This window comes from Xanthomonas sp. PPL134, from assembly GCF_040595915.1.
GTDB classification, from domain to species: Bacteria; Pseudomonadota; Gammaproteobacteria; order Xanthomonadales; family Xanthomonadaceae; genus Xanthomonas_A; species Xanthomonas_A indica.
This window is the reverse complement of the sequence record NZ_JAMDLL010000008.1, coordinates 112109-168018: the sequence shown is the minus strand read 5'-3', so window position 1 is coordinate 168018 and position 55910 is coordinate 112109. Positions and strand designations below refer to the sequence as shown.

52 protein-coding genes and 5 tRNA genes (1 of these 57 cut by a window edge) are annotated in these 55910 nt (G+C 69.0%); 35 read left to right on the top strand and 22 right to left on the bottom strand.

Going from position 1 to position 55910, the window contains the following annotated elements:
* Nucleotides 1-32: 32 nt before the first annotated feature.
* Nucleotides 33-599, bottom strand: a complete 567-nt coding sequence (ahpC, locus tag M3U25_RS15180) for an alkyl hydroperoxide reductase subunit C (RefSeq protein WP_355500597.1) — start codon at nt 597-599, stop codon at nt 33-35.
* Nucleotides 600-835: 236 nt separating this feature from the next.
* Between ahpC and prmC the strand changes: the two genes are divergently transcribed.
* From prmC to pip, 4 genes are all read left to right on the top strand, one after another.
* Nucleotides 836-1669, top strand: coding sequence for a peptide chain release factor N(5)-glutamine methyltransferase (gene prmC, locus M3U25_RS15175; RefSeq protein WP_355500600.1), 834 nt, complete (start codon nt 836-838; stop codon nt 1667-1669).
* Nucleotides 1670-1980: 311 nt separating this feature from the next.
* Nucleotides 1981-2577: a hypothetical protein gene (locus tag M3U25_RS15170; RefSeq protein ID WP_355500603.1), complete on the top strand. Its 597-nt coding sequence runs from the start codon at nt 1981-1983 to the stop codon at nt 2575-2577.
* Entirely contained in the window at nt 2574-4814 is a 2241-nt protein-coding gene (locus tag M3U25_RS15165) for a hypothetical protein (protein WP_355500606.1), read from the top strand. Before M3U25_RS15170 ends, M3U25_RS15165 begins: the two co-directional genes overlap by 4 nt.
* A gap of 120 nt (nt 4815-4934) precedes the next feature.
* Nucleotides 4935-5876, top strand: a complete 942-nt coding sequence (pip, locus tag M3U25_RS15160; protein WP_355500609.1) for a prolyl aminopeptidase — start codon at nt 4935-4937, stop codon at nt 5874-5876.
* 63 nt (nt 5877-5939) lie between these two features.
* Here the strand turns inward: pip and M3U25_RS15155 are convergent, their stop codons facing one another.
* The 5 genes from M3U25_RS15155 to M3U25_RS15135 form a co-directional block, all read right to left on the bottom strand.
* On the bottom strand, nt 5940-6827 hold the full coding sequence (locus M3U25_RS15155; protein ID WP_355500612.1) for a transglutaminase family protein: 888 nt from the start codon (nt 6825-6827) through the stop codon (nt 5940-5942).
* Nucleotides 6828-7063: 236 nt separating this feature from the next.
* On the bottom strand, nt 7064-7861 hold the full coding sequence (locus M3U25_RS15150; RefSeq protein ID WP_355500615.1) for an N-formylglutamate amidohydrolase: 798 nt from the start codon (nt 7859-7861) through the stop codon (nt 7064-7066).
* On the bottom strand, nt 7854-8405 hold the full coding sequence (locus M3U25_RS15145; RefSeq protein WP_355500618.1) for an NUDIX hydrolase: 552 nt from the start codon (nt 8403-8405) through the stop codon (nt 7854-7856). Before M3U25_RS15145 ends, M3U25_RS15150 begins: the two co-directional genes overlap by 8 nt.
* Before the next feature lie 253 nt (nt 8406-8658).
* Nucleotides 8659-9582 carry a 5'-3' exonuclease H3TH domain-containing protein gene (locus tag M3U25_RS15140; RefSeq protein ID WP_355500621.1) on the bottom strand — a complete coding sequence of 308 codons (924 nt, stop codon included), beginning with the start codon at nt 9580-9582 and terminating at the stop codon, nt 8659-8661.
* Complete coding sequence (locus M3U25_RS15135) at nt 9579-10154, bottom strand: nitroreductase (protein WP_355500624.1); 576 nt, start codon at nt 10152-10154, stop codon at nt 9579-9581. The genes M3U25_RS15140 and M3U25_RS15135 overlap by 4 nt, the downstream gene beginning before the upstream one ends.
* A 155-nt stretch (nt 10155-10309) precedes the next feature.
* On the opposite strand from M3U25_RS15135, the gene M3U25_RS15130 reads away from it, so the two are divergent.
* The 3 genes from M3U25_RS15130 to M3U25_RS15120 all read left to right on the top strand — a co-directional run bounded on the left by M3U25_RS15130 (nt 10310) and on the right by M3U25_RS15120 (nt 16696).
* Entirely contained in the window at nt 10310-12541 is a 2232-nt protein-coding gene (locus M3U25_RS15130; RefSeq protein WP_355500627.1) for a DUF1631 family protein, read from the top strand.
* A 213-nt stretch (nt 12542-12754) separates the two neighbouring features.
* Nucleotides 12755-15070, top strand: a complete 2316-nt coding sequence (locus tag M3U25_RS15125) for a DUF1631 domain-containing protein (protein WP_355500630.1) — start codon at nt 12755-12757, stop codon at nt 15068-15070.
* A 546-nt stretch (nt 15071-15616) separates the two neighbouring features.
* Nucleotides 15617-16696 carry an NAD(P) transhydrogenase subunit alpha gene (locus M3U25_RS15120; protein ID WP_184502356.1) on the top strand — a complete coding sequence of 360 codons (1080 nt, stop codon included), beginning with the start codon at nt 15617-15619 and terminating at the stop codon, nt 16694-16696.
* A gap of 303 nt (nt 16697-16999) precedes the next feature.
* Here the strand turns inward: M3U25_RS15120 and M3U25_RS15115 are convergent, their stop codons facing one another.
* Genes M3U25_RS15115 through M3U25_RS15105 form a run of 3 tightly spaced genes read right to left on the bottom strand, consistent with a single transcriptional unit; the run spans nt 17000 to nt 18479 of the window.
* A complete protein-coding gene (locus M3U25_RS15115; RefSeq protein WP_355500635.1) occupies nt 17000-17500 on the bottom strand; it encodes a DUF3106 domain-containing protein in 501 nt (166 codons plus the stop codon).
* A 5-nt stretch (nt 17501-17505) separates the two neighbouring features.
* Entirely contained in the window at nt 17506-17907 is a 402-nt protein-coding gene (locus tag M3U25_RS15110) for a hypothetical protein (protein ID WP_355500638.1), read from the bottom strand.
* Nucleotides 17904-18479, bottom strand: a complete 576-nt coding sequence (locus M3U25_RS15105) for an RNA polymerase sigma factor (RefSeq protein WP_242160306.1) — start codon at nt 18477-18479, stop codon at nt 17904-17906. Before M3U25_RS15105 ends, M3U25_RS15110 begins: the two co-directional genes overlap by 4 nt.
* Before the next feature lie 165 nt (nt 18480-18644).
* On the opposite strand from M3U25_RS15105, the gene M3U25_RS15100 reads away from it, so the two are divergent.
* Entirely contained in the window at nt 18645-18956 is a 312-nt protein-coding gene (locus M3U25_RS15100) for an NAD(P) transhydrogenase subunit alpha (protein WP_010341238.1), read from the top strand.
* Between the two features lie 104 nt (nt 18957-19060).
* Nucleotides 19061-20530: an NAD(P)(+) transhydrogenase (Re/Si-specific) subunit beta gene (locus M3U25_RS15095; RefSeq protein ID WP_355500928.1), complete on the top strand. Its 1470-nt coding sequence runs from the start codon at nt 19061-19063 to the stop codon at nt 20528-20530.
* Nucleotides 20531-20733: 203 nt separating this feature from the next.
* Here M3U25_RS15095 and M3U25_RS15090 read toward each other — a convergent pair whose 3' ends face one another.
* On the bottom strand, nt 20734-21153 hold the full coding sequence (locus tag M3U25_RS15090) for a hypothetical protein (RefSeq protein ID WP_242160307.1): 420 nt from the start codon (nt 21151-21153) through the stop codon (nt 20734-20736).
* Between the two features lie 105 nt (nt 21154-21258).
* Here M3U25_RS15090 and sufT point away from each other — a divergent pair, with 105 nt between their 5' ends.
* From sufT to M3U25_RS15075, 3 genes are all read left to right on the top strand, one after another.
* Entirely contained in the window at nt 21259-21810 is a 552-nt protein-coding gene (gene sufT, locus M3U25_RS15085; protein WP_355500643.1) for a putative Fe-S cluster assembly protein SufT, read from the top strand.
* 108 nt (nt 21811-21918) lie between these two features.
* Nucleotides 21919-23019, top strand: a complete 1101-nt coding sequence (locus M3U25_RS15080; protein WP_242160309.1) for a branched-chain amino acid aminotransferase — start codon at nt 21919-21921, stop codon at nt 23017-23019.
* Between the two features lie 580 nt (nt 23020-23599).
* Entirely contained in the window at nt 23600-25393 is a 1794-nt protein-coding gene (locus M3U25_RS15075) for a S8 family peptidase (RefSeq protein WP_355500648.1), read from the top strand.
* Nucleotides 25394-25670: 277 nt separating this feature from the next.
* Here the strand turns inward: M3U25_RS15075 and ybaK are convergent, their stop codons facing one another.
* The 4 genes from ybaK to wrbA form a co-directional block, all read right to left on the bottom strand.
* Complete coding sequence (gene ybaK, locus M3U25_RS15070) at nt 25671-26144, bottom strand: Cys-tRNA(Pro) deacylase (RefSeq protein WP_355500651.1); 474 nt, start codon at nt 26142-26144, stop codon at nt 25671-25673.
* 9 nt (nt 26145-26153) lie between these two features.
* On the bottom strand, nt 26154-26639 hold the full coding sequence (locus M3U25_RS15065; RefSeq protein WP_017909075.1) for an asparaginase domain-containing protein: 486 nt from the start codon (nt 26637-26639) through the stop codon (nt 26154-26156).
* Between the two features lie 79 nt (nt 26640-26718).
* Nucleotides 26719-27075 (bottom strand): DUF2069 domain-containing protein, encoded by a 357-nt coding sequence (locus tag M3U25_RS15060; RefSeq protein ID WP_355500655.1) that lies wholly within the window; start codon nt 27073-27075, stop codon nt 26719-26721.
* A complete protein-coding gene (wrbA, locus tag M3U25_RS15055) occupies nt 27072-27668 on the bottom strand; it encodes an NAD(P)H:quinone oxidoreductase (RefSeq protein WP_152246294.1) in 597 nt (198 codons plus the stop codon). Before wrbA ends, M3U25_RS15060 begins: the two co-directional genes overlap by 4 nt.
* A 76-nt stretch (nt 27669-27744) precedes the next feature.
* Here wrbA and M3U25_RS15050 point away from each other — a divergent pair, with 76 nt between their 5' ends.
* Nucleotides 27745-29019 carry a YihY family inner membrane protein gene (locus M3U25_RS15050; RefSeq protein WP_242160371.1) on the top strand — a complete coding sequence of 425 codons (1275 nt, stop codon included), beginning with the start codon at nt 27745-27747 and terminating at the stop codon, nt 29017-29019.
* Between the two features lie 5 nt (nt 29020-29024).
* Nucleotides 29025-29648, top strand: a complete 624-nt coding sequence (locus tag M3U25_RS15045; protein WP_242160372.1) for a TlpA disulfide reductase family protein — start codon at nt 29025-29027, stop codon at nt 29646-29648.
* A 454-nt stretch (nt 29649-30102) separates the two neighbouring features.
* On the opposite strand, the gene ppk2 is transcribed toward M3U25_RS15045, so the two are convergent.
* The 8 genes from ppk2 to hemA form a co-directional block, all read right to left on the bottom strand.
* Complete coding sequence (gene ppk2, locus M3U25_RS15040; protein ID WP_355500659.1) at nt 30103-30891, bottom strand: polyphosphate kinase 2; 789 nt, start codon at nt 30889-30891, stop codon at nt 30103-30105.
* Entirely contained in the window at nt 30888-31232 is a 345-nt protein-coding gene (locus M3U25_RS15035) for a helix-turn-helix domain-containing protein (protein WP_010341252.1), read from the bottom strand. Before M3U25_RS15035 ends, ppk2 begins: the two co-directional genes overlap by 4 nt.
* Nucleotides 31233-31245: 13 nt before the next feature.
* A complete protein-coding gene (gene moaB, locus M3U25_RS15030) occupies nt 31246-31764 on the bottom strand; it encodes a molybdenum cofactor biosynthesis protein B (protein ID WP_242160313.1) in 519 nt (172 codons plus the stop codon).
* Between the two features lie 234 nt (nt 31765-31998).
* The gene (locus M3U25_RS15025; RefSeq protein WP_355500664.1) at nt 31999-32577 is read right to left on the bottom strand and encodes a hypothetical protein; all 579 of its coding nucleotides are present in this window, start codon (nt 32575-32577) and stop codon (nt 31999-32001) included.
* Between the two features lie 368 nt (nt 32578-32945).
* Nucleotides 32946-34658 carry a tetratricopeptide repeat protein gene (locus M3U25_RS15020; protein ID WP_355500667.1) on the bottom strand — a complete coding sequence of 571 codons (1713 nt, stop codon included), beginning with the start codon at nt 34656-34658 and terminating at the stop codon, nt 32946-32948.
* 40 nt (nt 34659-34698) lie between these two features.
* Nucleotides 34699-35151, bottom strand: a complete 453-nt coding sequence (locus M3U25_RS15015) for a GNAT family N-acetyltransferase (protein ID WP_355500670.1) — start codon at nt 35149-35151, stop codon at nt 34699-34701.
* A complete protein-coding gene (gene prfA / locus M3U25_RS15010; protein ID WP_010341257.1) occupies nt 35148-36233 on the bottom strand; it encodes a peptide chain release factor 1 in 1086 nt (361 codons plus the stop codon). Before prfA ends, M3U25_RS15015 begins: the two co-directional genes overlap by 4 nt.
* Nucleotides 36211-37494 (bottom strand): glutamyl-tRNA reductase, encoded by a 1284-nt coding sequence (gene hemA / locus M3U25_RS15005; RefSeq protein ID WP_355500673.1) that lies wholly within the window; start codon nt 37492-37494, stop codon nt 36211-36213. The genes prfA and hemA overlap by 23 nt, the downstream gene beginning before the upstream one ends.
* A 66-nt stretch (nt 37495-37560) precedes the next feature.
* On the opposite strand from hemA, the gene M3U25_RS15000 reads away from it, so the two are divergent.
* The 21 genes from M3U25_RS15000 to rpoC all read left to right on the top strand — a co-directional run.
* The gene (locus M3U25_RS15000) at nt 37561-39231 is read left to right on the top strand and encodes a tetratricopeptide repeat protein (protein ID WP_184502338.1); all 1671 of its coding nucleotides are present in this window, start codon (nt 37561-37563) and stop codon (nt 39229-39231) included.
* Entirely contained in the window at nt 39228-39881 is a 654-nt protein-coding gene (gene lolB, locus M3U25_RS14995) for a lipoprotein insertase outer membrane protein LolB (RefSeq protein ID WP_311195507.1), read from the top strand. Before M3U25_RS15000 ends, lolB begins: the two co-directional genes overlap by 4 nt.
* Nucleotides 39878-40744 (top strand): 4-(cytidine 5'-diphospho)-2-C-methyl-D-erythritol kinase, encoded by an 867-nt coding sequence (gene ispE, locus M3U25_RS14990; RefSeq protein WP_242160317.1) that lies wholly within the window; start codon nt 39878-39880, stop codon nt 40742-40744. Before lolB ends, ispE begins: the two co-directional genes overlap by 4 nt.
* 12 nt (nt 40745-40756) lie before the next feature.
* Nucleotides 40757-40833: transfer RNA gene (locus M3U25_RS14985), tRNA-Gln, on the top strand.
* 140 nt (nt 40834-40973) lie between these two features.
* Nucleotides 40974-41933, top strand: a complete 960-nt coding sequence (locus M3U25_RS14980; protein ID WP_184502335.1) for a ribose-phosphate diphosphokinase — start codon at nt 40974-40976, stop codon at nt 41931-41933.
* Between the two features lie 168 nt (nt 41934-42101).
* A complete protein-coding gene (locus M3U25_RS14975; RefSeq protein ID WP_017907366.1) occupies nt 42102-42749 on the top strand; it encodes a 50S ribosomal protein L25/general stress protein Ctc in 648 nt (215 codons plus the stop codon).
* A gap of 54 nt (nt 42750-42803) precedes the next feature.
* Nucleotides 42804-43385 (top strand): aminoacyl-tRNA hydrolase, encoded by a 582-nt coding sequence (gene pth / locus M3U25_RS14970; protein ID WP_355500680.1) that lies wholly within the window; start codon nt 42804-42806, stop codon nt 43383-43385.
* 79 nt (nt 43386-43464) lie between these two features.
* Nucleotides 43465-44556: a redox-regulated ATPase YchF gene (gene ychF / locus M3U25_RS14965; protein ID WP_010341267.1), complete on the top strand. Its 1092-nt coding sequence runs from the start codon at nt 43465-43467 to the stop codon at nt 44554-44556.
* Between the two features lie 159 nt (nt 44557-44715).
* Nucleotides 44716-44801 (top strand) — tRNA-Tyr (locus M3U25_RS14960).
* A 32-nt stretch (nt 44802-44833) separates the two neighbouring features.
* A tRNA-Gly gene (locus tag M3U25_RS14955) sits at nt 44834-44907 on the top strand.
* Between the two features lie 30 nt (nt 44908-44937).
* A tRNA-Thr gene (locus tag M3U25_RS14950) sits at nt 44938-45013 on the top strand.
* A gap of 45 nt (nt 45014-45058) precedes the next feature.
* Nucleotides 45059-46249 (top strand): elongation factor Tu, encoded by a 1191-nt coding sequence (gene tuf / locus M3U25_RS14945; protein ID WP_242081676.1) that lies wholly within the window; start codon nt 45059-45061, stop codon nt 46247-46249.
* A gap of 165 nt (nt 46250-46414) precedes the next feature.
* Nucleotides 46415-46490 (top strand) — tRNA-Trp (locus M3U25_RS14940).
* 50 nt (nt 46491-46540) lie between these two features.
* The gene (gene secE, locus M3U25_RS14935) at nt 46541-46954 is read left to right on the top strand and encodes a preprotein translocase subunit SecE (protein WP_019796555.1); all 414 of its coding nucleotides are present in this window, start codon (nt 46541-46543) and stop codon (nt 46952-46954) included.
* 13 nt (nt 46955-46967) lie between these two features.
* Nucleotides 46968-47525: a transcription termination/antitermination protein NusG gene (gene nusG, locus M3U25_RS14930; RefSeq protein WP_010341344.1), complete on the top strand. Its 558-nt coding sequence runs from the start codon at nt 46968-46970 to the stop codon at nt 47523-47525.
* 200 nt (nt 47526-47725) lie between these two features.
* Nucleotides 47726-48154, top strand: a complete 429-nt coding sequence (gene rplK / locus M3U25_RS14925; RefSeq protein WP_010341342.1) for a 50S ribosomal protein L11 — start codon at nt 47726-47728, stop codon at nt 48152-48154.
* A 3-nt stretch (nt 48155-48157) separates the two neighbouring features.
* Complete coding sequence (gene rplA / locus M3U25_RS14920; protein WP_017908392.1) at nt 48158-48856, top strand: 50S ribosomal protein L1; 699 nt, start codon at nt 48158-48160, stop codon at nt 48854-48856.
* Nucleotides 48857-49337: 481 nt separating this feature from the next.
* A complete protein-coding gene (gene rplJ, locus M3U25_RS14915) occupies nt 49338-49880 on the top strand; it encodes a 50S ribosomal protein L10 (protein ID WP_010341340.1) in 543 nt (180 codons plus the stop codon).
* Between the two features lie 63 nt (nt 49881-49943).
* The gene (rplL, locus tag M3U25_RS14910) at nt 49944-50312 is read left to right on the top strand and encodes a 50S ribosomal protein L7/L12 (RefSeq protein ID WP_019797548.1); all 369 of its coding nucleotides are present in this window, start codon (nt 49944-49946) and stop codon (nt 50310-50312) included.
* Between the two features lie 303 nt (nt 50313-50615).
* The gene (gene rpoB / locus M3U25_RS14905; protein ID WP_355500690.1) at nt 50616-54767 is read left to right on the top strand and encodes a DNA-directed RNA polymerase subunit beta; all 4152 of its coding nucleotides are present in this window, start codon (nt 50616-50618) and stop codon (nt 54765-54767) included.
* A 130-nt stretch (nt 54768-54897) separates the two neighbouring features.
* Nucleotides 54898-55910: the start of a DNA-directed RNA polymerase subunit beta' gene (rpoC, locus tag M3U25_RS14900; RefSeq protein ID WP_184502855.1), read on the top strand. 3205 nt of this gene lie beyond the right edge of the window; 1013 of the gene's 4218 nt are visible here — the first part of the coding sequence; its start codon is at nt 54898-54900; its stop codon lies off the right edge, out of view.

The following is a 55910-nucleotide window of genomic DNA, read 5'->3' as shown; positions in this document are numbered from 1 at the left end:
GCCACCAGGCGGAGATGGGAGCGAGGGGCGGCTTAGATCTTGCCGACCAGGTCCAGCGACGGCTTCAGGGTCTTCTCGCCTTCCTTCCACTTGGCCGGGCACACCTCGCCCGGGTGCGCGGCGACGAATTGCGCGGCCTTGAGCTTGCGCAGGGTCTCGGTGACGTCGCGCGCGATCGAATTGTCGTGGATCTCGAGGGTCTTGATCACGCCTTCCGGGTTGATCACGAAGGTGCCGCGCAGGGCCAGGCCTTCTTCCTCGATGTGCACGCCGAAGGCGCGGGTGAGCTGGTGGGTCGGATCGCCGACCAGCGGGAACTGGGCCTTGCCCACCGCCGGCGAGGTCTCGTGCCACACCTTGTGCGAGAAATGGGTGTCGGTGGTGACGATGTAGACCTCGGCGCCGATCTTCTGGAACTCGGCGTAATGCTCGGCGGCGTCTTCCACTTCGGTGGGGCAGTTGAAGGTGAAGGCGGCGGGCATGAAGATCAGCACCGACCACTTGCCCTTCAGGTCCGCGTCGGTGACTTCGATGAATTCGCCGTTGCGGTAGGCGTTGGCCTTGAACGGCTGGACCTGGGTGTTGATCAAAGACGACATGGAGTTTCCTCGTGGTTGCAATAGGGTCGGGGGATGGAACGAGGCTCATGATAGGGGGTGCCGATAGATCCCTCAAATCGATTGATGGAATTAAATAGATAGTTTTCATCTATCGATTCCCAAGCCTGGCTCTTTGCTGCACTGCCGCGCGATGGCGCCAGCCGCCCATTGCGCATAGGCGTTGCTCTCTTCTACCACGTTGGCTTTTCCGCGCCCGCTGCGTCATCGTGACAGCGATGAATGCGCCTACTCCCGAGTCCCTGCTGCGCGCGGCCTGCACCCAGGTCGAGCGCGGCGACGCCGAAGCCCTGCTGCTGCACGCCCTGCAACGCGACCGCGCGTGGCTGTTCGCGCACGCCCGCGAGCCGCTGGCCGAGGGCGTGGTCGTCGGGTTCCAGGCGCTGATGGCGCGGCGTGCTCAGGGCGAGCCGGTGGCCTACCTGACCGGCCGGCGCGGCTTCTGGACCCTGGACCTGGCGGTCGGGCCGGCCACGCTGATCCCGCGCGCGGACACCGAGCGGCTGGTGGAACTGGCGCTGGAGCGGCTGGATGGGACGCCGGGCCGGCGTGTCGCCGACCTCGGCACCGGCAGCGGCGCCATCGCCCTGGCCCTAGCCAGCGAACGCCCGCAGGCGCAGGTGACGGCCACCGACCTCAGTGCAGCCGCCCTGGCGGTGGCGCAGGCCAATGCGCATGCGCACGGCCTGGATAACGTCGCCTTCGTCCACGGCGCCTGGCTGGCACCGCTGGCCGGGCAGCGCTTCGACCTGATCGCCAGCAACCCGCCGTACATCGCCGAGGACGACCCGCACCTGCAGCAGGGCGACCTGCGCTACGAACCGGCCAGCGCGCTGGCGTCCGGTCCCGATGGCCTGGACGATCTGCGCCGGATCGTCGCCACTGCGCCAGCGCATCTGCTGCCCAGCGGCTGGCTGCTGCTGGAACACGGCTGGGACCAGGGCGCGGCGGTGCGCGCGCTGCTGGAAGCAGCCGGCTTCGCAGAGGTGGCGACCCATCAGGACCTGGAAGCGCGCGATCGGGTCACGCTTGGGCAGTGGCTGGCGGCGTAAGCCCGCAGCCATCCCATGGGAATTCCGCACTGCGCTGCACCCGCTAGCTCGGGTGTCAGCGTGGCGCTATGCGTAGACAACGCCGTCATCCGCCGGTTCGGCAACACCGTGCCGCATTCGCTGCGGGTCAATGTGGAGCGGTCAGTCGCGCATCGTTGGAGCGCCGCGCTCCCCGCCTGGCATTGAATATGGTTTGCAATGAGGTGCGGTGGCGCGGCCGTCTTCCGTGGGCGCTGCAAGGGGCGGTCAGGCGCGAGCACCGCGCCGCCAACGCGTTGCCGCCCCTGACGGCTGCGGCGTAGAGTGCCCGCATGAAAACCCGAATTGCCCTGGCTGCATTCACCCTCTCCATAACACTGACGGCAGGATGTTCCATGACACACGGCAGCCCGAAAGACCCCGCGAAGAATCCACACCCGGTCAAGCGCTACGAAGTCATCGCTACGTCGCAGGCTCCCGGACCGTGGGATTCGATCGCGGGTTACATCGGATATGACGTGGTCAACAAGAAATGCTTGCCGATGGACTCATTCCTCGGCCAGCAGGATGTCCCCAACATTGGCATCGACATTGAAATGGCTCGCGTGGACGAACACACGTGGAAAGGGTATTTCTACCGCGACGCCTTGCAGGACGAGGATTACTACAAGCTTGGCGTATGCCACTGGGACGTGACCAGTGTGAGCATCACGGCAGTCGCCACGGGAGTCAGGTTCAACTGGAGCCACACGTTGAATACCCTCCTGCGCGACGGCCTGCAGACGAGTTATTTCAAGAAGAGCTTGTACGGCGACCGCGCCGCCGCGCGCTATGGCGCGCAGCCCCTGACCGCTGAAGACCCTGAAGTCTCGCAACATCCAGAGGCGTACTTTCCGGTCACCGTCGTCGTCAAGGATGTCATCCCATGAGCCACATGGATCAGGTGCGCGCCGACGCGGCCAACGACGCCTATGTCAACCGCTCGCAGCGCGATGTCGAAACGTCGAAGGCCGTTTCCCTGGACGGCAAGGACTATACCGTCTTCGGTTATGCGAACGATCCGACGACCGGCTTTCACGCGACCGCCTATCAAAACGTGGCGGCGCCGCATGACGTCATCATCGCCTATCGCGGTACTGATCCAGCGCTGTTTTCGGGGGCGACCAGCGCGGAGAGGCGGGACCATGCGCTGACCACGCTGCAGGACATTGCTGTCGACGCCAAGATGGTGCGAGACAACGTCAATCCGCAAAAAGCCGCCGCCGATGCGTTCACCGCGGACATGCTGGCCAAGGCAGCCAGTCGCGGCATCCCCAGTGACCAGATCTCGGTTGCCGGCCATTCCCTCGGCGGGGCGCTGGCGGAACTCGAGGCGGCCAAGTACGGCCTGCGCGGCGCCACCTTCAACGGCTATGGCGCGGCGCAGCTGACCGATGGTCCGGCGCAACCGGGCTGCCAACTCACCAATTACCGCATGGCCGGCGATGTGGTGAGCGCAGCCAGCCCGCATATCGGCCAGGTAGTGTCGCTGGCCAGCCAGGATGACATCGAGAGTCTTCGCGCGGGCCGCTATCTGGATGCGCCGGCCGGCGCGCCGCCGCCCAACGTGCTGATCGCGATGCGCCTGGGTGATCATGGCGGCCAACAGCACTTTGGCAGCCAGAGTCCGGAGAATATGCTGCAACCGGCTCGCTTCGCGGAGGCGGTGCAGCGCTCTGAGGAGCATGAAGCGGCCATTGCACGTTTCCGCAGCGACGTATCGCAACACCGGGGGGAACTGTCGCTGGCGCTGCGGCAGATGCAAGCAGGCGATGGCCAGCGCCTGCTGCCCCCCGGAATCCAGCGGCAAGTGAACGAATACCTGACCTTGCATGCCGATCAGCCTATCCGTGACCGGATCGAAGGCAACGGTGTCGTGCAGGGCGTGCAGCACGGCTTGCAATCCAGTGCCGATGCGGTGCGTTCCAGCGGCCGCTACGTGCAGGCATTGGACGAGCGCATAGCCGCGGTCGCGCGTGAGGGGGGGCGCTTTACCGCACCGTTCATCCCGGTTGCGCCGCTGGCTGGGCATGTGGTGGGCGAAGCCGCCCGCCTGCACGGCCAGGGCGCGGATGCGGCGGCACGTTGGGTAGGCGGTGGACTGGAATCGGCAAAAAGCGCCGTGGAGCGGGGCGCGCATGCGGCTGCCGACGCCGTGGTGGAACGCATCCATGATCCTCGCTTCCAGGCAGGCGTGGCCAACGTCGCCAATCACATCGTCAATGCCTACGATGGCGCGCGGGTTGCGGCGCAAACCGCCACACACACGTATCAGCTCGGCAAGCAGGCGGTTTCCGATGGGGTTGACCGGGCCGAACGCGCGATGACGCACACCTACACTGCGACCAGACACGCGGTGACCGAAGGCCTGGAGCAGGCTGGACGCGCCGCTACCCAGACCTACGACGCGGCGAAGCACGCGGTCGCCGATGGCGTGGGGCGGGCCGGACATGCCGCCACACAGGCCTACGACGCGTCCAGGCACGCGATCTCGCAAGCGGCCGACAGCGCCGCACGGGTCGGCACGCGGGCATACGAAACCGCAAGACAGACCGCCACGCAGGGCATCGATGCGGCCAAGCATGCGGCGGGCCAGGCCTACGACACGCTGACCCATCCTGGGCAATGGTTCCAGCGCGGCACGCCGGCCCCTGCGTCCTCGCAGCCGCATCCGCAGACCCCTGCCGCGCCGCATCCGCATGGCGCGTCGACGCCGCCGGCTTCCAGCGTCCAGGCGGCACCGTCGGCCGCACACGCAACCGATCGTGCGCAGAACCTCGGCGCGCTGTCTGCGTCCGATCAGGCCATGTTCGCGCGTATCCGCAAGGACGTGCCGGCGCATATCGACGATGCGCACGTCGCGCAGGCGATGCTCGGCGCCAAGCAAGCCGGCATCGTGGGCGTGGACAAGATCGACCGGGTGCAGATGGCCGGCGCCACGCTGTGGGTGTCCGGTACCACGCCTGGCTTTCGCGCCGCCACGGACGTGGCGCAGGCGGCTGCACCGATGCGCGAGACGGTACAGCGGGCGCAGGCGTTCAATCAGCAGCGTGAGCAGCACGTGGCCATGGAAGCGCAGCAGCGGCAGCAGGACGCGCACGGCAGAAGCGCGTCGGTTCTCGGTTAGTCCCGATCCCGCGTGGCGATCGGCGCCGTGCCGGGCCCCTTCGCGGCCGGCCGTTTGCTGATCAGCCCCGCTGATCGTGGCGCGCATGGGTAGAATCGCGGTTTTCCCGCAGGAGGCGCTATGCGCACGCTGTATCCCGAGATCGAGCCGTTCGACAGCGGCATGTTGCCGGTGGACGCACGGCATACCCTGTCCTACGAACAGTGCGGCAACCCGCACGGCAAGCCGGTGGTGCTGCTGCACGGCGGTCCCGGAGGCGGTTGCAACGCCAAGATGCGCCGCTTCCACGACCCGGCCAAGTACCGCATCGTGCTGTTCGACCAGCGCGGTTCCGGCCGCTCCACGCCGCATGCCGACCTGGTCGACAACACCACCTGGGACCTGGTCGCCGACATCGAGCGGCTGCGCACGCACCTGGGCATCGAGCGCTGGCAGGTGTTCGGCGGCAGCTGGGGCTCGACCCTCGCGCTGGCCTACGCACAGACGCATCCGCAGCGCGTCACCGAACTGGTGCTGCGCGGCATCTTCATGCTGCGCCGCTGGGAGCTGGAATGGTTCTACCAGGAAGGCGCCAGCCGCTTGTTCCCCGATGCCTGGGAGCATTACATCGCGGCGATCCCGCCGGTGGAGCGCGCCGACCTGATCTCGGCCTTCCACCGGCGCCTGACCAGCGACGACGAGGCCACCCGCCTGGCCGCGGCCAAGGCCTGGAGCGTGTGGGAAGGCGCGACCAGCTTCCTGCACGTGGATGCCGATTTCGTCGACAGCCACGAAGACCCGCACTTCGCGCTGGCGTTCGCCCGCATCGAGAACCATTACTTCGTCAACGGCGGCTTCTTCGAGGTCGAGGACCAGTTGCTGCGCGACGCGCACCGCATCGCCGACATCCCCGGGGTGATCGTGCATGGCCGCTACGACGTGGTCTGCCCGCTGGCCAACGCCTGGGACCTGGCCAAGGCCTGGCCGAAGGCGACGCTGCAGATCACGCCGGCGGCCGGCCATTCGGCGTTCGAGGCGGAGAACGTCGACGCGCTGGTGCGCGCCACCGACGGTTTCGCCTGAGTCCGCGCGCGCCTGCGCGGCGCGCTCACGCGGGGGGTGCCGTGCGGCGCCCCCATCGCTGGCTCAGCAGGTCAGCATGTTGCCAGGTGTGTATCCGGCAGCCTCGCCTGCACCTGGCGGTACGGGCCGCGCGTCCAGCTGCGCCTGCGTGGTCTCCTCGGTCCACACCACGAACGATTCGAGCACGTTGTCGCCGAAGGTGGTGCTGATGGCCACGTCGGCGGCGTCGCGGCCGCGCGCGATCAGCACCCGGCCGATGCGCGGCAGGTTATGGCGCGCGTCGAAGGTGTACCAGTGCCCGTCGAGGAAGGCCTCGAACCAGCCGGAAAAGTCCATCGGTGCGTCCGAGGCGGGGACGCCGATGTCGCCCAGATAACCGGTGCAGTAGCGCGCCGGGATGTTCATGCAGCGGCACAGCGCGATGGCCGCATGCGCGAAGTCGCGGCACACGCCGCGCCCTTCCTGCAGCGCCTGCGCGGCGCTTTTGGTCGCGCAGGCGTGGGCGTAGCCGAAGGCGATGTGCGCGTGCACGTAGTCGCAGATCGCCTGCACCCGCGCCCAGCCGGTCGGCGTGCCGCCGAACAGCTCCCAGGCCATGCCGCTGAGCAGGTCGGTTTCGCAGTAGCGGCTGCCGAGCAGATACACCAGGGTGTCGTCGGGCAACTGCTCCACCGGCGTTTGCGCCGCATCGTAGCGGTACTGGTCCGGCAGTCCGCTGTCGCGCACCACCGCATCGGCACGCAGGGTCAGCGTGCCGGCGGGCGCCTGCAGGCGCGTGCAGCGATTGCCGAAGCCGTCGCGATAGCTGTGCAGCGGCACCGCCGGCACGCTGTGCAAGGCGGTGGCGGCGACGATGTCGTTGCGGCGGCTGTCGTGGAGGTCCAGCATCGCCAGCATCGGCGTCGCTTGCGCAAAACGGTAGCGAATCTCGTAGCCGAGGCGGATGAGCATGGGATGTCCGGTGTGGGGCGGGGCGCCGGCGCGGACCGGTCCAGCCTGAGCGTGCGCAGGCAGCGCTCAGCTTGGTGTGAAGACGCCTCGCCGCCGCTTCAGCATGCTGCGTCGGACTGCAAGCAGGTCTACGCAGCTGCCGGGGCGGCGATGAGGGTGGTCTTGGCACCGCTGTCGCTATGCTGAGAGAAGCTGTTTTCGTGGACGCCGACGCTGGTTCGAGCCGGCGTTCCGCCCTAGCCCAGCGCCAGCAACTGTGGCTGCAGCGTGGTGAAGATCCGCGCCAGCCGTTGCGCCCAGGCCTGCTGGCCGGCGGCGTCGGCGATCAGGTCCTGGCGGATCTCCAGTTCCACGTGCGGCAGGCCGCGGCCTTCGCCGTGCACGGGCACCGCGTAGTCGCTGCTGTCGCTGACCGTGTACGGTGCGTTGTCGCCGACCAGCAGGTCGTCTTCCTCGCGCAGCGCCTGCAGTAGCGCGTGGGCGAAGCGGGTGTCGCGGTGATACAGCACGCCGGCATGCCAGGGCCGCGGCACGCCGTCCAGCGCCGGGGTGAAGCTGTGCATCATCACCAGCAGTGTGGGCCGCGCGGCGGCGCGGCGCGCGTCCAGTTCGGCGGCGATGCGCGCGTGGTAGGGCGCGTGCACGGCATCGATGCGCTGCTGCCGCTGCGTCGCCGTGAGCCCGGCGTTGCCCGGCACCACGGTGCGGTCGCTGACAGGCGGGATCAGCGTCGGCGAGGCCAGCGGGCGGTTGCAGTCGATCAGCAGCCGCGAGTAGGTCTGCTCGATCGCCCAGGTGTCGAGCAGCGCCGACAGCGCACGGGTGGTGCCGGCGATGCCGATGTCCCAGCCGATGTGCCGGTCCAGTTCCGCCTGCGCCAGGCCGAGGCCGTGCAGCGCGCGCGGCACCGCCTGCCCGGCATGGTCGGCCAGCAGCACGAACGGCGAGCTGCCGTGCGGGCGGTGGATGCGGAACACCGCCGGGTCGTCGGCACCCAGCAGCGGTGGCAGATCGGAAACGGATGCCTCAGCCACGCGGCGTACCGTCGAGCTCGTGTTCGATCATCCACAGGCCGGCCCACAGTTTCGCGTCCAGCGCGTAGCCTTCGCCCATCTTCTGCACCAGCCACGCGGCAGCGCGCGTGCGCGGCACCGAATGCACGGTGATGTCCTCGCTGGCGTCGCCGCCGCCGTTGCCGACCTTGCGCAGGCCGCTGGCGCGCACGAAGGCGATCTTCTCGTTGCTGGCGCCGGCCGAGGTCGGGCCGATCAGCAGCACCTCGGCGTGGTCGGCGGTCCAGCCGGTCTCCTCCTCCAGCTCGCGCACTGCCGATACTTCGATCGATTCGCCGGCATCGATGTCGCCGACCAGGCCGGCCGGCATCTCGATGGTGCGCGCCTGCAGCGGCACGCGGAACTGTTCGACGAACAACACCTCGTCGTCCGGCGTGACCGCCACGATGATCGCGGCCAGGCCGCCGGCATGCACGCGTTCGGAATACTCCCAGGTGCCGCGCACGACCATGCGCTGGTACTTGCCTTCGTAGACGATGCGGGGCGGGGAATCATGGCGGGGCATGGGCAGCTCGCAGGTAGCGGAGGAAGAAGGCGCGGTCGCGCACGGCGCGGTCCGGCGATGCGGTGCAGTGTAGAGCGTGCGATGTGTTTTTGATGCGCGGCCTGCGGTGCGGCGGGCGCGACGCGGAACCGGAGCCACGGTGTCCCTGAGCGCCACGGCCTCGGCGTGCCGAGCACTGCGGCTGCCTCTCGCCTCGAAGGGCATCCCCGCGCCGGGCCAGCGGCGCCGTCGCGCGTGGCGGCGAGCGCGGCGCTCAGCCGGCCGCAAGCTCCAGGCCGGCGGCCTGCAGCAGCCGGCGCCGGGTCAGCGGCCCGAAACGCAGCGCCTCGCACAGGCCCTGCAGCATGGCGGCGTCGGCCGCGCCGCGGGCGAAATCCGCCGCGGCGGTGTGCAGCGGCGCGTCCAGGGCGATGGTGGTCAACTGCCGCCACAGCAGCGCGTGTTCGCGCTGCTCGCGCAGGCGCACGGCCATCTGCGCGGCACCGCGCAGGCGCAGGAACGCCACTTCGTCGACCCGCGCCAGCAGCGTGTCCAGGTCGCCGAAATGCGCCAGCAGGATCGCCGCCGACTTGGCGCCGATGCCGGTGACTCCGGGAATGTTGTCGATCGCATCGCCGGTCAACGCCAGATAGTCGGCGATCTGGTGCGCATGCACGCCGTGGCGTGCCTTGACCCCGGCCGCGCCCCAGCGCTGGCCGCGGCCGTAGTCCCATTGCTCGTCGAATTCCAGCAGCAACTGCGACAGGTCCTTGTCGGCGGAGACGATCACGCCGTGGAAGCCGTCGCCGCGCGCGCGATGCAGGGCGCTGCCGATCAGGTCGTCGGCCTCGTAGTCGTGGTGCGCCAGCACGCCCAGGCCCAAGGCTGCGCACAGCGCCTTGCAGTGCGCGAACTGGCGGCGCAGCGCATCCGGCGCCGGCGCGCGGTTGGCCTTGTAGGCGGTGTACAGGCGGTGCCGGAAGCAACTGTCCAGCGCTTCGTCGAAGGCGATCACGATGTGCTGCGGGCGTTCGCGCTCGAGCAGGTCGAGCAGGAAGCGGGCGAAGCCGTGCACTGCGTTGGTCGGCCAGCCCTGCGCGTCCTGGAACTCGTCGTGAATCGAGTGCCAGGCGCGGAACACGTACAGGCTGGCGTCGACCAGGTACAGCGGCCGCGACAGGGACAGGCCTGCGTTCACGGCGTCCAGTCGCTGAGCAGCGCGCGCGGATCCGGCCGCTCGCGCTCCGGGGCGTCGATGCCGGCGGTGCCGATGTGAATGAAGCCGGCGATGTGCTCGTGCTCGGCCAAACCCAACCGCGCGGTCACTATTTCGTCATAGGCCATCCAGCCGGTCAGCCATTGCGCGCCGAAGCCATAGGCCTGCGCCGCCTGCAGCAGCGCGAAGCACACCGACCCGGCGGTCAGCCACTGTTCGATTTCCGGCACCTTGTGCCCGCGCTGCAGGCAGGTGATCACCGCGATCACGACCGGCGCATGCGCGAAGCGTTCGCGGTCCTTTTCCACTGCCGCCGGCGAGGCGCCCGGATCGCGCTGCACGGTGCGCTCGGCGAGGATGTCGCCCAATGCCTGGCGCGCCGGGCCGGCAATGCGCAGGAAGCGGAACGGCACCAGCTTTCCGTGATCGGGGACACGAACCGCCGACTGCAGCATGGCCAGCAGCGTGTCCGCGTCCGGTCCCGGCTCGCCGAGTTGCTTGGATGGCACCGAACGGCGCGCATCCAGCGCTTGCAGCGAATGAATTGTGCGCATAGTCTCGATTCCGTGGGGCGGGCGCGAAATTATAGTCGCGCGCTCGCAGGCGGCAGCGGATGCCGCAGTTACACGGACAATCACGTTGCGTTGCTGATCTGCCGCTAGCTTCCGAATTGACGTCGGTCTCACTGCTGCCTGCGTATCACACTGCCATGACCCTTGCTGAATACGCTGAAGAGTTGTCGCCCAGCCGCAACGCGGATCTGCTCGAGCAGGTCCGGGATGTGGTGTCGGTCCCGCTCGCCGGTGCCTTCGGCGAGGTGCTAGATGTGCTGGCCGAGGCGCTGTTCCGCATGGCCGAGCGCGCCGGGCCGACCCAGAACGACTATTTCGAGGCGATCCAGTTGCTGCGCCAGCAGCGCGAGCCGATCGCCGCGCGTTTCCGTGCGCACCTGGCCCAGGCGTGGCAGGCGCTGGAGGCCGGTCGCCCGCTGTCGGTGGAGCGCAGCCTGGCGCGTGAGCGCGGCGATCTGAGCCTGGTCTCGGAGCAGGAACTGGACGTGCGCCTGGCGGTGCGTAACCTGGCCGGCGCGATCCAGCACCGCTGGCGGCCGGAACTGATGCGGCTGAACCGGTTCCTCGGCTTCATCGCCGGCGGCCAGCGCATCGATGCCGACAACAACCCGTTCGGCCCCGAGCACGTGGGCGCGGCGGTGTACGCGGCGCTGCACGGGCTGGTGCTGGCGCCGCAGGTGCAACTGGCGATCGTCAAGATCTGCGAGCAGGAACTGCAGGAGCGCGTCGGCGAGCTGTATGCGCAACTGGAGCAGCGCCTGAACCAGGTTGCGCGCGCCCGCGCCCTGCCCAGCGGACGCCCGCGCCGCCGCGCCATCCCGCGCCTGGGCGCGAGCGAGGACGAGGCGGCGCCGGACTGGATCAGCCGCTTCTTCGAGAACTGGGAGACCGCCGCGCCGCTGTCGGCGGCGCAGCGCCGTGCCGCGCGCGCGCTGGATGCGCATGCGCGCAACGAGCAGGACGTCCTGCCGCCGGCGCTGCGCGCGCTGCTGCACGAGGCGCAGCCGGACGCGGGCGCGGGCGATGGGCGGCGCTGCCTGTCGCCGCGCGAGGTGCTGTCGGTGCTGTCGCTGCTGCAGACCATGCCCCTGGCCGGGTTCGCCGCCGTCTGCGAGCACGGCGGGCCGCTGGCCCAGGGCCTGCGCCGCCAGATCGCCAGCGTCGGCGCCTCGCTCGGTCTGGATCCGGCGAGCACCTGCCTGGACCCGGCCGACGCCGACACGCTGGATCTGGTCGGCCTGCTGTTCGACGTGATGCTCGAGGAATGCGTGCTGCAGCCGGCGCAGCGCGAACTGCTGGGCCAGATGCTGGTGCCGATGGCCAAGGTCGCGCTGATCGACGGCCGCCTGTTCGTGCGCGACGGGCATCCGGCGCGGCGTCTGCTCAACCTGCTGGCCGACGCCTGCGACGGCAATGCCGGCAGCACCGGCCCGGAGCAGGCGCTGCTGGCGCAGGCGCAGGCGGCGGTGGAGCGGGTGGTGCGCGATTTCGACGAGCACCTGGCGGTGTTCCTGGCGCTGGAGGCCGAGTTCGGCAGCGCTTACGAGCAGTACCGGCGCCGGGTGGAGATCGCCGAGCGCCGCGCGTCCGAACTGCAGCGGGCGGAGGAGCGCCGCGAGGTCGCCCGCCAGCGCGCCGCGCAGGCCGTGCACGAACTGCTGCAGCAGGCCGGCGACGACCTGATCCTGCCGCCGCCGATCGATGCCTTCCTGCGCCAGTCCTGGTGCCAGTACGTGCAGCAGTCGGCCCTGCGCGACGACGGCCAGGGCAGCGCGCTCGCCGCGGCGCTGGCGCTGGGCGATGCGGTGCTGGCGCAGTGCCGCCAGGCCCAGGCCGGTGCGGCGCCGCTGGAGGGCTGGCTGCAGCCGCAGCGCGCCGAGCTGACCCGGCTGTGGACCAGCATCGGCCTGGACGCGGCGGCCGCCGAGGCCGCCTGGCAGTCCCTGCACACCGCGCTGGACGACCTGGCGCACGCGCGGCCGTTGCAGGCCGCGCTGCCCGTTGCCAGCGTGGAGGCGCCCGAGCCGCCTGCCGCCGAGACCGTGCCGGCGCTGCCGGAGCCGGCCCAGCCCACCGATTTCGACCACATCACCGCCGATTACTTCCGCACCCTGCCGCTGGGCACCTGGCTGGATTTCGTCGATCGCGAAGGCCGCGTGCAGCCCGGCAAGCTGACCTGGGTGAGTCCGATCTCGGCGCGCCTGCTGTTCGTCAACCGTCGCGGCGGGCGCCTGTGCGTCGCCTCGGCCGAGGCGCTGGCGGTGATGGCGCGGCTGGACCGGCTGCGCCTGCACCGAGACGACGATGCCTTCTACAGTGCCATGCAGGGCGCGGTCGACCGCCTGGAACGGGTGGCGGTTGCGGCCTGAGTGGGGCGTATTCAGGCCGCGCTGCACGCGCGGTTACGCTGCCACGCCCTACGATCCTGCTCGGTGTCACGTTCTGGAGCGAGAAATGCGTAGCCCATCACGGTCGACATTCAGCTACCTTGCCTACCATGCAGGAGCGGAAACAGGGGCCGCGTCTGTTCGTCCTACACCATTCTTCTATCTGGCGCCGTCCATGGCGCGGAGCCGTCGCGCATGAGTTTCAGCCCCAGCCCGCACGCACACCCGGCGCGTGATCCGCGCCTGTTGACGCAGGCGCGCGAGGGCATGCTGCCGGTGCTGGGCCAGGCCTTCGCCGCGGCGCTGGCGCATTTCGACGATGTGCTGTTCGACCGCGCCGAGAGCGCCGGCGCGTCGCAGCTGCTGTTCCTGGACGGCATGCGCGAACTGCGGCGCCGCCGCGACGAGATCGCCGCGCGCTTCCGCGCGCAATTGCACACCGCCTGGGAGGCGCTGGAGGCCGGCGCGCCGCTGTCGGCCGAGGTCGCCCTGGCCGGCTACGGGCAGGGCCTGAGCCTGATCTCCGAACACGAATTGGAATCGCGGCTGGCGGTGCGCAACCTGGCCAGCGTGCTGCTGCGCGAGTGGAAGCCGGTGCTGACCCGCATCGACCGGCGCCTGGGCTGGATCGCCGGCGGCCTGGAACTGGATGCGGACACCAATCCGATCGGCCCCGAACACATCGGCGTGGCCGTGCATGCCGCGTTCTCCACCAGCGACCTGGCCCCGGAAGTGCGGCTGGTGCTGATCAAGCTGTGCGAGCGCGACTTCATCGCCGGGGTCGGCAAGCTCTACCAGGACCTGGACGACAGCCTGGCCCAGGCCGGGGTGATGCCGGAGATCTCGCGGCCACGGACGCCGCCGCCGCGGCGCACGCCGCCACCGGAGCAGCGCCCGCCGCGCGAGCCCGGCGCGCCGGCCGATGCCGGCGTCGGTGCCGAGCTGGGCGAGGAGGAAGAACACTACGCACCGGCCTGGGCCAACCGCTTCGTCAACCGGTGGGCCGAGCGCCGCGGCAGCCTGCAGGCCGGCGAGCGCTACGAGGGCGCCGAGGCGCGCCTGCCCGGCGGCAGCCAGGGCGTGTTGCTGGAGGCGCTGCACGAGCTGCTGCAGCAGACCCGCAACGCGCGCGAGAGTGCCACGTCCGCGGCGACCGCTGCGGTCGGCCAGCAGCGGCCGCTGAGCCAGCGCGAGATGATGTCGGTGCTCTCGCTGCTGCAGGCCACGCCCAGCGCCACGCTGCGCGCGGCGATCGGCGACGACAGCGAGTCGCTGGCGCAGCGGCTCAAGAGCGAGGTGCTGTCCAACGCCACCCAGTTCGGCGTGGACCCGGCGCATGCACGGCTGGATCCGGTCGACGAGGACGCGATCGACCTGGTCGGCATGCTGTTCGACGTGATGCTCGACGAGCGCGACCTGGAAGGCCGCTCGCGCGAACTGATCGGTCGGCTGGTGGTGCCGTTCGTCAAGGTCGCGCTGCTGGACCGGCGCATGTTCGTGCAGAAGACCCACCCGGCGCGGCGCCTGCTCAACTCGCTGGCCGAGGCCTGCGAGGGCAACACCGGCGAGAGCCAGGCCGAGCGCGTGCTGATGGGCAAGGTCGAGGAGATCATCGATCGGCTGGTGGCCGAGTTCAACGAGAACCTGGCGATCTTCCTGACCCTGGAAGAGGAATTCCGCGATTTCCTGATGCAGCATCGCCGCCGCATCGAGATCGCTGAGCGCCGCGCCGCCGAGACCCAGCGCGGGCAGGAGAAGCTGGAACTGGCGCGGCAGCGCGCCGACGCAGAATTGCAGGTGCGCCTGCAGGGCCGGCAGTTGCCGCAGGCGCTGCAGGATTTCCTGCGCCAGCCGTGGCAGCACCACCTGACCATGGCGATGCTGCGCGAAGGCGAGGGCGGTCCCGGCGTGCGCGATGCGCTGGCGCTGGCCGACGGCCTGCTCGAGGAAGCTGCCGAGGCGCAGCGGCACATCGTCGGCAAGCCCTGGTTGCAGGCCTGGCAGGGCGCGTTGCAGCGCGTCTTCGCCAGCGTCGGCCTGCATGCCGAGGCCGCCGCGGCGGCGATCGATGCGCTGCACGACACGCTGCAGGCGGTGGCCGAACTGCGCCCGGAACTGGAGCGGCCGCTGCCGGAACTGCCGCAGGTGGCGCTGCCGCAGCCGCCGGTGCAGGAGGCGCAGCCGGTGGAAGTGGCGCCGGCGCAGACCATGGACGATTTCGACAACGCCGACGCCGACCGCTTCCGCGCGATGCCGATCGGCACCTGGCTGGATTTCGTCGACCGCGACGGCAAGATGCAGGCCGGCAAGCTGTCGTGGGTGAGCCCGATCTCGTCGCGGCTGCTGTTCGTCAACCGGCGCGGCGTGCGCTTCTGCGTGGCCTCGCCGGAAGAACTGGCGGTGATGGTGCGGCTGGGCCGGCTGCGCGCCCACGTCGACGACGGTGCCTTCGACAGCGCCATGCAGGGCGTGATCGATCGCCTGGATCCGCACAGCGCGACCTTGCACTGAGGGCACCGCGGCGGCGCGGGCGATTGCGGCCGTGGCGTCGCGCGTGTCACGTGCAGCTCGGCTGCCCGTATTGGCGGCGTCAGCGCATCACGAACCCTGCGCTTCTGTCGGCTGTTAGCCGGCAGGCCATCGCGATCGTAGGAACGGCTTCCGCCGCGACGGGCATTCCCGGGAATGCCCGTCGCAACTCAAGCCGTTCCTATCCGTGGGCATCACCTAGCTCTAGGAGGTCGCCTCCGTCGCGACCGGGTTTCCTCGCTCTGCCGGTCGCGGCTGACGCCGCGCCTGCGCACCATCGATCCACGTTGGTCCTCGCATTCGGCGATGCGCGTTTGCTGGCAAGCCGCGTCACATCCGACTCGGCGAGGCGCCCGGCCGCCATCGTCAGAGCGTGCGCCTGCACTGACGCGACCCGCAGGGGTGCCATCGCGTCCGCATCGCCAGCGCGCCTGTCCACCGACGTCCGCCTGGCGGGCGGCGCGCCTCCACCTGGCTTGCGGACCCTGTAGGATCGGCGCGGACGACGGGCAAGGCACGGGGAATCGCATGGCAGTGCAGGTGCTGGTGGTGAAGGAGTCGGCGCAGGGCGAACGCCGCGTGGCGGCCACGCCGGAGACGGTCAAGAAATTGGTCGCGCTGGGCGCGCAGGTGCGGGTCGAGCCGCAAGCGGGGGTGTCGGCCGGGTTCGTCGATGACGCGTATCTGGCCGCTGGCGCCAGCCTGGCCGATGCCGACAGCCCGGCGCAGGCGGATCTGGTGCTGTGCGTGCAGCCGTTGCCGGCGCTGGCGCTGGAGCAGCTCAAGGAAGGCGCCGGCGTGGTCGGCATCCTGCAGCCGCAGGCCGATCCGGCGCGTGCGGCGGCGTTGCAGGCCCGGCAACTGGTAGCCTTCCCGCTGGAGCGGCTGCCGCGCACCACCCGCGCGCAGGCGATGGACGTGCTCAGCTCGCAGGCCGGCATGGCCGGTTACAAGGCGACCCTGATCGCCGCGCAGTTGGCGCCGCGCTTTTTCCCGATGCTGACCACCGCGGCCGGCACCATCCGCCCGTCCAAGGTGCTGATCGTCGGCGCCGGCGTGGCCGGCCTGCAGGCCATCGCCACCGCCAAGCGCCTGGGCGCGCAGGTGGAGGGCTTCGACGTGCGCCCGGAAACCCGCGAGCAGATCGAATCGCTGGGCGGCAAATTCCTCGATCTCGGGGTCAGCGCCGCCGGCGAGGGCGGCTACGCGCGGCAACTCACCGACGACGAACGCGCGGAGCAGCAGCGCCGCCTGGCCGAGCACCTGAAGGGCATCGACGTGGTGGTGTGCACCGCCGCGGTGCCGGGGCGGCCGGCGCCGAAGATCCTCAGCGCGGCGATGGTCGCCGGGATGAAGCCCGGCAGCGTGGTGGTGGACCTGGCCGCCGAGACCGGCGGCAACTGCGAACTGACCCGGCCGGGCGAGACCCTCGAACACGCCGGCGTGACCATCGCCGGTCCGCTGGACCTGGCCAGCATGGGCGCGGTGCATGCCAGCGAAATGTACGCGCGCAACGTCTACAACTTCGTCGCCCTGTTCCTGAAGGACGGCGCGATCGCCTACGACTGGAACGACGAACTGCTGGCGAAGACGCGCTGGACGGCGTGAGCGCGGCCGCGACGGTTGGGCGCCGGCTCGGTCGGCGCTGATCTGCCGGCACGGTAGCCCGTGTAGGAGCGGCTTCAGCCGCGACGGGCACTACCGAAAACGCCGCGTCGCGCCTGGAGGGCGACTCCGGGAAGCGTTCCGTAGGAGGGCTTCCAGCCGCGACCGGGTTTACCGGCAACGCCCTCGCGGCTGAAGCCGCTCCTACGAGGTGATGTCTGCGGCGCTGGAGTCCATGCGCAGCACCCGGCGATGCGAGGACGCGAGCGCCATGCGCATCAGGCTTGGGCCGGCGCCGCGGTTCGCTTACCGGGACGCATCGGGCGGCGGCCGGTCGTCCGGGCCGGCATTGGCGCGGATCCAGGCGGCGCGTTGCGCCGGCGTCATCGCTTCCCAGCGGTCGCGCAATGCCTTGCGCTGCTCCGGCGGCAGCGCCCGCATGCGGTCGAACAGCACCCGCGCTTCCTCGCGCTGTTGCGGGCTCATGTCCTCGTAGCGACGCGCACCCTTGCGCGCTTGGTCGCGTTGCTCCGGGGTCATCGACTGCCAGCGTTGCGCGTGTTCGAACATGCGCCGGCGTTGCTGCGGGGTGTCGTTCCAGCGCTGGCGCAGCGGCGCGATCAGCAACTCGCGCTGCTGAGGGCTCAGGTGTTCCCAGTCGGGCAGCGGTGGGCCGGCGTCGTCGTCGCGGTCGGCGGCGGGGGGCGGTGGCGGCGGTCCCGGCGGGGGCGGGGCGGCAAAAGCGACCGGGACGACGCTGCCGGCCAGCAGCGCCAGCGCCAGGGAGAGACGGATCAGGCGAGTCATCGGGTTCATTCCATTGCCAGCGAGGTATCGGAGCCCAGCCACAGGTACAGGTCGGGATTTTCGTCGAGCATCGCGGTCGCGGCCTGGTCGGTGTCGGCGGTCGCGCCGGCATACGACGGTGTGGTCGCGGCCGCGGTCGTGCCGGCAGCGACGCTGGCGGTGGTGGTCGACACCGACGGGGCAGGGCGCAGCAACAGGTGCACGCCCAGTGCCGCACCGAGCAGCGCCGGCACCGCTGCCAGCAGCCAGCCCCAGCGACGGCCCGGTGCTGTGTGTGTCTGGCTGGCCTGCCGGCGCGCCGCACGCAGCCGCGCCAGGGTCGGCGCGGGCAGGGCCTGCAGGCCGGCCTGGTGCACGGCGCGCATCTGCGTGTCGAAATCCGCCGGGCGGATGGGATCGGATGTCATCGGACGTCCTCCAGATGTTTCTGCAGCGCCTCGCGGGCGCGCGACAGATGGGTTTTCACCGAGCCTTCCGAGCAGCCCATCGCGCGTGCGGTGGTGGCCACGTCCAGCTCTTCCAGCACGCGCAGGGTGAAGGCCTCGCGCTGCCGGGCCGGCAGTGCACGCAGTGCCGTCACCAGCCGCGCATGGGTCTGGCGGCGCTCGTGCTGCTCGGACGGATTGGGGCCGTCGTCGGCCCAGTCCGGCGGGCTGTCCGCGTCGCGCTCGCTGTTCGGTGCCCAAAAGCGTAGGCGGAAATGGCGGCGACGCTGCAGGTCGATGATGCGCCGGCGCAGGATGCTCCAGAACAGCGGCGTCCACTCCTGCGCCGGGCGCTCGCGGTAGGCCAGCAGCTTGATCATCGCGTCCTGCACCGCATCCAGTGCGTCCTCGCGCTGGCGCAGGCCGGCTTCGGCGAAGCGGAACGCGCGCGGCCCGATCTCGGCCAGGAACGCGTCCAGCGACGCCGGCAGCGGGCGCTGTTCGGGATCGGCATCGGTCGACGGCGGGGCGAGGGCAGGCGTGCTCACCAGCACAGCTTAGCTTCCTGGCAGGGGGATGCCGTGGTAAACGCGCCGCGGCCGTCGCGGTTGACCGGCCGTCGCCCATCGCCTCCGCGCAACGGCAGGGCGGCATCGCACAGCGGTTCAGCACGCGGTTATGATGCGGCGGACGGGCGCGGCGCCCGGGAGAACAGTGCGATGAGCGACGGGTTCGTGGCCTTGTACATCTTCATGCTGGCGGCCATTGCCGGGCACGTGATCATCTCGCGGGTGCCGGTGATCCTGCACACCCCGCTGATGTCCGGTTCCAACTTCATCCACGGCATCGTGCTGATCGGCGCGATGGTGGTGCTGGGCCATGCCGACACGACGCTGGAAAAGGCCATCGGCTTCGTCGCGGTGCTGCTCGGCGCCGGCAACGCCGCCGGCGGCTACGTGGTGACCGAGCGCATGCTGGACATGTTCAAGTCCAGCAAGCCGGACGCCGCCAAGACCAAGGCCAAGGATTGAATGCGCGGCAGCGGCGCATCGCCGCGGCGCTGGCCGTGGTCGCCTTGCTCGCGTTGCTCGGCATCGCGCTGGTCTTTCTGTCCCACTTGCTGCCGCTCGGGCAGATGTCCTTTTTCGGAGCACGCCTGCTGATGGAACTGTTGCCGATCCTGATCAAGAGCAGCTACCTGGTCGCCGCCACCCTGTTCCTGCTCGGCCTGCAGCGCATGGCCTCGCCCAGGACCGCGCGCAGCGGCATCCGCTGGGCCGGCTTCGGCATGCTGCTGGCGACCGCCGCCACCTTCCTGCTGCCGGGCCTGCACAACCTGCCGCTGATCGTGCTGGCGATCGTGCTCGGCACCGCCGCGGCGTGGATCTCGGCCAAGAAGGTGGCGATCACCGACATGCCGCAGATGGTCGCGCTGTACAACGGCATGGGCGGCGGCTCGGCGGCGGCGATCGGCGCGGTGGAACTGCTGCGCTTCTCGTTCCTGATGCGCCGCGATACCACGCACTGGAGCGAGGCCGCGATCGCCGCGCTGGCCGCGCGCCAGCCCGATGCGACGACACTCGCGTTGGCGGTGATCGGCTCGGCGATCGGCGCGGTGTCGCTGTCCGGCTCGATCATCGCCTGGGCCAAGCTCGACGGGCGCCTGGACAAGCGCGTCACCTTCCCCGCGCAGCAGGCGTTCAACCTGCTGGTGTGCGTGGCGATGCTGGGCGTGGGCACCTGGGCCGCGATCAGCCTGAGTCCGCTGGCGATCGTGCTGTTCTTCGTGCTGGCGCTGGCCCTGGGCGTGCTGATGACGCTGCCGATCGGCGGCGCCGACATGCCGGTGGTGATCTCGCTGTACAACGCCTTCACCGGCCTGGCGGTGGCGTTCGAAGGTTACGTGCTCGGCAACGAGGCGCTGATCATCGCCGGCATGATGGTCGGCGCGGCCGGCATCCTGCTGACCCGGCTGATGGCCAAGGCGATGAACCGGCCGATCCGCGGCGTGCTGTTCTCCAACTTCGGTGGCGGTGGCCAGGCGCAGGCGATCGCCGGCAGCCAGAAGCCGATCGAGGCCGGCGACGTGGCGGCGATGATGGCCTATGCCGAGCGCGTGGTGATCGTGCCCGGCTACGGCATGGCGGTGGCGCAGGCCCAGCACAAGATCTGGGAGCTGGCGCAGCGGCTGATCGAACGCGGGGTCAAGGTCAAGTTCGCCATCCACCCGGTGGCCGGGCGCATGCCCGGGCACATGAACGTGCTGCTGGCCGAGGCCGGCGTGCCCTACGACCTGATCGCCGACATGGACGACATCAACCCCGAGTTCGCCAGCACCGACGTGTCGCTGGTGATCGGTGCCAACGACGTGGTCAACCCGGTCGCCAAGACCGACCCGGCCAGCCCGATCTACGGCATGCCGATCCTGGACGTGGTCAATTCCAGGAACGTCATCGTCATCAAGCGCGGCAAGGGCACCGGCTTCGCCGGCATCGAGAACGCGCTGTTCTATGCCGACAACACCCGCATGCTCTATGGCGACGGCGCCGAGGCCGCCGGCGCCCTGGTCAGCGAGTTGAAGGCGCTGGACGGCGGCGGGCATTGAGCCGGTGCAAGGGCGGCTGCAGGAACCGTAGGAGCGGCTTCAGCCGCGACAGGCATCACCGGTAAGGCCTGTCGTAGCTGATCCCACAAAGGGGACAAGCGCCGCGCCTGCAAACGCCGCGCTTCGCGGCGCATCGGCTAGGGCGTTCCCGGCCAGACGACCGTCGCCCGACCAGCAGCATCCGCCGCGACCCGGGCCTCGGCTCAGCGCGCGCTGAAATACGCCGTGGCCACGCCGATGCCCAGCCACAGCAGATCGCCGGGGCTGTTGGCCAGCCGGGTCAGGGTCCAGGCGTAGTGGGCGCCCATCTTCAGCGACGAGTCCCACACGTTCAGGCCCAGGCCCGCGCCCATCTGCGCGGCGGCGATGCCCCAGTTGGCGGCCACGATCACCAGTACCGTGGCCAGCATCGCCACGGCGATGCGCAGCGGGCCGCGCGGCAGGTTGCCCAGGCGCAGCATCCAGGCGATCTCCAGCGCCACCACCACGGCCATCCAGCCGGCCTGGCGACCCAGCGACAGCGCCACCAGCAACCAGGCGATCAGCGCGGTGAAACAGCCCATGGCGAGCAGCAGGGGCCACAGCCAGTGCGAGGGCCTGGCCGGCGGGGAGGAAGGCGGCATTCGATGTTCCCGGAGAAGACGTACAGGATACTTCCGGCGCGCGCCCCGCGCACTCGGATAAACTGCACGACTTGCACCGGCGGGGCCTGGCCCCATATCGCCCCCATGTACTCACGCAGCAGCGAACCTGTCCAATTCGAACGCGATTGCGCGGCGGTGATGGTGCCGCAGGGCGACGCGGTGACCCTGCCGGCCGGCAGCTACGGCTACATCACCCAGGCCCTGGGCGGCAGCTACACGGTGTTCGTGGAGGGCAACCTGTTCCGCATCGCCGGCAAGGACGGCGACGCCATCGGCAAGGAGTCGCCGCCGGGGCTGGAACTGCCCGAGGACGCCGGCGACGAGCAGGTCGAGGCCCTGATCTGGCAACAGCTGCGCACCTGCTTCGACCCCGAGATCCCGTTCAACATCGTCGATCTGGGGCTGATCTACGACGTGACCATGCACGCACGCGAGGACGGCCAGCGCACCGTCGAGGTCAAGATGACCCTGACCGCGCCCGGCTGCGGCATGGGCGAGATCCTGGTCGACGACGTGCGCAGCAAGCTGGAGATGATCCCGACGGTGGCCGAGGCCGACGTCGAGCTGGTGTTCGATCCGCCATGGGGCCGGCATATGATGTCCGAGGCCGCGCGCCTGGAAACCGGCATGCTCTGACCCGCGCGCGACGCCTCGCGCGTCGTGCGGAGCCCGATCGGGCGCCGCCGCTGCCGTCGCCACGACGCAGCGGCCCTGGCCATCCCTCGACTACCACAGGAATCCCCGGTGTCCGCTACCGAGCCGTCCACGCAGTTCCGCCTGATCCCGTCCACCGCCGCGCGCAGCGCCGAGGCGCGCGCGCAGATCCTCGCCGCACCGGGCTTCGGCAACTATTTCACCGACCACATGGTCGCCATCGAATGGAGCCGCGAGCAGGGCTGGCACGACGCCGAAGTGCGTGCCTACGGCCCGCTGGCGCTGGATCCGGCCGCCTCGGTACTGCACTACGGCCAGGAGATCTTCGAAGGCATCAAGGCCTACCGCCATGCCGACGGCTCGATCTGGACCTTCCGTCCGGAGGCCAACGGCAAGCGCCTGCAGCGCTCGGCGCAGCGCCTGGCGCTGCCGGAACTGCCGGTGGCGCTGTTCGTGGAGTCGCTGCGGCAGCTGATCGCGGTCGACGCGGCGTGGGTGCCGTCGGCACCGGAGACCAGCCTGTACTTCCGTCCGTTCATGATCGCCAACGAGGCCTTCCTGGGCGTGCGCGCCGCGCAGAAGGCCGGCTACTACGTCATCGCCAGCCCGGCCGGCGCCTATTTCGCCAAGGGCGTGGCGCCGGTGGCGATCTGGCTGTCCACCGACTACGCGCGCGCCGCCAAGGGCGGCACCGGCGCGGCCAAGTGCGGCGGCAACTATGCCGCCTCGCTGCTGCCGCAGCAGCAGGCGCAGGCGCAGGGCTGCTCGCAGGTGCTGTTCCTCGACCCGGTCGAGGGCAAGTACATCGAGGAACTGGGCGGCATGAACGTGTTCCTGGTGATGCGCGACGGCAGCCTGGTCACCCCGGCGCTGTCGGGCAGCATCCTGGAAGGCATCACCCGCGACAGCATCCTGCAACTGGCCCGCGACCGCGGCATGCAGGTGGTGGAGCGGCAGGTGAGCATCGACGAATGGCGCGACGGCGTGGCCTCGGGCGAGATCGCCGAGGTGTTCGCCTGCGGCACCGCTGCGGTGGTGACCCCGATCGGGCAGCTGAAGGGCAAGGATTTCGCGGTGGGCGACCTGACCGCGCCGGCCGGCCCGGTGACCCTGTCGCTGCGCCAGGAACTGACCGACATCCAGTACGGTCGCGTCGCCGATCGCCACGGCTGGCTGGTGCGGCTGGGCTGAGCCTGGCCTGTCCGGCGCCAGGGTGGCCGTTGGCGGCCCTGGCGGACGGACCACGCGCCAGGGCGCATGGCCCGACGACGACGTCGTCGGCCATCGCGGGCGGCCTCCGCTGCGGTGCGCTGTCGCCCCTGAAGCCTCGGCGGCTCGTCGCCGCGCCGACGCCTCTCGACCTCATAAGAGTCCGCCCTTGACATGGCGTGTCCATCCGGACGCGCAGCGGTGTCCTGCGGACCATTCCGTGTGTCCGTCTCCGCTGTCCCGTGTTCTTGCCGCTGTGTCGCGCGGGAGCCAAAAATGTGCTCCGGATTTGCCAAGTTTGGCGTCTTGACATGCTGCACTGCAGCAAAAGCGAGGTGTGTATCTCTTTATTACATCGAATCCCGTAGCACTTCTCTGTTTTGTACAACGGATTTCCGTCACACCCTGCTCCATACGCGCTTGTACTGAGCTAGGTTCGATGAATGGTCGGCAACACGTGGGTCGACCGGGCTCGCAATGCACGCCAGGTTCAGGTTAGGTCCGGACCGGTGCGGCGCGGAACACCGCCAACAGGCGGCTACTCAACCGAAAGGAAGTCCGAATGTTCGAAATGTCGCATCGTGGTTCGCGCCAGCGTCCGTGGCTGGTCGTGCTGGGCGCCTCCGCTCTCACCTCGCTGCTGCTGGCCACCCCAGCCTTCGCCGGTGACGTGAACCTGTCCGGCCTGTCTTCCGAACCGACCGTGCAGCGCTTCATCGTCAAGACCCGCGACGCCGCACCGATCAGCATCTCCAGCGCCTCCGCGGCCGCTGCCGCGCCCTCGGCGGCGCTGCGCGCGACGCTGCAGTCGGCCGCCGCCGCGCTGCCGGCCAAGAACGGCCGTGCGCTCGGCCTGACCCCCCTGCGCCGCCTGGCGCTGGGGCCGGAAGTGGTCAAGGCCAGCCGTCCGCTGGACCGCGCCGAGGCCGAGACGCTGATGCGGCAGATCGCCGCCGACCCGAACGTCGAGTACGTCGAGGTCGACCAGCGCATGACCATCGCACTGACCCCGAACGATCCGCGCCTGGGCGACCAGTGGGCCTTCGGCACCAGCAACGCCGGCATCAACGTGCGCTCGGCCTGGGACAAGGCCACCGGCAACGGCGTGGTCGTGGCGGTGATCGACACCGGCATCACCAGCCACCCGGATCTCAACGCCAACATCCTGCCCGGCTACGATTTCATCAGCGACGCCGATGCCGCGCGCGACGGCAACGGCCGCGACAGCAACCCGGCCGACGAAGGCGACTGGGCCGCCGCCGGCGAGTGCTACTCCGGCTCGCCCGCCTCCGACTCCAGTTGGCACGGCACCCACGTGGCCGGCACCATCGCCGCGGTCACCAACAACGGCACCGGCGTGGCCGGCACCGCGTTCAACGCCAAGATCGTGCCGGTGCGCGTGCTCGGCAAGTGCGGCGGCTACACCTCCGACATCGCCGATGCCATCACCTGGGCCTCCGGCGGCACCGTCAGCGGCGTGCCGGCCAACCAGAACCCGGCCGAAGTGATCAACATGTCGCTGGGCGGCAGCGGCACCTGCTCGAGCACCTACCAGAACGCGATCAACGGCGCGGTCGGCCGCGGCACCACGGTGGTGGTGGCGGCGGGCAACAGCTCGACCAACGTGTCCAGCTCGGTGCCGGCCAACTGCAACAACGTGATCGCAGTGGCGGCCACCACCTCGTCGCGGGCCAAGGCCAGCTACTCGAACTACGGCTCGGGCATCGACATCTCCGCGCCGGGCTCGAGCATCCTGTCGACCCTCAACGACGGCACCACCACCCCGGGCAACGCCAGCTACGCCTCCTACAGCGGCACCTCGATGGCGACGCCGCACGTGGCCGGCGTGGTCGCGTTGATGCAGTCGGTGGCGCCGACCGCGCTGACCCCGGCGCAGGTGGAAAGCACCATCAAGAACACCGCGGCCAGCTTCTCCTGCTCGCAGGGCTGCGGCGCCGGCCTGCTCGACGCCAACGCAGCGGTCACCGCGGCGCAGAACGGCAGCAGCGGCGGCGGCGGCGGTGGCGGTGGCGGTGGTGGCGGCAGCAGCAACGAGCTGCAGGACGGCGTGGCGGTCACCAACCTCAGCGCCAACACCGGTTCCTCGCTGAACTACACGGTGAAGGTGCCGTCCGGTGCCAGCAGCCTGGTGGTCAACATCTCCGGCGGCAGCGGCGATGCCGACCTGTACGTGCGCTTCGGCAGCGCGCCGACCGATTCGGCCTACGACTGCCGTCCGTACCGCAACGGCAACACCGAGTCCTGCACCTTCAACTCGCCGCAGGCCGGCACCTACTACGTGCGGGTGAAGGCGTACAGCACGTTCTCCGGCGTCAGCCTGAAGGCCGACTACTGAGGTACTCCGTCGCGGCGGCCGCGCCATGGGCCGCCGCGCGCCTCCCGGTGCCGGATCGCAGTGGCCGGCCAGGACGCCGCCGCTGCCACTCTCGGTCGCCCCGCGCTTCGGCGCGGGGCTTTTTTATGGGCGCAGGGCGCGCGCTGCGGTGGTCGTGCGGAGCCGCTCGCTGGCACTGCCGCGTGGATCCCGGTGTCCGCCACTACCGCGGCGCAGGTGCTGTCCGGCGCGGCGATCGGCAGGATCGCGATCTACGCCACCCGCTCCGATGTCGTCATTACTCGCACAGATCGCAGGCACGCGCCTGCAGCGCGTCGAGCACCTGCGCGGCCTCCATCTCCAGCAGCAGGCCGCGTTGCCCGGCGTTGAACCATACGCTGCCCGCGCCCAGCGCCGATTGCTCGATCAGCACCGGCGCCGGTCGCTGCTGGCCCAGCGGACTGATGCCGCCGACCTTGTAGCCGGTGCGGCGCTCGGCCTCGGTGGCCTCCATCATCCGCGCCGCCTTGCCGCCCGCGGCAGCGGCCAGTTTCTTCAACTGCACGCGGCGGTCGGACGGGACCACCACGCAGACCGCGCGCGTGTCGACCCAGGCCATCAGGCTTTTCAGCACCCGCTCCGGCGGCAGGCCCAGCGCCTGCGCGGCCTGCAGGCCCTTCGCGCCGGCTTCGGCTTCGTAGTCGTAGGGATGCAGCCGGTAGACGATGCCGGCCGCATCCAGCGCCTTGGTCGCGCGCGTGGCCTTGGACATCGCGCTCGCTCAGGCGGCTTCGAAGCGGTTGGCCGCCACGTTCTTGCGCACCTTCTGCGGGTCCCAGATGCGCCCGTTCATGGCGATGTAGACGCCGGCCGGCAGCGACTGCACCGCGCCGACCGCGCAGCCGATGTTGAACTCGGCGTCGGAGCCGCGGAAGCGGGCCGGGTTCAGCGCACCGGTCATCACGATGGTCTTGCCTTCGATCGCCTGCAGCACCTTGCCGGTCTGCACCATCGAGTCGGTGCCGTGGGTGATCAGCACATGGCGCGCGGACTGCGCGGCGATGGTGGCGCGGATCAGTTCGCGGTCTTCGTCGGTGATGTGCAGCGAATCCTTGCGGATGATCGGGATCACGGTGAAGCGGAAGGTCACGCCCAGTTCCTTGAGGATCTGGCCGATCTGCGGGTCGCCGATCTGATAGTCGGACTTGTCGTCGAAGTAGATCTTGTCGATCGTGCCGCCGGTGGTGACGATCAGGAGTTCTTCCATTGCCGTTCCTAGAAGCATGTCGGGACGCGGCCGTGGCCGCGCAGGCCGTCCATGATACCGGGCGCGGCGGGGCGGCCGCTCAGTCGCGCCCGGCCGCGCCGCGGCGGCGGGCGAAGCGCGCGCGGATGCCTGGCGCGCTGGACAGGCCCACCACCAGCAGCGCCAGCAGTAGTTCGGCCCAGCCGTGGCCGCGCTGCGGCGGGTGGCTCCAGGCGGTCATCACCCCGTGGCTGAACCACAGCAGCGCGCCGACGCCGCTCCAGAATCGCGCCAGCGCCGAGCCGCGCAGTACGCCCACGGCCAGCAGCAGCGGCGGCAGCGCGAACACCAGCAGGGCGGCCAGACGGTGGCGATCGTCGTGGAACCAGGTCGCGAACAGCGCCGCCAGCGCCAGCAGCGCCACCCCCAGCGCCACCCGCAGGCGCCCACCGCTCATGGCGCCGCCAGTCGTTGCGCGATGTCGGCCAGGCGCCGGCCGAGCGCGCGCGCCAGCTGCGCTTCTTCCTCGCTGGGTTGCGGATCGTCGTCGGCGCCGGCGACGTGGCTGGCGCCATAGGGCGTGCCGCCGCTGCGGGTGCTGCTGAGCAGCGGTTCGGTGTAGGGGATGCCGACGATCAGGCAACCGTGGTGCAGCAGCGGCAGATGCATCGACAGCAGGGTGGCTTCCTGGCCGCCGTGCAGGGAGGCGGTCGAGGTGAACACCGCCGCCGGCTTGCCGGCGAGGGTGCCGCTGGCCCAGTCGGCGCCGAGGCCGTCGATGAAGTGCTTGACCGGCGCGGCCATGTTGCCGAAACGGGTCGGGCTGCCCAGTGCCAGGCCCACGCATTCGCGCAGGTCGCTGGCATCCACGTACGGCGCGCCGCTGTCGGGCACCGGCGGTGCGCTGGTCTGGGTGACTGCCGCCACCGGTGGCACGGTGCGCAGGCGCGCGGTCATGCCCGGCACTTCGCCGACGCCGCGCGCGATCTGCCGTGCCAGGCGCGCCACCGAGCCGCCGCGGCTGTAGTACAGGACCAGAATCTCGGCCATGCGGCCCTCTCGTGGATCGGAACGGCCGCCAGTATCGACGATGCCGGCGTCCATGCGCATCGGGTACCCTTGCCCGATGCAGCCGCTGGACACCGTCAACCTCTGGGCCGACCGCCTGCGCGACCGCGCGCGCATGCGCAGCTTCGCCGGTTTCCTGTGGCGGCGCTTCATCGACGACCGCCTGTTCCAGGCCGCGGCCTCGCTGGCCTACACCACCATCTTCGCGCTGGTGCCGTTGGCGGTGGTGGTGTTCGGGGTGCTGTCGGCGTTCCCGGTGTTCGACAAGTGGAGCGACCAGCTTAGCGACTACATCTTCTCCAACTTCGTGCCGGCCGCGGCGCGTTCGGTGGAGTCCTACCTGCGGCAGTTCTCGGCCAGTGCCGGGCAACTGACCACCGCCGGCGTGATCGCGCTGGTGGTGTCGCTGCTGATCACCCTCAACAGCGTCGAGCAGACCTTCAACCAGATCTGGCGGGTGGTCTCGGCGCGGCCGCAGCTGACCCGCTTCCTGGTGTACTGGACGGTGCTGACCCTCGGTGCGCTGCTGGCCGCGGCGTCGCTGGCGGTGTCGGCGCGGTTCTTCGCGCTGCCGCTGTTCAAGACCAGCGAGGGCCGGCTGCTGGCGCAGGTGGTGCTGAGCGTGGCGCCGGTGCTGATCGAGTTCGTGTGCATCACCCTGGTGTACCGGGTGGTGCCACACCACACGGTCAAGCTGCGCCACGCCGTGCCGGGCGCGCTGCTGGCGGTGCTGCTGCTGGAACTGGTGAAGTGGGGGTTGAGCCTGTACCTGGGCAGCTTCCAGTCCTATCAGCGCATCTACGGCACGGTCGCGTTCGTGCCGATCTTCCTGCTGTGGATCTACCTGAGCTGGATCGCGATCCTGCTCGGCGCCTCGGTGTCGTCCTCGATCGCCGCCTTCCGCTACCAGCCGGCCTCGATGCGCCTGCCGGCCGGCTACGAGATCTACGGCCTGTTGCGCCTGCTCGGCCGCTTCGCGCAGGCGCGCCGGCAGGGCAAGGGGCTGCAGGAGGATCGGATCCTGGAACTGGAGCCGATGCTGACCGACTCGCTGGTGCAGGAACTGCTGTGCGAGCTGGAACGCAGCCGCCTGCTCAGCCGCACCGAGCAGGGCGACTGGATGCTGGCCCGCGACCTGGGCGATGTGCCGGTGGCCGAGTTGTACGAAAATTGCCAGTTGCGCATCCCCGTCGTCGAAAGCTATCTGCCGTGCCGCGACGACGCCCTGGGACAGGCGGCGTGCCGCGCGCTGGACGAACTGCGCCTGCCGCTGCGCGACGTGCTCAAGCGTCGTGTCGGCGACCTCTACACCGAGATCGGAGACCTTGCATGACCGCCATGCGCCTGCTGTTCCCGCTGTTCGCCGCCGCCGCGTTGCTGGCCGGCTGCGACCGCCAGCCCACGCCCAAGCCGGCCGACGGCGCCGCGACCACCGCGCCGTCCGCCGCGCCCAAGGCGCCGGCAGCACCGGAAGCGCCCGCCGCGCCGGCGGCAGGACCGTCCGTGGTGCAGGAAACCCGTCCCGAGCCGACCCTGAAGATGAAGGCGGTGGACGGACGCGAGTACGACCTGGCCGCCCATCGCGGGCAGTGGGTGGTGGTGAATTTCTGGGCCACCTGGTGCGCGCCGTGCCTGAAGGAGATGCCGGAGCTGTCGGCCCTCCACGTGATGCGCGACAACATCGAGGTGGTGGGCCTGGCCTACGAGGACATCGAGCCGGCGGAGATGCAGGCCTTTCTGAAGCAGCATCCGGTGGCCTACCCGATCGTCATCGTCGACACCTACGCGCCGCCGGCCGATTTCGCCACCCCGCGCGGTCTGCCGATGACCTACCTGATCGCGCCCGACGGCAAGGTCGCCAAGCAGTTCCTGGGGCCGGTCACCGCCCACGACATCGAAACCGCGATCGCCGCCGCCGGCGGTCCGGCGCCGGGGCAGGGCAAGGCGAAGGCGGCGGGCTGAGGCTATCGATGGCCTGGGTGGCGCGGCCGCCGCCCGGGATTGGGGATTCGGGATTGGGGATGCGCGCTTCCGTGCGTGCGCATGGTGTGGCCGTCCGATCGCCGCCGAGTCGCTGTAGGAGCGGCTTCAGCCGCGACCCGGAAAACTGGCCGGTAGTGGCGCCGTGGGGGAGCCCGCACCTCAAACCGATACGTCGGAAGCCCAGTGCTTTCCTTGTGGGAGGGACTTCAGTCCCGACGCCTTGGGCGACGAGAGGCTTGGATGGTTTCGCCCGTCACGGCTGAAGCCGCTGCTACAGGAGGCAGCAGGCGCCTGCTTTGCACTCCGTGGCCGGGAACCAGCGTAGGAGCGGCTTCAGCCGCGACCTGTTCCCACCGAAGCGGTTAATCGCGCGGCCCAGCAACGTGCATTCGGACGACGACTGCACGCCGCACGCTCACCCAATCCCCGCTCCCTAATCCCCACTCCCGACCCCATACGAGGGAATCGGCTGCAGCAGCCCGAACTTTTCCTTGTGCAGCTTGTGCTTCAGCGGCGGCAGCTCCAGGTCCGGTTCGTGCAGGCGGGTTTCCGGCAACTGGTCGAGCAGGTGCCGGATCAGGGTCAGGCGGCCGCGCTTCTGGTCGTTGAAATCGACCAGGGTCCACGGCGCGTCGTCGCGGTGGGTGGCTTCCAGCATCGCTTCGCGGGCGCGGGTGTAGTCGGCGTACTGGCTGCGCGACTTCAGGTCCACCGGCGACAGTTTCCAGCCCTTCAACGGGTCGTGCAGGCGCTCGGCGAAGCGCTTTTCCTGCTGCGCCTGGTCCACGCACAGCCAGTACTTGAACAGGCGGATGCCGTCGTCCACCAGCAGCCGCTCGAACAACGGGGTCTGGCGCAGGAAGGCGTGGTACTCGGCATCGCTGCAGTAGCCCATGACCCGCTCCACGCCGGCGCGGTTGTACCAGCTGCGGTCCATCAGCACGATCTCGCCGGCGGCCGGCAGGTGCGCGATGTGGCGCTGGAAATACCACTGCGTGGCTTCGCGATCGGTCGGCTTGGGCAGGGCCACCACGCGGCATTGGCGTGGGTTGAGGTGTTCGGCGATGGCCTGGATCGCGCCGCCCTTGCCGGCGGTGTCGCGGCCTTCGAACAGCACCAGCACGCGCTCGCCGCTGTGCTGCACCGCCTGCGCCATCGCCATCAGCTCCAGCTGCAGCGGTTGCATCAGGGCCTTGTACTGCTTGCGCTCGAGGTGACTCATTTGCTGCTCCGCTTGCGGGTGCCGGTGCCGGCCATGCTGCGCGCCACTTCCAGCAGTGCGCCCTGCTGGCGGGCATCGAGGGCGCGGTAGGCCTGCAGTAGGTCGTGTTCGCCGCGGGTGCGGGCCGGGTCCAGTTGGCTGGCCAGTTCGCCGAGCAGCGCGCCGGCGGGGACGCCGAAGGTGCGCGCTAAGGCGGTGAGCTGGGCGCGTCCGGGCAGTTTTTCGCCGGCCATCCAGGCTTTGACCGTGGCCGCGCCGGCGCGCGGAATGGCCGCGGCGATGTCCGCGGCGCTCATGCCGCTGGCCTTGGCCAGCAGACGCAACGTGGTATCCAGGGGCATGCGCGAGTCCAGGTCATTCCTTCAGTCGCGGGCGCAGCGTCGCCAGATTGCAGGGGCGGGTGCGGGCATCCAGTTGCGCGGCGATGATCCGCTCCCAGGCGGTGCGGCAGGCCGAGGTGGAGCCGGGCAGGCAGAACAGGAAGGTGGCGTTGGCCAGGCCGGCGAAGGCGCGCGACTGCAGGGAGGAGGTGCCGATCTCCTCGACGCTGATCGCGCGGAACAGTTCGCCGAACCCGGGCATCTCCTTGTCCAGCAGCGGCAGCAGCGCCTCGGGCGTGGAGTCGCGGCCGGTGAAGCCGGTGCCGCCGGTGACCAGGATGCCGTCCACGGCGGGATCGGCGATCCAGGCCGAGACCGTGGCGCGCATCCGGTAGCGGTCGTCCGGCAACAGCGCCCGCGCATGCAGGCGGTGGCCGGCGCCGCCGAGCGCGGCGACCAAGTAGTCGCCGGAACTGTCCTGCTCGAGGGTCCGCGTGTCCGAGACGGTCAGCACGCACAGGTTCAAGGCGATGAAGTCGGCATTGGCGCTCATGCCGGCAGCCTAGCCGCTCGCCCGGCCGGCGTATAGCCTGCCGGCGCCACCGCTTCAGCCGCGGCTGCGTTGGGCAAGGGACGCCGTCGCGGACCGAGCCGGCACGTCGCGCAACGCGGGCTGCCGAGCGGAAATGCCTGAGCGGGGCGCCAAGGCCGGCAGTGTGATCAGCGGCCGCAAGCGGCGTGCCTGCAGACTGCGGTGGGACGCCGGCAGGCACGGCGCTCCGTCGATTCAGGCATGGGCATGGGCCGTGGTCGTTTCTTCACATGTCAGCGTCAAGGTGCGTGGCCGGAAGCGACATACGCTGGCGGCACGATCGGCGGCCAGCGGCAGGCGCTCGGGCTCGCGCTGCAGCGCGCGTCGCTGCGCGTCGGCGCCGTGCCACTCGGTGCATTCGAGCAGGGTGCGGCCGTCGTCGGACAGGTACAGATGTGCGGCGATCAACCCGCGCAGCGCATGCGCGCCGTCCTGCAGGGCGGCGAAGGCGGCATCGGCACGGCGCTGCGCCGATGCCGCATCGTGCGTCGGGACGCGCGTGATCACCACGCAGGACGCTCCCCGATGTGGATCGGACACGCCGCTGCGGATGCGCCGGTAGCGGCGCAGCGTCCGCCGTAGCGCCGGCAGGCGTGCGCGCAGCAGCCCATGCAGGTCCGGCGCCGCGTCGCAGCAGCAGCGTGCGGACAGCAGGTCGGGAGTGTCGCCCAGGGATTCCATCCAGGTCAGGGCCTGCAGGCGGTGGTCGCACAGGCCGCGCACGCAGTCGAGCAACGCGGTGCGGTCGGAGATGGGGGCCTCGGCGAGCAACATGCTGCGCGCTGGCGCTGGCGCTGGCGCGGGATGATGGGAGAGGGGGTGGGGGAACGATGGCGACATCGCGGAATCTGCACAGGGAGCGTGCGCGGAGTATCGGACCTCAAGTTCGCTTGAGGTCAAGCGTCAGGTGCCATCCGCCAGACGCAGGACGGAGATGCGCACGCTGCGTCCCGTACGCGCTGCCGGTGACGTGTCGGTGTGATCTGCCGCGATGCAGCGTCCCTCCTCGCCGGGTATGTCATGCGCGGCGGTCGAGGAATGCGATGCCAGAGCGCTTCGGACAGCCGATGGCGACCGGGAGTGCGTTCCAGTACCTCGCGCTGCTCGATGCATCCCGCGGCGCGCAGCGCCTGCGCAAGCGATCAGATCGAGGCTGCGCCTTGCCACCCGTGGCGGGCCGCGGTGTCACGCAGCAGCGCGGCGAAGTCGTCGGCGAAGCCTTGCATGTCGAACAGGCCGCTATCGGCGCGCCGCGCTTGCAGCTTTTCGCGCAACGCCCGCAGCGCCGCGGGATCGCGCCCCAGGCGCACCGCGGTGGCGACGAACGCCGCGTCGTCGGCGGCATTCATCTCGTCCAGGCCGAGATGATGGTTGAGGCTGCCGGCCACGCGGGCGGCGAAGGTGCTGCCGGGACAGGTCAACACCGGGCAGCCGGCCCACAAGGCATCGGAGGCGGTGGTGTGGGCGTTGTACGGATGCGTGTCCAGGAACAGGTCGGCGTGCCGGTAGCGCGCCAGATAGTCCGGATGCGCCAGCTTGGGCATGAAGCGCAGGCGTGTCGGTTCCACCCCGGCCGCTGCGGCGGCCGCACGCAGCCGGTCATCGGCCTGGCCCGGGCCGGACAGCAACCACAGCACGCTGTCCGGTACCTGGCGCAGCACCTCCAGCATCCGCGCCATGCTGCGTGGGCTGAGTTTGTAGCTGTTGTTGAAGCAGCAGAACACGGTGCCGTGTTCGGGCAGGCCGCAGTCGCGGCGCGCGGGCGGAATGCCGATGGGGCGGGTGTCGTCGGACGGCTGGAAGGCGCGCGGCAGCCGCAGCACCCGCTCGCTGTAGTGCGCGGCCAGTGTGGGCGGCAACGCGTAGGCATCGCCGACCACGTAGTCGATCCATGGCGCGCCGGAGGTGCCGGGGTAGGCCAGCCAGTTCAACTGCACCGGTGCCGGGCGCAGCGCCAGGACTTCCGGCGTGCCGCCACCGCCCCAGCCGCGCAGATCGAACAGCAGGTCGATGCCGGCATCGCGGATGCGCTGGGCGATCTGCCGGTGCGGCTGCCCGGCGACCGCGTGCCACGCGTGTGCGGCCGCCTGCAGGCGTGCGTGGAGCGCGCTGCGGTCGTCGCCGTTGAGCGCGAACAGGTGCACCTGCAGGTCGGCGTGCGCGCGCAGGCGCTCGAACAGGGCGACGGTCAGCAGGCCGGTGGGATGCGCGCCGAAGCCGTTGGACAGGAAGCCGATGCGCAACGCGCCATCGCGGCGCACCTGCGTGGCGGGCAGCGGCGCGACGGTGCGCGCCAGCGCCTGGGCGCGGTTGCGCGCGCAGCGCAGTTGCTCGTCCGCGCCCGCGTCCTCGTTGAGGAAGGCGAACGGTTCGATCGCCGGGTGCCCTTGCCGCACCGCGCTGCGCACCTGCTGCGACAGCGCGTCCAGTTCGCGCCAGTCGCACAGCTTGCGCCGCCAGTTCAACAGGTAGGCGGCGATCGACGGTTCCTGCGGCAGCAGGGCGTGCGCATGCGCGTAGGCCTGCGCCGCGGCCTCGGCCTCGCCGCTGTCTTCCAGCGCGTGGCCCAGCCAGACCGCGATGCCCGGGTGCTGCGGCGCCTGCTGCAGCGCCTGGCGCAGGGCCTGCGTCGCCTCGGCATGGCGACCCTGGGTCCAGCGCACCCGGCCCAGCCGCGCCAGCGCTTCCGGATGCCCGGGGCGCAACTGCAATGCGCGCGCGGCGGCCTGTTCGCCGGCCGTCACCGCGCCGGCGCCGAGTTCGGCGTCGGCGAGCATCACCCAGGCCAGGAAATCCTGCGGATCGCGCCGCACCGCGGCCTGCAGTTGCAGGCGTTCGTCGGCGCCGCCGTTCATGCGGCCGTCGCGATCGCGGCCGATCGCGGGCGGCGTTCACTCACGGAGTCAGCGCCTTGACGTAGTGCTGCGCGCTCAGGTCCTGCTGCCAGCCGCAGGCGCGGTACAGGGCCTGCGCGGTGAGATTGTCCTGCGCCGTCTCCAGCACGATGCGCACGGCGCCGTCGTCCGCGGCATGGCGTTCGGCGGCGTGCAGCAGCGCCTGCGCCACGCCGTGGCGACGGTGCGCGGGCGCCACGTACAGATCGTTGAGGATCCACACCCGCGCCGCCCGCACCGAGGAGAAGGACGGGTACAACTGCACGAAGCCGGCGGCCTGTGCATCGCGCTCGGCCAGCAGCACCACCGACTCGGCGCGGGCCATGCGCGCGGCCAGGAAGGCGTGCGCGGTTGCCGCATCCGGCGCCTGCCCGTAGAACTGGCGATAGGCATCGAACAGCGTCGCCAGCGCCGGCAGGTCGTGCGTAGTAGCCTGGCGCACGCGCACGCTCATGGGCTGTCGCTCAGGCGCGCCAGCTCGTCGACCTGGTGCTCATGGCTGAGGCGCCCGATCAGCGCATCCAGGTCGCCCTCGATCACGTTCGGCAGGTCGTACAGGGTCAGGCCCTCGACGCGGTGGTCGGTGATGCGGCCCTGCGGGAAGTTGTAGGTGCGGATGCGCTGGCTGCGGTCGCCGCTGCCGACCTGCAGCTTGCGGTCCTGTGCCTCCGCCGCGGCCTGCTTGCTGCGCTCGGCCTCCAGCAGCTGCGCCTTGAGCCGCTTCAGCGCCTTGTCGCGGTTGGCATGCTGGCTGCGCTCGGTCTGGCATTCCACCACCACGCCGCTGGGCACGTGGGTGATGCGGATCGCCGACTCGGTCTTGTTGACGTGCTGGCCACCGGCGCCGGAGGAGCGGAAGGTGTCGATCTTCAGGTCGGCCGGGTTGATCGCGATCTCCTCCACGTCGTCGGCCTCGGGAATGATCGCCACCGTTGCCGCAGAAGTGTGGATGCGGCCCTGCGATTCGGTCGCCGGCACGCGCTGCACGCGGTGCGTGCCGGATTCGAATTTCAGCTTGGAATAGGCGCCGCGGCCGACGATGCGCGCCACGACTTCCTTGTAGCCGCCGTGCTCGCCGGGGCTGTCCGATTCCACTTCCACCTTCCAGCCCTGGCGTTCGGCGTAGCGCGCGTACATGCGGAACAGGTCGCCGGCGAAGATCGCCGCCTCGTCGCCGCCGGTGCCGGCGCGCACTTCCAGGAACAGGTTGCCGTCGTCGCGCGGATCGCGCGGCACCAGCAGCAGCGCCAGTTCCGCATCCAGCTCGGCCAGGCGCGCCTGCGCGGCGGCGATTTCCTCCTCGGCCAGCTCGCGCAGTTCCGGATCGGCGCGCATCGCCTCGGCCGAGGCCAGGTCGGCCTTGGCCGCCGCCTCGGCTGCCAGCGCGGCGGCGACCGGTTCCAGTTGCGCGAACTCGCGCGAGTAATCGCGGAAGCGCGTGTTGTCGCTCACCACCTCGGGGTCGGACAGCAGGCGTTCGAGTTCTTCGCGACGCTCGGCCAGCGCCTCCAGCTTACGGCGCAGGGTCGGTGTCATCGGTCTTCAGGATCGGATGGAAATAGCCCGGCTTCTCCGGGAACAGGCGCTCGGCGGCGCGCGCCAGCTCGGCGTCGCCGCGCAGCGCCGCCTCGCGCAGCGCCGCGGTGGGCGGATGCAGCAGGCGGTTGGTCAGGGTGTTGGCGAGGAACTCCAGCACCTCGTCGGCGGGCTTGCCGTGCGCCAGCTGCTGCCGCGCCTTGGCCAGCACGTCGTCGCGGGTGCTGTCGCCGTGCGCGCGCAGGCGCTTGAGCGGGGCCTGGCGGGTGCTGGCCTGCAGCGCTTCCATGTAGCGCACGACCTGCAGGTCGATGATCGCCTCGGCCGCCTCGGCGGCCTCGCGGCGGCCGCGGCGGTTGTCTTCGACCGCGCGCTCCAGGTCGTCGACGGTGTACAGGTAGGCGTCGGCCAGGTCGGCCACGCCGGCCTCGATGTCGCGCGGCACCGCCAGGTCGAACAGCAGCATCGGCTTGTGCTTGCGCGCGCGCAGCGCCTGTTCGACCTGCGCCCGCGTCACCACCGGCTCGCGCGCGGCGGTGGCCGAGAACACCACGTCGGCCTCGTGCAGGTGACGCTCCAGCTCGCTCAGCGGCAGCGCCACGCCGCCGTGGCGGCTGGCCAGCTCCTGCGCGTGGGCGAGGGTGCGGTTGGCGATCAGCAGGCGCCGCACGCGGCCCTCGCTGAGATGCTTGGCGGCCAGCTCGATGGTCTCGCCTGCGCCCACCAGCAGCACGGTGGATTCGCTGAGCCGGGCAAAGGAGCTCTGCGCCAGGCGCACCGCGGTGGAGGCGACCGAGACCGGATTGGCGCCGACCCGGGTGTCGGTGCGTGCGCGCTTGGCCACCGAGAAGGTCTGCTGGAACAGCCGGTCCAGGCGGCTGCCCATCGCCCCGTGCTCGCGCGCCAGCGACCAGGCGTCCTTCACCTGGCCGAGGATCTGCGGCTCGCCCAGCACCATCGAGTCCAGCCCGGTGGCGACGCGGAACAGGTGCCGCACCGCGTCCGCGTCCTGGTGTTGGTACAGGTAGCCGTGCAGGCCGGCGGCGTGCGAATCCAGCCAGGCGGCCAGGTGCTGCGCATCGCCGGCGATCGCGTACAGCTCGGTGCGGTTGCAGGTGGACAGCAGCGCCGCCTCGGCGACATCGGGCAGCGCGCGCAGCGATTGCAGCGCGCGCGGCAATGCGTCGCCGGCGAATGCCACCCGTTCGCGCAGGTCGACCGGCGCGGTATGGTGGTTCAATCCGAGCACCCACAACGTCATCTGTTCAGTTGCTTGCGATAAGCTGCTGGCCATTCAGGGCCCCATTTTACGGCCCGGCCGCTTCCGATGCCCGCACTGATTCGCATCCGTACCTTTCTGCTGCTGTCCGCAATCGCCGCCGTGGCCGCACCGGCCGCGGCCAAGGCGCCGAGCCCCGCCCAGGACGTGATGACGCCGGTGCTGGCCGGCGAGTTCGCCCTGCAGGCCGGGCAACTGGCCGATGCCTCGCGCTGGTACCTGCAGGCCGCCAACGACAGCCCCGGCGACGCCGGCCTGGCCGAGCGCGCTACCCGCATCGCAATGCTGGCCAACGACAGCGCCGCCGCCACCCAGGCCCTGGCGCTGTGGCGCCAGCGCGCCCCCGAGTCGCTGGCCATGCGCAGCGCCGAGGCTTCGCTGGCCCTGCGCAGCGGCAACCTGCGCCAGGCGCGCAGCCTGCTGGTGGCCTTGCTGCGCGACAAGGACCCGCGCGGCTGGCGTTTTGCCCTGATCGCCCTGGTCAGCGGCAACCGCGATCCGGAGGTGGCGGCCAAGGCCCTGGACCAGTTGCTCGACGCCAATGCCATCCCCGACCAGCTCGAAGCCTGGCAGGAGTTCGGACGCCTGGCGCTGCGCCTGGACCAGCCCAAGCTGGCCGAGCGCATCGTCGATCAGTTGGTCAAGCGCTTCCCACAGGAGCCGCGCGTGGCGCTGCTGCACGCCACGCAGCTGCAGCAGGCAGGCAAGACCGAGCAGGCGCGGGCGCTGCTGCAGGGCGTGGAGCCCAAGGTGTCGGGCGATCCGGAGCTGCGCACGGCGCTGGCGTATGCCTACGACGCCATCGGCGACACCGCCGCCGCGGCGCGGGTGCTGGCGCTGGGGCCGCAGACCACCCAGAACTACGGCCTGCGCGCCTCGATGCTGGCCAAGCTGCAGGACAACGCCGCCCTGACCGCGCTGTACGACGAACTGCGCAAGGGCGCCGACCGGCCCGATCCGGAGCGGCGCCTGCTGCTCGGCAAGATCGCCGAGTTCCTCAAGCGCAACCAGGAGGCGGTGGACTGGTACCGCGGCGTGCCGGGCGGTCCGCTGCGCAGCGAGGCGCGGCTGCGCGCCGCCGGTGCGCTGTACGCGCTCGGCCAGAAGGACGCGGCCTTCGCCGAGGCGCGCGCGCTGCAGGACGATGCCGAGGCCGACGATGCCGCGCGCCGTGACGCGTATGTGCTGGAGGCGGAACTGCGCCAGCGCAGCGGCGACGACGCCGGCGAACTGCAGGTGTTCGAGCGCGGCCTGGCCGCCTATCCGGACGACAACGCGCTGCTGTACGCGCGCGGGCTGTCGTGGGAGCGCCGCGATCGCATCGACCGCGCCGAGGCCGATCTGCGCAAGATCCTGGTCACCGAGCCGGAGAACGTGGCGGCGCTGAACGCGCTCGGCTACACCCTGGCCGATCGCACCAAGCGCTATCGCGAGGCGCTGCAGCTGATCGACCGCGCACGCACCGCCGATCCCGACAATGCCGCGATCATCGACAGCTACGGCTGGGTGCTGTATCGCCTGGGCAAGACCCAGGAAGCGCTGGTGCAGCTGCGCCGTGCCTGGAGCCTGGTGAAGGATCCGGAGATCGCCGCGCACATCGGCCAGGTGCTGTGGGAGCAGGGCAAGCGCGAGGAGGCCAACAAGTACTTCGACGAGGCGCGCAAGCTCGATCCGGACAACCGCGCGCTGCGCCGGGCCCTGGAACAGGTGGCACCGTGAGGGCTGGTCTGCGCACCGCCTGGGCGCTGGCCGCCGGGCTGCTGCTGGCCGGCTGCAGCGCGCTGCCGACCCGCATTCCGGCGCCGGTCGCCGTCGCCACGCCCGATGCCGCCGCGCAGCAGGCCGAAGCGGCGCGCGCGCAGTGGCTGCACGCGCACCCGGACTGGGCATTCCAGGGTCGGGTGGCGATCACCAAGGGGCGCAACGGCGGCAGCGGCCGCATCGACTGGACGCAGCGGCAACGGCAGTACGAAGTGCAGCTCAGCGCGCCGGTGACCCGGCAGAGCTGGCGCCTTATCGGCGACAGCCACTCCGAGGCCGGGCGCCTGGAGGGGCTGGAGGGCGGACCGCGCGACGGTGAGAACGCCGAACAGCTGCTGTTGGAGGCGACCGGCTGGGAGATCCCGGTCAACCTGTTGCCGGACTGGGTGCGCGGGCTGGTGGCGACCGACGCGCAGGAGCCGGAGCGGGTCGACTACGACGCGCAGGGGCGGCCGCACACGCTGCGGCAGATGGGCTGGGAGATCGAATTCCAGGACTGGTACGCGCCCAGCGACGGCCGTCCGGCCTTGCCGCGGCGCATCGAGGCGCGCAACGGCGACGCCAAGGTGCGCCTGCTGGTGGACGCCTGGAGCGTGCCTGCGCCATGAGCGGAGCCGTCGATGGCGGGGGCTGGTCGTCCTGGCCGGCCCCGGCGAAGCTGAACCTGTTCCTGCAGATCACCGGCCGCCGGCCGGACGGCTACCACCAGTTGCAGACCGTGTTCCGTCTGCTGGACTGGGGCGATACGGTGCATCTGCGGCCGCGCGCGGACGGCGTGGTGGCCCGGATCGGGCCCTCCGTGGCCGGCGTCGCCGAGGCCGACGACCTGCTGGTGCGTGCCGCGCGGCTGTTGCAAAAAACGGCGAACGTCGTGCAGGGTGTCGATATCCGCGTCGAAAAGCGCATTCCGGCAGGCGGTGGCTTCGGGGGTGGCTCGTCCGATGCGGCGACCGCGCTGGTGGCGCTGAATGCGTTGTGGGGCGCCGGACTGGACGAGGAAGCCCTGGCTGGCCTCGGCCTGTCGCTGGGCGCGGACGTGCCGGTGTTCGTGCGCGGGCGCGACGCCTGGGCCGAAGGCGTGGGCGAGCAATTGACCCCGCTCGCGCTGCCGCCGGCCTGGTATGTGCTGGCCGATCCGGGCGTGCACGTGCCCACCGCGGCGCTGTTCCAGTCCCCGGATTTGACGCGGGATGCTGCGCCCGCGAAAATAGCGGACTTCGTTTCAGGTTTCCTGCTCGGCAATGCGTTCGAGCCGGTCCTGCTTCGCCACGAACCGGCCGTCCAGGCCACGTTCCAGGCGCTTGCGCGGATCGGCACGCCACGCCTGACCGGGTCGGGGAGCGGGTGTTTCGTCGAGTTCGCCGATCGCGCTGCCGCCGTGCGCGCGCTGGCGCACTTGCCGGATGGGATGCGTGCCTGGGTGGCAGGCGGCGTCCCGCGTTCGCCGCTGCTCGACGCGCTGGAGGCTTGAACAGGTTTACGCAGGGGCGTCGCCAAGAGGCCCAAGGCACCAGGTTTTGATCCTGGCATTCGTAGGTTCGAATCCTACCGCCCCTGCCATTTAGGTATGCAGATCCCTCTGCAAAAGCCCGCACTTCCATGTGCGGGGATTCAACGGGAAAAGCATCGCTTCTCCTCGCTTTCCGATTCACCCTCTTTTCGTCGCCACACGCTCTTCGCAGCCACCCGAGAGACCCCTCATGCAAGACCAACGCAACCTGCTGGTGTTCTCCGGCAACGCCAACAAGCCCCTGGCCAAAAGCATCTGCCGCGAGCTGGGCGTACGCCCAGGCAAGGCGATGGTCTCCAGCTTCTCAGACGGCGAAGTGCAGGTGGAGATCGAGGAGAACGTGCGCCGGCAGGAAGTGTTCGTGATCCAGCCGACCTGCGCGCCCAGCGCAGAGAACCTGATGGAACTGCTGGTGATCATCGACGCGCTCAAGCGCGCCAGCGCCGCCAGCGTCACCGCGGTGGTGCCGTATTTCGGCTATTCGCGGCAGGACCGGCGCATGCGTTCCTCGCGCGTGCCGATCACCGCCAAGGTCGCGGCCAAGATGTTCAGCGCGGTCAACACCGACCGGGTGCTGACCGTCGACCTGCACGCCGACCAGATCCAGGGCTTCTTCGACATCCCGGTCGACAACGTCTACGCCTCGCCGCTGCTGCTGGCCGACATCTGGCGCGCCTACGGCACCGACAACCTGATCGTGGTCTCGCCGGACGTGGGCGGCGTGGTGCGCGCCCGTGCCGTGGCCAAGCGCCTGGACGACGCGGACCTGGCGATCATCGACAAGCGCCGCCCGCGCGCCAACGTGTCCACGGTGATGAACATCATCGGCGACGTCGAGGGCAAGACCTGCGTGCTGGTCGACGACATCGTCGACACCGCCGGCACCCTCTGCGCGGCCGCGGCCGCGCTGAAGGAGCGCGGCGCCCTGAAGGTCGCGGCGTACTGCACGCACGCGGTGCTGTCCGGCCCGGCGGTGAGCAACATCAGCAATTCGCAGCTGGACGAACTGGTGGTCACCGACACGATTCCGCTGTCGGAGGCCGCCCGCGCCTGCGGCAAGATCCGCCAGCTCAGCGTCGCCGAGCTGCTGGCCGAAACCATCCGCCGCATCGCCTTCGGCGAGTCGGTGAGCTCGTTGTACGTCGATTAAAGGCTGGGAATGGGGGATCGGGAATAGGGAATGGGTGGAGCGCGACATCGCGCTGTTGCGATTCCCCATTCCCGGTTCCCCACTCCCGGCTTCACAGACTCTTCTGGTCGCGGAAGAGTCCTTCAAACCGCCGCGAGGCGGTTCATTCAACCAAGGTAGTAAACGCAAATGGCAACCACGCATGAAATCAAGGTGCAGCGCCGCGAAGTCGAGGGCAAGGGTGCGAGCCGCCGCCTCCGTCGCGACGGCCTGATCCCGGCGATCGTCTACGGTGGCGATCTGAAGCCGGTCAACATCCAGCTCGACCACAACGAAGTCTGGCTGGCTAGCCAGAACGACTGGTTCTATTCGTCCATCCTCAGCCTGAGCCTGAACGGCGACGTGCAGAAGGTGCTGCTGCGCGATATGCAGCGTCACCCGTTCAAGCAGCTGATCATGCACATCGACTTCCAGCGCGTGAACGACAACGAGGCGCTGCACGCTTCGGTGCCGCTGCACTTCATCAACGAGGACGTGTCCCCGGCCGGCAAGTCGGCCGAAGTGGTCGTCACCCACGAGCTGAACGAAATCCAGGTGGTGTGCCTGCCGAAGGACCTGCCGGAGTTCGTCGAAGTCGACCTGGCCGCGCTGTCGGTCGGCGACGTGATCCACCTGTCCGACCTGAAGCTGCCGGCCGGCGTCGAGCTGCCGGAACTGAAGCTGGGCAAGGAGCACGACGTGGCGGTGGTCATCGCCAAGCACGGCCGTGTCGAGGAAGAGCCGGAAGCCACCGATGCGGCGGCTGCCGCCGAGCCGGCCAAGAAGGACGGCAAGTAATCGCCTGCGCGGCGCCCGGGCCTTCGGTCCGGGCGCTGCGGCGATGCATTGCGCATGACTGGTCTGCGTCTGATCGTCGGCCTGGGCAATCCCGGCGCCGAACACGCGAATACCCGGCACAACGCCGGGTTTCGTTTTGTCGACGCGTTGGCCGAGCGGGCCGGCGCGCGCTGGAGCGTGGACGCCAAGCTGTTCGGCGAGACCGCCAAGGTCGAGGTCGCGGGGCAGCCGGTGTGGCTGCTGAAGCCGGCCACCTTCATGAACCTCAGTGGCAAGTCGGTAACGGCTGCGTTGCGCTTCTGGAAGATCGAACCTGCGCAGGCGCTGCTGGCGCACGACGAACTGGACCTGGCGCCGGGCACGGCGCGGCTCAAGTTCGACGGCGGCCACGGCGGCCAGAACGGACTGCGCGATACCATCCGCCTGCTCGGGCATGCCGGCTTCCACCGCTTGCGCATCGGCATCGGCCATCCCGGCCACAAGGACAAGGTGGTGCCATGGGTGCTGGGGCGCGCCGGCAAGGACGACCAGGTCCTCATCGACCGCGCCATCGACGACGCCATCGCGGTGCTGCCGCTGGCCGTGCAGGGCGACTTCAACGAGGCGATGAAGCGGTTGCATACGCAGGGGAAATAGGGAATGGGGAATGGGGAATGGAAAGGCGGCTATGCTTTCCGATTCCCTATTCCCGATTCTCCATTCCCGGATTACACACATGGGCATCAAATGCGGCATCGTCGGCCTGCCCAACGTCGGCAAGTCGACCCTGTTCAATGCGCTGACCAAGGCGGGCATCGCCGCGGCGAATTTTCCGTTCTGCACCATCGAGCCGAACGTGGGCGTGGTGCCGGTGCCGGATCCGCGCCTGAACGCGCTGGCCGCGATCATCAATCCGCAGAAGGTCGTGCCGACCGCGGTCGAGTTCGTCGACATCGCCGGCCTGGTCGCCGGTGCGGCCAGCGGTGAGGGCCTGGGCAACAAGTTCCTGGCGCACATTCGCGAGGTCGATGCGATCACCCACGTGGTGCGCTGCTTCGAGCATGGCGACATCATCCACGTGAACAACAAGGTCGACCCGGTCTCCGACATCGAGACCATCGACACCGAACTGGCCCTGGCCGACCTGGACAGCGTGGAGAAGGCGCTCAATCGCGCCGAGCGTTCGGCCAAGGGCGGCGACAAGGACGCGGCCGCGCGCAAGCCGGTGCTGGCCAAGCTGCAGGCCGCGCTGGCCGAGGGCAAGGCTGGCCGCAACGCTGGCCTGGACGAGGAGGAGAAGGCGCTGGTGCGCGATCTGTTCCTGCTCACCCTCAAGCCGGTGATGTACATCGCCAACGTGCTGGAAGACGGCTTCGAGAACAATCCGCACCTGGACGCGGTGCGCGCGCATGCCGCGGCCGAGGGCGCCGAGGTGGTGCCGGTGTCGGCGGCGATCGAGGAAGAACTGTCGCAGCTGGACGACGCCGACCGCGACGCGTTCCTGGCCGACCTGGGCCTGAGCGAGCCGGGCCTGAACCGGGTGATCCGCGCCGGCTACACCCTGCTGGGGCTGCAGACCTATTTCACCGCCGGGGTGAAGGAAGTGCGCGCCTGGACGGTCAAGGCCGGGTCGACCGCGCCGCAGGCCGCGGCGGTGATCCACACCGACTTCGAAAAGGGCTTCATCCGCGCCGAAACCATCGCCTACGACGACTTCATCAAGTACAAGGGCGAGGCCGGTGCCAAGGAAGCCGGGCGCCTGCGCCTGGAAGGCAAGGAGTACCGCGTGCAGGAAGGCGATATCCTGCATTTCCGCTTCAACGTCTGATGCGTGCGCGTGTCCTGGCCGGGCGCGCGCGGGCAACGACGATTTCCTGCGACATCGCGTCAAAATACTGTTGACAAGGCGAGGATGTCAGGGAAGAATAGCGGGCTGTTTCACCCCTCTCTGATTTCGGCTTCGCAGCCGGGTTCGAGTGGGTAAGTTGGAGGGATACCCAAGCGGCCAACGGGGGCAGACTGTAAATCTGCTGGCTTACGCCTTCGGTGGTTCGAATCCACCTCCCTCCACCAGTTATTTTGTTGTGGCAGTGCGGCATCCCGTAGCGGGAGTAGTTCAACGGTAGAACCTCAGCCTTCCAAGCTGATGGTGCGGGTTCGATTCCCGTCTCCCGCTCCATTGAACGCGCTTGTGTCACAATAGAACAACGCTCACGTAGCTCAGTCGGTAGAGCACCTCCTTGGTAAGGAGGAGGTCGAAGGTTCGATTCCTTTCGTGAGCACCATATTCAGTCGTCAAATCTTTCTACGATCATCGAGAAGAAGCAGCCATGGCCAAGGGTAAGTTCGAGCGCACCAAGCCGCACGTCAACGTCGGCACCATCGGTCACGTCGACCACGGCAAGACCACGCTGACCGCGGCGCTGACCAAGATCGGCGCAGAGCGCTTCGGCGGCGAGTTCAAGGCGTACGACGCGATCGACGCGGCGCCGGAAGAGAAGGCGCGCGGCATCACGATCTCGACCGCCCACGTGGAATACGAATCCCCGACGCGCCACTACGCGCACGTGGATTGCCCGGGTCACGCGGACTACGTCAAGAACATGATCACCGGTGCGGCGCAGATGGACGGCGCGATCCTGGTGTGCTCGGCCGCTGACGGCCCGATGCCGCAGACCCGCGAGCACATCCTGCTGTCGCGTCAGGTCGGCGTGCCGCACATCGTGGTGTTCCTGAACAAGGCCGACATGGTCGACGACGCCGAGCTGCTCGAGCTGGTCGAGATGGAAGTGCGCGAGCTGCTGAGCAAGTACGACTTCCCGGGCGACGACACCCCGATCATCCACGGTTCGGCCCGTCTGGCGCTGGAAGGCGACCAGAGCGAGATCGGCGTGCCGGCGATCCTGAAGCTGGTGGACGCGTTGGACTCGTTCATCCCGGAGCCGCAGCGCGACGTGGACAAGCCGTTCCTGATGCCGGTGGAAGACGTGTTCTCGATCTCGGGCCGCGGCACCGTGGTGACCGGCCGTATCGAGCGCGGCGTGATCAAGGTGGGCGACGAAATCGAAATCGTCGGCATCCGTGCCACGCAGAAGACCACCGTGACCGGCGTGGAAATGTTCCGCAAGCTGCTGGACCAGGGCCAGGCGGGCGACAACGCGGGCCTGCTGCTGCGCGGCACCAAGCGTGACGACGTGGAGCGCGGCCAGGTGCTGTGCAAGCCGGGTTCGATCAAGCCGCACACCGACTTCGAAGCCGAAGTGTACGTGCTGTCGAAGGACGAGGGCGGCCGTCACACCCCGTTCTTCAAGGGCTACCGTCCGCAGTTCTACTTCCGCACCACCGACATCACCGGTGCGGTGCAGCTGCCGGAAGGCGTGGAAATGGTGATGCCGGGTGACAACGTCAAGATGGTGGTGACGCTGATCAACCCGGTGGCGATGGACGAAGGCCTGCGCTTCGCGATCCGCGAAGGCGGCCGTACCGTCGGCGCCGGCGTGGTGGCCAAGATCATCAAGTAATGCCCTCCGGCGGCGCAGGCCGCCGGGCTCGACGGCAGGACGGCGGCTTCGGTCGCCGGAATCCGACGAGGTGCAGGCGGCTCCGGCCGCCGGGTTCAGCGAAGGGCGGGCCGGAACCTTCGGTCCGCCTTCGCCGTCTCAGGGAAGTGCAGTCGTTCTTACTACACGCCAGTAGCTCAATTGGCAGAGCAGCGGTCTCCAAAACCGCAGGTTGGGGGTTCGAGTCCCTCCTGGCGTGCCAATCTGCCGCTCCCTATCCAGTGACCTCGGTCGCATAGCAGCAAGAGTCGGATGAACAGCAAGATCGAGCATTCCAAAGGCCCCGCCGCATCCTCCGGCGGCGATATCGTCAAGTACGTCATCGCTGCGCTGCTGGTGGTCGCCGGCCTGTTTGTCTGGTTCTGGTTCGGCGAGTCGAGCCGTGCTGCACAGTTGGGGAGCTGGTCCGGTCCGCTGCGCGCACTGGCGGTGATCGCGGGTCTGGTTGCCGGTGCCGCGGTGTTCCTGCTGACCGCCAAGGGCCGCGAAGGCCGCGAGTTCCTGTCCGAGTCCCGTTTCGAACTGCGCAAGGTGGTGTGGCCGACCCGTCAGGAAGCCATCCGCACCACCTGGGTGGTGATCGTGGTGGTGATCATTCTGAGTCTGTTGCTGGGCGGGTTCGATTTCCTGATCCAGAAGCTGATGCAGTGGTTCGTGAGCCGTTGAGGAGAGTGCAGCAGTGAAGCGTTGGTATGTCGTTCACGCCTATTCAGGCTTCGAGAAGTCCGTGGCGCAAGCGCTGCGCGACCGTATTGCGCGTGACGAGATGCAGGAGCGCTTCGGCGACGTGCTGGTGCCCACCGAGGAAGTGATCGAGATGCGCTCCGGCCAGAAGCGCCGTTCCGAGCGCAAGTTCTTCCCGGGCTACGTGCTGGTGCAGATCGAAACTCACGATGAAGGCGGCATTCCGCGCATCGACAACGAAAGCTGGCACCTGGTCAAGGAAACGCCGAAGGTGATGGGCTTCATCGGCGGCACCGCCGATCGCCCGCTGCCGATCCGCGACGAAGAGGCCGATGCGATCCTGCAGCGCGTTCAGGATGGCGTGGAGAAGCCGCGTCCCAAGGTGCTGTTCGAGCCGGGCCAGATGGTCCGCGTCACCGACGGCCCGTTCAACGACTTCAACGGCGTGGTTGAGGAAGTCAACTACGAGAAGAGCCGCCTGCGCGTGGCGGTGCTGATCTTCGGCCGCTCCACCCCGGTGGAACTGGAATTCGGCCAGGTCGAGAAGGCCTGAGCCCGCCCCGGCGCGGCTGCGCCGGGTGCCAAAATCTCTGCTATACTGCGCGGCTCCCTGTCCAGGCAAGCCGCCGGGCAGAACGGAAGCCGCCGCGAGGCGGCTTTCTGCGCACTTCAAAAACGTGATGGCGGGACACGTGATTTTCCCGTCGCGATGGGGAGCCTGCGGTTCAGGCGCTAGCACCCGGAGACACTAAAATGGCAAAGAAAGTCGTCGGTTACATCAAGCTGCAGGTGAAGGCCGGTCAGGCCAACCCCTCGCCGCCGGTCGGTCCTGCGCTGGGTCAGCGCGGTCTGAACATCATGGAATTCTGCAAGGCGTTCAACGCCGCCACGCAGAAGCTGGAGCCGGGCCTGCCGACTCCGGTCATCATCACGGCCTACTCGGACCGTACCTTCACCTTCGTCACCAAGAGCACCCCGGCCAGCGTGCTGCTGAAGAAGGCCGCGGGCGTCAGCTCCGGCTCCAAGCGCCCGAACACCGAGAAGGTGGGCAAGGTGACCCGCAAGCAGCTCGAAGAGATCGCCAAGGCGAAGGAAGCCGACCTGACGGCGGCGGAGCTGGAAGCGGCGGTACGCACGATTGCGGGTTCCGCCCGCAGCATGGGCCTGACGGTGGAGGGTTAAGCAATGGCACAGACCAAGCGACAGAAAGCGATCCGTGCTGCCGTGCAGCCGGGCAAGGCGTATTCGATCGACGAAGCGCTGAAGATCGTCAAGACCACCAGCAAGGCCAAGTTCGTCGAAGCCGTCGACGTGGCCGTGCGCCTGGGCGTGGATGCCAAGAAGTCCGACCAGCAGGTGCGCGGTTCCACCGTGCTGCCGGCCGGTACCGGCAAGAGCGTGCGCGTGGCGGTGTTCGCCCCCGCCGGCGCCAAGGCTGACGAAGCGCTGGCCGCCGGTGCCGACGCCGTCGGCATGGACGACCTGGCCGAGAAGATGCAGGGCGGCGACCTGAACTACGACGTGGTCATCGCCACCCCGGACGCGATGCGCGTCGTCGGTAAGCTGGGCACCCTGCTGGGCCCGCGCGGCCTGATGCCGAACCCCAAGGTCGGCACCGTGTCCGCCAACCCGGCCGAAGCGGTCAAGAACGCCAAGTCGGGTCAGGTGCGCTACCGCACCGACAAGGCCGGCATCATCCACTGCACCATCGGCAAGGCCAGCTTCGAAGACGATGCGCTGAAGAGCAACCTGCAGGCGCTGCTGCTGGACCTGGTCAAGGCCAAGCCGGCGACCTCGAAGGGCACCTACCTGCAGAAGATCTCGGTGAGCTCGACCATGGGTCCGGGCGTCACCATCGATCAGGCTTCGCTGTCCCTGAAGTAATCGCAAGACGGCGCCGCCCGCGAGGTGCGGCGCCGGTTTCACCCTTTTGAAGGCGTCGCCCGGGGCAACCCGACGCGAAGCCGTCAAAGACCGCAGGCGCGGTCTGCGCATACCGACGACGGGCACGGAAGCTCGAAATGGCAAGGAGTCGCCGTCGGCACAGCGGGATCGCTTAATCAGCCCCTTGGGGCCAGCCGGCGTAGATGGTGCCGCCTTTCTGGAGTTTTTCTGGTGCAGGCCAGCCCGGTGTCCCGGGCGCGCTCACTCCAGGTCTGGAACGGCCACCAACTGGGATGCCATGCGGCATCCCCGGCATCCAGGAAGGAGGCCGCCCAGGACCGCAAGCGGCAGGAGCCGCGAGCGGAGTAAGTTTGAAGCAGGGATTCAAGATTCGAGATTGGGGATTGGCAAGAGCGGCGTTGCGGCTCCTGACGAATCCCGAATCACCAATCCCAACTCCCGGCTTTAACGGAGGAGTGCAATGGCTCTCAATCTGTCCCAGAAGCAAGAAGTCGTCGCCGAACTGGCCGACGTCGCCGCGAAGGCCCACTCCTTGGTTGCTGCCGAGTACGCCGGCATCACGGTCTCGCAAATGACCGCGATGCGCAAGAAGGCGCGCGAAACCGGTGTGTACTTGCGTGTTGTCAAGAACACCCTGGCCGCGCGTGCCGTTGCCGGTACCGAATACGAGTGCGTCCAGGACGCGCTGGTCGGTCCGCTGCTGTATGCGTTCTCGACGGAAGAACCCGGCGCTGCCGGTCGTCTGATCAAGGAATTCGCCAAGGGTAACGACAAGCTGCAGGCCAAGGTCGTGTCGCTGGGTGGTCAGCTGTATCCGGCCGCTCATCTCGAGGTGTTGGCGTCGCTGCCGACCCGCGAGCAGGCGCTGGCCATGCTGGCACGCGTGCTGGCCGAGCCGGCGAGCATGTTCGCCCGTGCGGTCAAGGCCGTGGGCGACAAGCAGGGTGGCGGCGACGCCGCTCCCGCCGACGCCGAAGCGGAAGCCCCGGCCGAAACGGCTTAAGTTCGCGACACCTGAAACGGTTCACTAGAACCTCATCCAGAAAAAATTCCAAAGGTAATCACAATGTCCCTGTCTAACGAGCAGATCGTCGACGCAATCGCCGAAAAGACCCTCATGGAAGTGATGGAGCTGGTCAAGGCCATCGAAGACAAGTTCGGCGTTTCCGCCGCCGCCCCGGTCGCCGCTGCCGGTCCGGCCGTGGCCGCCGCCCCGGTCGAAGAGCAGACCGAGTTCAACGTCATCCTGGTCGACGCCGGCGCCAAGAAGGTCGACGTCATCAAGGCTGTCCGCGCCATCACCGGCCTGGGCCTGAAGGAAGCCAAGGACCTCACCGAGGCCGGCGGCGTGCTGAAGGAAGCCGTGTCGAAGGAAGACGCCGACAAGTTCAAGAAGGACCTGGAAGCCGCTGGCGCGAAGGTCGAAGTCAAGTAAGCAGTCCCTTGCATCGCCAGCCGTTCAAGGCGATGCACTGAAGGCTGGGGGCGAAAGCCCCCGGCCTTTGGCCGTTTCAGGCGGGAACCGGGAATCGGGAATGGAGAATCGGAACAGCCACGCTACGTGCGCTCCACGATTCCCCTTTCTCCATTCCCCATTCCCCGTTTCACCACCGAGTTGGTAGTTGGAAGTAGCGGGAGAAGGCGTGCTGGTGCCGGCAATACCAGCGACTTCCAACTGACAATTTATGTTCACTCAGGGCCGCGGACGCGCGGCCCGCATCAGCCAAGGTGATACCTCATGACGTCTTATTCGTTCACCGAAAAGAAGCGTATCCGCAAGGACTTCGGCAAGCAGCGCTCGATCCTCGAAGTGCCGTTCCTGCTTGCCATCCAGGTGGATTCCTACCGCGAGTTCCTGCAGGAGAACACCGACCCGAACAAGCGTTCGGACCACGGCCTGCACGCGGCCCTGAAATCGGTGTTCCCGATCTCCAGCTACAGCGGCAACGCGGCGCTGGAGTACGTCGGCTACAAGCTCGGCGAACCGGTGTTCGACGAGCGTGAATGCCGCCAGCGCGGCATGAGCTACGGCGCGCCGCTGCGCGTGACCGTGCGCCTGGTGATCTACGACCGCGAGTCCTCGACCAAGGCGATCAAGTACGTCAAGGAGCAGGAGGTCTACCTCGGCGAAATCCCGCTGATGACCGACAACGGCACCTTCATCGTCAACGGCACCGAACGCGTCATCGTCTCGCAGCTGCACCGCTCGCCGGGCGTGTTCTTCGACCACGACCGCGGCAAGACCCACAGCTCGGGCAAGCTGCTGTACAGCGCCCGCATCATTCCGTACCGCGGCTCCTGGCTGGACTTCGAGTTCGACCCGAAGGACGCGCTGTTCACCCGTATCGACCGCCGCCGCAAGCTGCCGGTGTCGATCCTGCTGCGCGCGCTCGGCTACTCGAACGAGGAGATGCTCTCGGAGTTCTTCGAGATCAACACCTTCCACATCGACCCGAAGGAAGGCGTGCAGCTGGAGCTGGTGCCCGAGCGCCTGCGCGGTGAGACCCTGAACTTCGACCTGGCCGACGGCGACAAGGTCATCGTCGAAGCCGGCAAGCGCATCACCGCGCGCCACGTCAAGCAGCTCGAGGCCTCCGGCATCGCCGCGCTGGCCGTGCCCGACGAGTACCTGGTCGGCCGCATCCTGTCGCACGACGTGGTCGATGCCTCGACCGGCGAACTGCTGGCCAGCGCCAACGACGAGATCAGCGAAGATCAGCTGACCGCGTTCCGCAAGGCCGGCGTCGACGCCGTGGGCACGCTGTGGGTCAACGACCTGGATCGCGGTCCGTACCTGTCCAACACCCTGCGCATTGATCCGACCAAGACCCAGCTCGAGGCGCTGGTTGAGATCTACCGCATGATGCGTCCGGGCGAGCCGCCGACCAAGGACGCCGCGCAGAACCTGTTCCACAACCTGTTCTTCACCTTCGAGCGCTACGACCTGTCCACGGTCGGCCGCATGAAGTTCAACCGTCGTGTCGGCCGCAAGGAAGTCACCGGCGAGTCGGTGCTGTACGACAAGAAGTACTTCGGCGAGCGCAACGACGAGGAGTCCAAGCGCCTGGTCGCCGAGCACGGCGACAGCTCCGACATCCTGGACGTGATCAAGGTCCTGACCGAGATCCGCAACGGCCGCGGCGTGGTCGACGACATCGACCACCTGGGCAACCGTCGCGTGCGCTCGGTCGGCGAAATGGCCGAGAACGTGTTCCGCGTGGGCCTGGTCCGCGTCGAGCGCGCGGTCAAGGAGCGCCTGTCGATGGCCGAGTCCGAAGGCCTGACCCCGCAGGAACTGATCAACGCCAAGCCGGTGGCCGCCGCGATCAAGGAGTTCTTCGGCTCCTCGCAGCTGTCGCAGTTCATGGACCAGAACAACCCGCTGTCGGAAGTGACGCACAAGCGTCGCGTCTCCGCGCTGGGCCCGGGCGGCCTGACCCGCGAGCGCGCCGGCTTCGAAGTGCGCGACGTGCATCCGACCCACTACGGCCGCGTCTGCACCATCGAAACCCCGGAAGGCCCGAACATCGGCCTGATCAACTCGCTGGCGGTGTATGCCCGCACCAACCAGTACGGCTTCCTGGAGACGCCGTACCGTAAGGTCGTGGACGGCCAGATCACCGACCAGGTCGAGTACCTGTCGGCGATCGAAGAGAACGAGTACGTCATCGCCCAGGCCAACGCGCTGCACGATGCCAAGAGCCGCCTGACCGAGCAGTTCGTGCCGTGCCGCTACCAGGGCGAGTCGCTGCTGAAGCCGCCGGCGGAAGTGCACTTCATGGACGTGTCGCCGATGCAGACCGTGTCGATCGCGGCCGCACTGGTGCCGTTCCTGGAGCACGACGACGCCAACCGCGCGCTGATGGGCGCGAACATGCAGCGCCAGGCCGTGCCGACGCTGCGTGCGCAGAAGCCGCTGGTCGGTACCGGCATCGAGCGCGCCGTGGCGCGCGACTCGGGCGTGACCGTGAACGCCCGCCGTGGCGGCGTGATCGAGCAGATCGACGCCGGCCGCATCGTGGTCAAGGTCAACGAGGCCGAGATCGGCGGCGGCACCGACGCCGGCGTCGACATCTACAACCTGATCAAGTACACCCGCTCCAACCAGAACACCTGCATCAACCAGCGTCCGCTGGTGAACGTGGGCGACGTGATCGCGCGCGGCGACGTGCTGGCCGACGGCCCCTCGACCGACATCGGCGAGCTGGCCCTGGGCCAGAACATGCTGATCGCGTTCATGCCGTGGAACGGCTACAACTTCGAAGACTCCATCCTGCTTTCCGAGCGCGTGGTGGAAGAGGATCGCTACACCACGATCCACATCGAAGAGCTGACCTGCGTGGCGCGCGACACCAAGCTGGGGCCGGAGGAAATCTCCGCCGACATCCCCAACGTGTCCGAGCAGGCGCTGAACCGTCTGGACGAGAGCGGCGTGGTGTACATCGGTGCGGAAGTGCGCGCCGGCGACATCATGGTCGGCAAGGTCACGCCGAAGGGCGAGAGCCAGCTGACCCCGGAAGAGAAGCTGCTGCGCGCGATCTTCGGCGAGAAGGCCTCGGACGTGAAGGACAGCTCGCTGCGCGTGCCGCCGGGCATGGACGGCACCGTCATCGACGTGCAGGTGTTCACCCGCGACGGCATCGAGAAGGACAAGCGCGCCCGCCAGATCGAGGAAAACGAGATCAAGCGGGTCAAGAAGGACTTCGACGACCAGTTCCGCATCCTGGAAAGCGCGATCTATGCGCGTCTGCGTGGCCAGCTGATCGGCAAGGTCGCCAACGGCGGTCCGAACCTGAAGAAGGGCGACACCATCAGCGACGCCTACCTGGACGGCCTGAAGAAGTCCGACTGGTTCGCGCTGCGCATGAAGGACGAGGACGCCTCCGAGGCGATCGAACGCGCGCAGAAGCAGATCCAGGCGCACGAGAAGGAGTTCGAGCGTCGCTTCGCCGACAAGCGCGGCAAGATCACCGCCGGCGACGACCTCGCCCCGGGCGTGCTGAAGATGGTCAAGGTGTTCCTGGCGGTGAAGCGCCGCATCCAGCCCGGCGACAAGATGGCCGGTCGCCACGGCAACAAGGGTGTCGTGTCGATGATCCAGCCGATCGAGGACATGCCGTACATGGCCAACGGCGAGACCGTGGACATCGTGCTGAACCCGCTGGGCGTGCCGTCGCGTATGAACATCGGCCAGGTGCTGGAAGTGCACCTGGGCTGGGCCGCCAAGGGCCTGGGTCGCAAGATCCAGAACATGCTCGAGGCCCAGGCCAAGGTCGCCGACCTGCGCAAGTTCCTGGCGCAGATCTACAACCACGACCAGAAGCTGGGCGAGGACCGCGTGGATCTGGACCAGTTCAGCGACGCGGAGCTGCTGGCGCTGTCGAAGAACCTGACCGACGGCGTGCCGATGGCCACCCCGGTGTTCGATGGTGCCACCGAGGCCGAGATCAAGCACATGCTCGAACTTGCCGACCTGCCGATCAGCGGCCAGACCCAGCTGTACGACGGCCGCACCGGCGAGGCGTTCGATCGCCACACCACGGTCGGCTACATGCACATGCTGAAGCTGAACCACCTGGTCGACGACAAGATGCACGCGCGCTCCACCGGCCCGTACTCGCTGGTCACCCAGCAGCCGCTGGGCGGCAAGGCGCAGTTCGGCGGCCAGCGCTTCGGCGAAATGGAAGTCTGGGCGCTGGAAGCCTACGGCGCGGCCTACACCCTGCAGGAAATGCTGACGGTGAAGTCCGACGACGTGCAGGGCCGCAACCAGATGTACAAGAACATCGTCGACGGCGAGCACGAGATGGTCGCCGGCATGCCGGAGTCCTTCAACGTGCTGGTGAAGGAAATCCGCTCGCTGGCGATCAACATGGAACTGGAAGACTGAGGGCAGGGAATGAGGAGTCGGGACTAGGAAACCGCCCGGGCGCGTGCCGACAGGCCGCCGGCGTTTCCTGACCCGACTCCCCGCTTCCAACGATTCCCTATTCGCTATTCCCGATTCCCGGAGAAATCAAATGAAAGACCTGCTCAACCTCTTCAACCAGCAGCGCCAGACGCTGGACTTCGACGCGATCAAGATCGCGCTGGCCTCGCCGGACCTGATCCGTTCGTGGTCCTTCGGCGAAGTGAAGAAGCCGGAAACCATCAACTACCGTACCTTCAAGCCGGAGCGTGACGGCCTGTTCTGCGCCGCCATCTTTGGCCCGATCAAGGACTACGAGTGCCTGTGCGGCAAGTACAAGCGCATGAAGCACCGCGGCGTGGTCTGCGAGAAGTGCGGCACCGAAGTGACCCTGGCCAAGGTGCGTCGCGAGCGCATGGGCCACATCGACCTGGCCTCGCCGGTCGCGCACATCTGGTTCCTGAAGTCGCTGCCGTCGCGCATCGGCCTGATGCTGGACATGACCCTGCGCGACATCGAGCGCGTGCTGTACTTCGAAGCCTACGTGGTGACCGAGCCGGGCCTGACCGCGCTCGAGCGCCGCCAGTTGCTGACCGAAGAGCAGTACCTGACCGCGCGCCAGGAGCACGGCGACGACTTCGACGCCGCCATGGGCGCCGAGGCGGTGTACGAGCTGCTGCGCACCATCGACCTGCAGTCGGAAATGACCCGCCTGCGCGAAGAGATCGCCGGCACCGGGTCGGAAACCAAGCTCAAGCGCCTGACCAAGCGCATCAAGCTGATCGAAGCCTTCATCGAGTCCGGCAACCGTCCGGAGTGGATGGTGATGACCGTGCTGCCGGTGCTGCCGCCGGATCTGCGTCCGCTGGTGCCGCTGGACGGCGGCCGCTTCGCGACCTCCGATCTGAACGACCTGTACCGCCGCGTCATCAACCGCAACAACCGCCTGCGCCGCCTGCTCGAGCTGAACGCGCCGGACATCATCGTGCGCAACGAAAAGCGCATGCTGCAGGAATCGGTCGATGCGCTGCTGGACAACGGCCGCCGCGGCCGTGCCATCACCGGCACCAACAAGCGCCCGCTGAAGTCGCTGGCCGACATGATCAAGGGCAAGCAGGGCCGGTT

Bases quoted from the DNA above. Each gene is read 5' to 3' on its own strand.
- M3U25_RS15020 (WP_355500667.1), bottom strand. From the start codon at position 34,658: ATGAACGGCGGCGCCGACGAACGCCTGCAACTGCAGGCCGCGGTGCGG.
- ppk2 (WP_355500659.1), bottom strand. From the start codon at position 30,891: ATGAGTCACCTCGAGCGCAAGCAGTACAAGGCCCTGATGCAACCGCTG.
- M3U25_RS15100 (WP_010341238.1), top strand. From the start codon at position 18,645: ATGAGCGACGGGTTCGTGGCCTTGTACATCTTCATGCTGGCGGCCATT.
- M3U25_RS15095 (WP_355500928.1), top strand. From the start codon at position 19,061: ATGTCCTTTTTCGGAGCACGCCTGCTGATGGAACTGTTGCCGATCCTG.
- secE (WP_019796555.1), top strand. From the start codon at position 46,541: ATGAACAGCAAGATCGAGCATTCCAAAGGCCCCGCCGCATCCTCCGGC.
- pip (WP_355500609.1), top strand. From the start codon at position 4,935: ATGCGCACGCTGTATCCCGAGATCGAGCCGTTCGACAGCGGCATGTTG.
- M3U25_RS15125 (WP_355500630.1), top strand. From the start codon at position 12,755: ATGAGTTTCAGCCCCAGCCCGCACGCACACCCGGCGCGTGATCCGCGC.
- M3U25_RS14975 (WP_017907366.1), top strand. From the start codon at position 42,102: ATGGCAACCACGCATGAAATCAAGGTGCAGCGCCGCGAAGTCGAGGGC.
- wrbA (WP_152246294.1), bottom strand. From the start codon at position 27,668: ATGGCCGAGATTCTGGTCCTGTACTACAGCCGCGGCGGCTCGGTGGCG.
- M3U25_RS15130 (WP_355500627.1), top strand. From the start codon at position 10,310: ATGACCCTTGCTGAATACGCTGAAGAGTTGTCGCCCAGCCGCAACGCG.
- sufT (WP_355500643.1), top strand. From the start codon at position 21,259: ATGTACTCACGCAGCAGCGAACCTGTCCAATTCGAACGCGATTGCGCG.
- M3U25_RS15135 (WP_355500624.1), bottom strand. From the start codon at position 10,154: ATGCGCACAATTCATTCGCTGCAAGCGCTGGATGCGCGCCGTTCGGTG.
- M3U25_RS15145 (WP_355500618.1), bottom strand. From the start codon at position 8,405: ATGCCCCGCCATGATTCCCCGCCCCGCATCGTCTACGAAGGCAAGTAC.
- M3U25_RS15045 (WP_242160372.1), top strand. From the start codon at position 29,025: ATGCGCCTGCTGTTCCCGCTGTTCGCCGCCGCCGCGTTGCTGGCCGGC.
- prfA (WP_010341257.1), bottom strand. From the start codon at position 36,233: ATGACACCGACCCTGCGCCGTAAGCTGGAGGCGCTGGCCGAGCGTCGC.
- M3U25_RS15090 (WP_242160307.1), bottom strand. From the start codon at position 21,153: ATGCCGCCTTCCTCCCCGCCGGCCAGGCCCTCGCACTGGCTGTGGCCC.
- M3U25_RS15110 (WP_355500638.1), bottom strand. From the start codon at position 17,907: ATGACATCCGATCCCATCCGCCCGGCGGATTTCGACACGCAGATGCGC.
- M3U25_RS15075 (WP_355500648.1), top strand. From the start codon at position 23,600: ATGTTCGAAATGTCGCATCGTGGTTCGCGCCAGCGTCCGTGGCTGGTC.
- ychF (WP_010341267.1), top strand. From the start codon at position 43,465: ATGGGCATCAAATGCGGCATCGTCGGCCTGCCCAACGTCGGCAAGTCG.
- moaB (WP_242160313.1), bottom strand. From the start codon at position 31,764: ATGAGCGCCAATGCCGACTTCATCGCCTTGAACCTGTGCGTGCTGACC.
- prmC (WP_355500600.1), top strand. From the start codon at position 836: ATGAATGCGCCTACTCCCGAGTCCCTGCTGCGCGCGGCCTGCACCCAG.
- M3U25_RS14980 (WP_184502335.1), top strand. From the start codon at position 40,974: ATGCAAGACCAACGCAACCTGCTGGTGTTCTCCGGCAACGCCAACAAG.
- rplK (WP_010341342.1), top strand. From the start codon at position 47,726: ATGGCAAAGAAAGTCGTCGGTTACATCAAGCTGCAGGTGAAGGCCGGT.
- M3U25_RS15170 (WP_355500603.1), top strand. From the start codon at position 1,981: ATGAAAACCCGAATTGCCCTGGCTGCATTCACCCTCTCCATAACACTG.
- rplJ (WP_010341340.1), top strand. From the start codon at position 49,338: ATGGCTCTCAATCTGTCCCAGAAGCAAGAAGTCGTCGCCGAACTGGCC.
- pth (WP_355500680.1), top strand. From the start codon at position 42,804: ATGACTGGTCTGCGTCTGATCGTCGGCCTGGGCAATCCCGGCGCCGAA.
- tuf (WP_242081676.1), top strand. From the start codon at position 45,059: ATGGCCAAGGGTAAGTTCGAGCGCACCAAGCCGCACGTCAACGTCGGC.
- M3U25_RS15015 (WP_355500670.1), bottom strand. From the start codon at position 35,151: ATGAGCGTGCGCGTGCGCCAGGCTACTACGCACGACCTGCCGGCGCTG.
- M3U25_RS15035 (WP_010341252.1), bottom strand. From the start codon at position 31,232: ATGCCCCTGGATACCACGTTGCGTCTGCTGGCCAAGGCCAGCGGCATG.
- ahpC (WP_355500597.1), bottom strand. From the start codon at position 599: ATGTCGTCTTTGATCAACACCCAGGTCCAGCCGTTCAAGGCCAACGCC.
- M3U25_RS15050 (WP_242160371.1), top strand. From the start codon at position 27,745: ATGCAGCCGCTGGACACCGTCAACCTCTGGGCCGACCGCCTGCGCGAC.
- M3U25_RS15115 (WP_355500635.1), bottom strand. From the start codon at position 17,500: ATGACTCGCCTGATCCGTCTCTCCCTGGCGCTGGCGCTGCTGGCCGGC.
- M3U25_RS15120 (WP_184502356.1), top strand. From the start codon at position 15,617: ATGGCAGTGCAGGTGCTGGTGGTGAAGGAGTCGGCGCAGGGCGAACGC.
- M3U25_RS15060 (WP_355500655.1), bottom strand. From the start codon at position 27,075: ATGAGCGGTGGGCGCCTGCGGGTGGCGCTGGGGGTGGCGCTGCTGGCG.
- M3U25_RS15155 (WP_355500612.1), bottom strand. From the start codon at position 6,827: ATGCTCATCCGCCTCGGCTACGAGATTCGCTACCGTTTTGCGCAAGCG.
- M3U25_RS15065 (WP_017909075.1), bottom strand. From the start codon at position 26,639: ATGGAAGAACTCCTGATCGTCACCACCGGCGGCACGATCGACAAGATC.
- rplA (WP_017908392.1), top strand. From the start codon at position 48,158: ATGGCACAGACCAAGCGACAGAAAGCGATCCGTGCTGCCGTGCAGCCG.
- M3U25_RS15025 (WP_355500664.1), bottom strand. From the start codon at position 32,577: ATGTTGCTCGCCGAGGCCCCCATCTCCGACCGCACCGCGTTGCTCGAC.
- rplL (WP_019797548.1), top strand. From the start codon at position 49,944: ATGTCCCTGTCTAACGAGCAGATCGTCGACGCAATCGCCGAAAAGACC.
- hemA (WP_355500673.1), bottom strand. From the start codon at position 37,494: ATGACGTTGTGGGTGCTCGGATTGAACCACCATACCGCGCCGGTCGAC.
- M3U25_RS15165 (WP_355500606.1), top strand. From the start codon at position 2,574: ATGAGCCACATGGATCAGGTGCGCGCCGACGCGGCCAACGACGCCTAT.
- rpoB (WP_355500690.1), top strand. From the start codon at position 50,616: ATGACGTCTTATTCGTTCACCGAAAAGAAGCGTATCCGCAAGGACTTC.
- M3U25_RS15000 (WP_184502338.1), top strand. From the start codon at position 37,561: ATGCCCGCACTGATTCGCATCCGTACCTTTCTGCTGCTGTCCGCAATC.
- ybaK (WP_355500651.1), bottom strand. From the start codon at position 26,144: ATGTCCAAGGCCACGCGCGCGACCAAGGCGCTGGATGCGGCCGGCATC.
- ispE (WP_242160317.1), top strand. From the start codon at position 39,878: ATGAGCGGAGCCGTCGATGGCGGGGGCTGGTCGTCCTGGCCGGCCCCG.